52 protein-coding genes (1 of these 52 running past the window's edge) are annotated in these 52,287 nt (G+C 67.5%); 16 read left to right on the top strand and 36 right to left on the bottom strand.

What is annotated here, in order from left to right; translation table 11 throughout:
- On the top strand, window positions 1-326 hold the final stretch of the coding sequence (locus tag ACFV4R_RS14775; RefSeq protein ID WP_377203139.1) for an SRPBCC domain-containing protein. It extends 895 nt beyond the left edge of the window; the window shows 326 of its 1,221 coding nt (coding positions 896-1,221); the start codon falls outside the window, past its left edge; its stop codon occupies window positions 324-326.
- An 83-nt stretch (window positions 327-409) separates the two neighbouring features.
- On the opposite strand, the gene ACFV4R_RS14780 is transcribed toward ACFV4R_RS14775, so the two are convergent.
- The 11 genes from ACFV4R_RS14780 to ACFV4R_RS14830 all read right to left on the bottom strand — a co-directional run bounded on the left by ACFV4R_RS14780 (window position 410) and on the right by ACFV4R_RS14830 (window position 12,858).
- On the bottom strand, window positions 410-1,876 hold the full coding sequence (locus tag ACFV4R_RS14780) for an FAD-dependent oxidoreductase (protein ID WP_015937972.1): 1,467 nt from the start codon (window positions 1,874-1,876) through the stop codon (window positions 410-412).
- A 100-nt stretch (window positions 1,877-1,976) separates the two neighbouring features.
- Complete coding sequence (cobA, locus tag ACFV4R_RS14785; RefSeq protein ID WP_377203140.1) at window positions 1,977-3,254, bottom strand: uroporphyrinogen-III C-methyltransferase; 1,278 nt, start codon at window positions 3,252-3,254, stop codon at window positions 1,977-1,979.
- 74 nt (window positions 3,255-3,328) lie between these two features.
- Window positions 3,329-3,814, bottom strand: coding sequence for an SRPBCC family protein (locus ACFV4R_RS14790; protein WP_377203141.1), 486 nt, complete (start codon window positions 3,812-3,814; stop codon window positions 3,329-3,331).
- Window positions 3,815-3,904: 90 nt separating this feature from the next.
- A complete protein-coding gene (locus ACFV4R_RS14795) occupies window positions 3,905-4,858 on the bottom strand; it encodes an ABC transporter permease (RefSeq protein WP_377203142.1) in 954 nt (317 codons plus the stop codon).
- Window positions 4,848-5,573, bottom strand: coding sequence for an ABC transporter ATP-binding protein (locus ACFV4R_RS14800; protein ID WP_377203143.1), 726 nt, complete (start codon window positions 5,571-5,573; stop codon window positions 4,848-4,850). The genes ACFV4R_RS14795 and ACFV4R_RS14800 overlap by 11 nt, the downstream gene beginning before the upstream one ends.
- A gap of 27 nt (window positions 5,574-5,600) precedes the next feature.
- Window positions 5,601-6,737: an ABC transporter substrate-binding protein gene (locus tag ACFV4R_RS14805; protein ID WP_377203184.1), complete on the bottom strand. Its 1,137-nt coding sequence runs from the start codon at window positions 6,735-6,737 to the stop codon at window positions 5,601-5,603.
- A 277-nt stretch (window positions 6,738-7,014) separates the two neighbouring features.
- Window positions 7,015-8,442: a sulfate adenylyltransferase subunit 1 gene (locus ACFV4R_RS14810; protein WP_377203144.1), complete on the bottom strand. Its 1,428-nt coding sequence runs from the start codon at window positions 8,440-8,442 to the stop codon at window positions 7,015-7,017.
- Window positions 8,442-9,389, bottom strand: coding sequence for a sulfate adenylyltransferase subunit CysD (gene cysD, locus ACFV4R_RS14815; RefSeq protein WP_377203145.1), 948 nt, complete (start codon window positions 9,387-9,389; stop codon window positions 8,442-8,444). The genes ACFV4R_RS14810 and cysD overlap by 1 nt, the downstream gene beginning before the upstream one ends.
- Complete coding sequence (locus tag ACFV4R_RS14820; protein ID WP_377203146.1) at window positions 9,386-10,189, bottom strand: phosphoadenylyl-sulfate reductase; 804 nt, start codon at window positions 10,187-10,189, stop codon at window positions 9,386-9,388. Before ACFV4R_RS14820 ends, cysD begins: the two co-directional genes overlap by 4 nt.
- Complete coding sequence (locus ACFV4R_RS14825; RefSeq protein ID WP_377203147.1) at window positions 10,189-11,934, bottom strand: nitrite/sulfite reductase; 1,746 nt, start codon at window positions 11,932-11,934, stop codon at window positions 10,189-10,191. Before ACFV4R_RS14825 ends, ACFV4R_RS14820 begins: the two co-directional genes overlap by 1 nt.
- A 54-nt stretch (window positions 11,935-11,988) precedes the next feature.
- Window positions 11,989-12,858 (bottom strand): sirohydrochlorin chelatase, encoded by an 870-nt coding sequence (locus ACFV4R_RS14830; protein WP_377203148.1) that lies wholly within the window; start codon window positions 12,856-12,858, stop codon window positions 11,989-11,991.
- A gap of 60 nt (window positions 12,859-12,918) precedes the next feature.
- On the opposite strand from ACFV4R_RS14830, the gene ACFV4R_RS14835 reads away from it, so the two are divergent.
- Both ACFV4R_RS14835 and ACFV4R_RS14840 read left to right on the top strand, forming a co-directional pair.
- The gene (locus ACFV4R_RS14835) at window positions 12,919-13,575 is read left to right on the top strand and encodes a trimeric intracellular cation channel family protein (protein WP_377203149.1); all 657 of its coding nucleotides are present in this window, start codon (window positions 12,919-12,921) and stop codon (window positions 13,573-13,575) included.
- A 59-nt stretch (window positions 13,576-13,634) separates the two neighbouring features.
- Complete coding sequence (locus ACFV4R_RS14840; protein ID WP_091722276.1) at window positions 13,635-14,060, top strand: hypothetical protein; 426 nt, start codon at window positions 13,635-13,637, stop codon at window positions 14,058-14,060.
- Between the two features lie 164 nt (window positions 14,061-14,224).
- Here the strand turns inward: ACFV4R_RS14840 and ACFV4R_RS14845 are convergent, their stop codons facing one another.
- The 4 genes from ACFV4R_RS14845 to ACFV4R_RS14860 all read right to left on the bottom strand — a co-directional run bounded on the left by ACFV4R_RS14845 (window position 14,225) and on the right by ACFV4R_RS14860 (window position 18,715).
- A complete protein-coding gene (locus ACFV4R_RS14845; RefSeq protein ID WP_377203150.1) occupies window positions 14,225-15,049 on the bottom strand; it encodes a DUF559 domain-containing protein in 825 nt (274 codons plus the stop codon).
- 460 nt (window positions 15,050-15,509) lie between these two features.
- Entirely contained in the window at window positions 15,510-16,610 is a 1,101-nt protein-coding gene (locus tag ACFV4R_RS14850) for a polyprenyl synthetase family protein (protein WP_377203151.1), read from the bottom strand.
- On the bottom strand, window positions 16,607-17,938 hold the full coding sequence (locus ACFV4R_RS14855; protein ID WP_377203152.1) for a geranylgeranyl reductase family protein: 1,332 nt from the start codon (window positions 17,936-17,938) through the stop codon (window positions 16,607-16,609). Before ACFV4R_RS14855 ends, ACFV4R_RS14850 begins: the two co-directional genes overlap by 4 nt.
- Window positions 17,939-17,941: 3 nt before the next feature.
- Complete coding sequence (locus tag ACFV4R_RS14860; protein ID WP_377203153.1) at window positions 17,942-18,715, bottom strand: demethylmenaquinone methyltransferase; 774 nt, start codon at window positions 18,713-18,715, stop codon at window positions 17,942-17,944.
- Between the two features lie 124 nt (window positions 18,716-18,839).
- Here ACFV4R_RS14860 and ACFV4R_RS14865 point away from each other — a divergent pair, with 124 nt between their 5' ends.
- From ACFV4R_RS14865 to ACFV4R_RS14890, 6 genes are all read left to right on the top strand, one after another.
- Window positions 18,840-20,303, top strand: coding sequence for an isochorismate synthase MenF (locus ACFV4R_RS14865; protein WP_377203154.1), 1,464 nt, complete (start codon window positions 18,840-18,842; stop codon window positions 20,301-20,303).
- A 168-nt stretch (window positions 20,304-20,471) separates the two neighbouring features.
- On the top strand, window positions 20,472-21,272 hold the full coding sequence (locus ACFV4R_RS14870; protein WP_377203155.1) for an ABC transporter substrate-binding protein: 801 nt from the start codon (window positions 20,472-20,474) through the stop codon (window positions 21,270-21,272).
- 117 nt (window positions 21,273-21,389) lie between these two features.
- The gene (locus ACFV4R_RS14875) at window positions 21,390-22,181 is read left to right on the top strand and encodes an amino acid ABC transporter permease (RefSeq protein WP_015937991.1); all 792 of its coding nucleotides are present in this window, start codon (window positions 21,390-21,392) and stop codon (window positions 22,179-22,181) included.
- A gap of 11 nt (window positions 22,182-22,192) precedes the next feature.
- The gene (locus ACFV4R_RS14880; RefSeq protein ID WP_091722293.1) at window positions 22,193-22,981 is read left to right on the top strand and encodes an amino acid ABC transporter ATP-binding protein; all 789 of its coding nucleotides are present in this window, start codon (window positions 22,193-22,195) and stop codon (window positions 22,979-22,981) included.
- A 270-nt stretch (window positions 22,982-23,251) separates the two neighbouring features.
- Window positions 23,252-24,475 (top strand): aminotransferase class I/II-fold pyridoxal phosphate-dependent enzyme, encoded by a 1,224-nt coding sequence (locus tag ACFV4R_RS14885; RefSeq protein WP_377203156.1) that lies wholly within the window; start codon window positions 23,252-23,254, stop codon window positions 24,473-24,475.
- Between the two features lie 29 nt (window positions 24,476-24,504).
- Window positions 24,505-25,332: a VOC family protein gene (locus ACFV4R_RS14890; protein ID WP_377203157.1), complete on the top strand. Its 828-nt coding sequence runs from the start codon at window positions 24,505-24,507 to the stop codon at window positions 25,330-25,332.
- A 17-nt stretch (window positions 25,333-25,349) separates the two neighbouring features.
- Here ACFV4R_RS14890 and menD read toward each other — a convergent pair whose 3' ends face one another.
- The 4 genes from menD to ACFV4R_RS14910 form a co-directional block, all read right to left on the bottom strand.
- Window positions 25,350-27,161, bottom strand: coding sequence for a 2-succinyl-5-enolpyruvyl-6-hydroxy-3-cyclohexene-1-carboxylic-acid synthase (menD, locus tag ACFV4R_RS14895; RefSeq protein WP_377203158.1), 1,812 nt, complete (start codon window positions 27,159-27,161; stop codon window positions 25,350-25,352).
- 235 nt (window positions 27,162-27,396) lie between these two features.
- Window positions 27,397-29,466 (bottom strand): PhoX family protein, encoded by a 2,070-nt coding sequence (locus tag ACFV4R_RS14900; RefSeq protein ID WP_377203159.1) that lies wholly within the window; start codon window positions 29,464-29,466, stop codon window positions 27,397-27,399.
- A 227-nt stretch (window positions 29,467-29,693) separates the two neighbouring features.
- Complete coding sequence (locus ACFV4R_RS14905) at window positions 29,694-30,695, bottom strand: o-succinylbenzoate synthase (protein WP_377203160.1); 1,002 nt, start codon at window positions 30,693-30,695, stop codon at window positions 29,694-29,696.
- 62 nt (window positions 30,696-30,757) lie between these two features.
- A complete protein-coding gene (locus tag ACFV4R_RS14910; protein WP_377203161.1) occupies window positions 30,758-31,774 on the bottom strand; it encodes a magnesium and cobalt transport protein CorA in 1,017 nt (338 codons plus the stop codon).
- Window positions 31,775-31,899: 125 nt separating this feature from the next.
- Here ACFV4R_RS14910 and ACFV4R_RS14915 point away from each other — a divergent pair, with 125 nt between their 5' ends.
- The 4 genes from ACFV4R_RS14915 (at window position 31,900) to ACFV4R_RS14930 (ending at window position 34,957) form a co-directional block, all read left to right on the top strand.
- A complete protein-coding gene (locus tag ACFV4R_RS14915) occupies window positions 31,900-32,241 on the top strand; it encodes an ArsR/SmtB family transcription factor (RefSeq protein ID WP_377203162.1) in 342 nt (113 codons plus the stop codon).
- A 12-nt stretch (window positions 32,242-32,253) separates the two neighbouring features.
- A complete protein-coding gene (locus ACFV4R_RS14920) occupies window positions 32,254-32,763 on the top strand; it encodes an SRPBCC family protein (protein WP_377203163.1) in 510 nt (169 codons plus the stop codon).
- 47 nt (window positions 32,764-32,810) lie between these two features.
- Window positions 32,811-33,998: an MFS transporter gene (locus ACFV4R_RS14925; RefSeq protein WP_377203164.1), complete on the top strand. Its 1,188-nt coding sequence runs from the start codon at window positions 32,811-32,813 to the stop codon at window positions 33,996-33,998.
- Between the two features lie 68 nt (window positions 33,999-34,066).
- Window positions 34,067-34,957, top strand: a complete 891-nt coding sequence (locus ACFV4R_RS14930) for a phosphatase PAP2 family protein (RefSeq protein WP_056075739.1) — start codon at window positions 34,067-34,069, stop codon at window positions 34,955-34,957.
- Window positions 34,958-34,979: 22 nt separating this feature from the next.
- Here the strand turns inward: ACFV4R_RS14930 and ACFV4R_RS14935 are convergent, their stop codons facing one another.
- The 9 genes from ACFV4R_RS14935 to ACFV4R_RS14975 form a co-directional block, all read right to left on the bottom strand.
- Window positions 34,980-35,330, bottom strand: coding sequence for a hypothetical protein (locus tag ACFV4R_RS14935; protein ID WP_377203165.1), 351 nt, complete (start codon window positions 35,328-35,330; stop codon window positions 34,980-34,982).
- Between the two features lie 556 nt (window positions 35,331-35,886).
- Window positions 35,887-36,318: a hypothetical protein gene (locus ACFV4R_RS14940; RefSeq protein WP_377203166.1), complete on the bottom strand. Its 432-nt coding sequence runs from the start codon at window positions 36,316-36,318 to the stop codon at window positions 35,887-35,889.
- A gap of 50 nt (window positions 36,319-36,368) precedes the next feature.
- On the bottom strand, window positions 36,369-37,022 hold the full coding sequence (locus ACFV4R_RS14945) for a signal peptidase I (RefSeq protein ID WP_377203167.1): 654 nt from the start codon (window positions 37,020-37,022) through the stop codon (window positions 36,369-36,371).
- Window positions 37,012-37,617: a SipW-dependent-type signal peptide-containing protein gene (locus tag ACFV4R_RS14950; RefSeq protein WP_377203168.1), complete on the bottom strand. Its 606-nt coding sequence runs from the start codon at window positions 37,615-37,617 to the stop codon at window positions 37,012-37,014. Before ACFV4R_RS14950 ends, ACFV4R_RS14945 begins: the two co-directional genes overlap by 11 nt.
- A gap of 70 nt (window positions 37,618-37,687) precedes the next feature.
- Window positions 37,688-38,227 (bottom strand): alternate-type signal peptide domain-containing protein, encoded by a 540-nt coding sequence (locus ACFV4R_RS14955; RefSeq protein ID WP_377203169.1) that lies wholly within the window; start codon window positions 38,225-38,227, stop codon window positions 37,688-37,690.
- Between the two features lie 172 nt (window positions 38,228-38,399).
- A complete protein-coding gene (locus ACFV4R_RS14960) occupies window positions 38,400-39,116 on the bottom strand; it encodes an esterase/lipase family protein (protein ID WP_377203170.1) in 717 nt (238 codons plus the stop codon).
- 63 nt (window positions 39,117-39,179) lie between these two features.
- Window positions 39,180-40,394: an FAD-dependent oxidoreductase gene (locus ACFV4R_RS14965; RefSeq protein ID WP_377203171.1), complete on the bottom strand. Its 1,215-nt coding sequence runs from the start codon at window positions 40,392-40,394 to the stop codon at window positions 39,180-39,182.
- 88 nt (window positions 40,395-40,482) lie between these two features.
- A complete protein-coding gene (locus tag ACFV4R_RS14970; RefSeq protein ID WP_377203172.1) occupies window positions 40,483-41,700 on the bottom strand; it encodes an MFS transporter in 1,218 nt (405 codons plus the stop codon).
- A 65-nt stretch (window positions 41,701-41,765) separates the two neighbouring features.
- The gene (locus tag ACFV4R_RS14975; RefSeq protein WP_377203173.1) at window positions 41,766-42,191 is read right to left on the bottom strand and encodes a hypothetical protein; all 426 of its coding nucleotides are present in this window, start codon (window positions 42,189-42,191) and stop codon (window positions 41,766-41,768) included.
- Window positions 42,192-42,376: 185 nt separating this feature from the next.
- Here ACFV4R_RS14975 and ACFV4R_RS14980 point away from each other — a divergent pair, with 185 nt between their 5' ends.
- On the top strand, window positions 42,377-42,742 hold the full coding sequence (locus ACFV4R_RS14980; RefSeq protein WP_377203174.1) for a hypothetical protein: 366 nt from the start codon (window positions 42,377-42,379) through the stop codon (window positions 42,740-42,742).
- A gap of 154 nt (window positions 42,743-42,896) precedes the next feature.
- Window positions 42,897-43,220, top strand: coding sequence for a hypothetical protein (locus ACFV4R_RS14985; RefSeq protein WP_377203175.1), 324 nt, complete (start codon window positions 42,897-42,899; stop codon window positions 43,218-43,220).
- 147 nt (window positions 43,221-43,367) lie between these two features.
- Here the strand turns inward: ACFV4R_RS14985 and ACFV4R_RS14990 are convergent, their stop codons facing one another.
- From ACFV4R_RS14990 to aztB, 6 genes are all read right to left on the bottom strand, one after another.
- Window positions 43,368-45,137: an EAL domain-containing protein gene (locus tag ACFV4R_RS14990; protein WP_377203176.1), complete on the bottom strand. Its 1,770-nt coding sequence runs from the start codon at window positions 45,135-45,137 to the stop codon at window positions 43,368-43,370.
- Window positions 45,134-45,964, bottom strand: a complete 831-nt coding sequence (locus tag ACFV4R_RS14995; protein ID WP_377203177.1) for an alpha/beta fold hydrolase — start codon at window positions 45,962-45,964, stop codon at window positions 45,134-45,136. The genes ACFV4R_RS14990 and ACFV4R_RS14995 overlap by 4 nt, the downstream gene beginning before the upstream one ends.
- 148 nt (window positions 45,965-46,112) lie before the next feature.
- On the bottom strand, window positions 46,113-47,324 hold the full coding sequence (gene aztD, locus ACFV4R_RS15000) for a zinc metallochaperone AztD (RefSeq protein ID WP_377203178.1): 1,212 nt from the start codon (window positions 47,322-47,324) through the stop codon (window positions 46,113-46,115).
- A gap of 67 nt (window positions 47,325-47,391) precedes the next feature.
- Window positions 47,392-48,363, bottom strand: a complete 972-nt coding sequence (gene aztC, locus ACFV4R_RS15005) for a zinc ABC transporter substrate-binding protein AztC (RefSeq protein ID WP_377203185.1) — start codon at window positions 48,361-48,363, stop codon at window positions 47,392-47,394.
- A gap of 2 nt (window positions 48,364-48,365) precedes the next feature.
- Window positions 48,366-49,583 carry a hypothetical protein gene (locus tag ACFV4R_RS15010; RefSeq protein WP_377203179.1) on the bottom strand — a complete coding sequence of 406 codons (1,218 nt, stop codon included), beginning with the start codon at window positions 49,581-49,583 and terminating at the stop codon, window positions 48,366-48,368.
- Complete coding sequence (gene aztB, locus ACFV4R_RS15015) at window positions 49,561-50,472, bottom strand: zinc ABC transporter permease AztB (protein WP_377203180.1); 912 nt, start codon at window positions 50,470-50,472, stop codon at window positions 49,561-49,563. The genes ACFV4R_RS15010 and aztB overlap by 23 nt, the downstream gene beginning before the upstream one ends.
- 47 nt (window positions 50,473-50,519) lie before the next feature.
- Between aztB and aztA the strand changes: the two genes are divergently transcribed.
- Complete coding sequence (aztA, locus tag ACFV4R_RS15020) at window positions 50,520-51,152, top strand: zinc ABC transporter ATP-binding protein AztA (protein ID WP_377203181.1); 633 nt, start codon at window positions 50,520-50,522, stop codon at window positions 51,150-51,152.
- 15 nt (window positions 51,153-51,167) lie between these two features.
- Here aztA and ACFV4R_RS15025 read toward each other — a convergent pair whose 3' ends face one another.
- Together ACFV4R_RS15025 and lepB are read right to left on the bottom strand one after the other, a co-directional pair.
- A complete protein-coding gene (locus ACFV4R_RS15025; protein ID WP_377203182.1) occupies window positions 51,168-51,572 on the bottom strand; it encodes an Hpt domain-containing protein in 405 nt (134 codons plus the stop codon).
- Window positions 51,573-51,709: 137 nt separating this feature from the next.
- On the bottom strand, window positions 51,710-52,156 hold the full coding sequence (gene lepB / locus ACFV4R_RS15030) for a signal peptidase I (protein WP_377227115.1): 447 nt from the start codon (window positions 52,154-52,156) through the stop codon (window positions 51,710-51,712).
- Window positions 52,157-52,287 lie beyond the last annotated feature (131 nt).

Here is a 52,287-nt window from a genome sequence, read left to right on the forward strand (position 1 = left end):
ACGCCGACTGGCCACAGGTGGGATCCCGGCTGCACCACTCCGTGGGCGCCTGGCCGCTGGTGATCGATGACAGCTCCCGCGTGTCCGCCGTGGAGCCGGGCCGTTCGCTGGAGCTGGTGGCCCGGGGCTGGCCGATGGGCGAGGCCAAGGTGGAGATCACCCTTGAAGAGGCCGGGGACGGCTGCCGCGTGACCATCGCCGAAGACGCCATCCGCGGACCCGGCAAGCTGGTACCCAAGGTCCTTCGGGACGCCGCCATTTCCGCCCGCAACCGGGAGACCCTCCGCCGGCTGGAACTGATGGCGGCCGGCGGTGCGGGCAAATAGCGCAGCGGGGTTAAGGGCCGGGCGGCCCGGTTAACGGCAAAGGCCCGCGGAACCGGGAGGTTCCGCGGGCCTTTGAACGGGCGTTAGACCTGCGCTGCGACGCCGTCGCGGGAAATGGCAACCATGTCCTCGCGCGGCACCACCTTGATGCGCTCACGCTTGACCTCCACGCCGTGCGATCCGCCGGCTTCGGTGGCTGCGGCACCGAGGGCGAGCTCATGGGCGTCCAGGGCCAGCCAGCCTTCCCAGCTGGTGAACTTCACGCCGCGGGCGTCCAGGAGTTCGACGACGGCGTCCTCGGCGGGTGCCGCGGCAACGGGCAGGTTTTCGCGGTCCTCGAGGAGGTAGGTGACGGTCTCGAGGGCGTCGCCCTTGGTGTGGCCGATCAGGCCGACGGGTCCGCGCTTAATCCAGCCGGTGGCGTAGATGCCCGGCACGTGGTTGCCGTCGGCGTCCAGGACGCGGCCGCCGTCGTTCGTCACAACGCCCTTCTTGTGGTCGAACTCCACGTCCGGAAGGGCGGAACCAAAGTAGCCGATGGCGCGGTACACGGCCTGGACCGGGTAGTCCACGAACTCGCCGGTGCCGCGGGCGTTGCCCGTGCCGTCCAGCTCGGTGCGCTCGAACTTGATGCCGGCCACCTTGCCGGGGGCATCGGCGTCGTCGTAGATCTCCACCGGGCTGTGCAGGAAGTGCAGGTGCAGGCGGCGGGACGCTTTGAGCTCGGAGACGTCCTCGGGCTGCTCGGCGATCCAGTTGGTGAGCGTGCCCACCATGGTCTTGGTCTGGTTGTTCGTCTGGATCTGGCGGTCCGATTCCTCGTCGAACTCGAAGTCCTCCGGGTACAGGATGATGTCCACGTCCTTGGAGTGGGACAGCTCGCGCAGTTCCAGCGGGGTGAACTTCACCTGGGCCGGGCCGCGGCGGCCGAAGACGTGCACGTCGGTGACGGGAGAGTTCTTCAGGCCCGCGTAGACGTTGTCCGGGATCTCGGAGACCAGGAGGTCATCGGCGTGCTTGGACAGGACCCGGGCCACGTCCAGGGCCACGTTGCCGTTGCCGAGCACGGCGATTTCCTTGGCCTCCAGCGGCCATTCACGGGAGACGTCCGGGTGGCCGTCGTACCAGGACACGAAGTCCGCGCCGCCGTAGGAACCGTCCAGCTCGATGCCCGGGATGTTCAGGTCCGCGTCCTTGATGGCGCCGGTGGCGAAGATGACGGCGTCGTAGTGCGTGCGGAGGTCCTCGATGGTGAGGTCCGTGCCGTAGTCCACGTTGCCGAAGAAGCGGATGTCGCCGCGGTCCAGCACCTTGTGCAGGGCGTTGACGATGCCCTTGATGCGGGGGTGGTCCGGGGCCACGCCGTAGCGGATCAGGCCGTAGGGTGCCGGGTAGCGGTCAAAGAGGTCGATGCTCACGGTCAGCTCGCCGCTCTTGACGGCCTCGCTCTTGGTGAGGATGTCCGCGGCGTAGACGCCGGCCGGGCCGGAACCCACGACGGCGACGCGCAGCGGACGCTCGGCAGAGCCTACGGTGGTGCTAGATGACACGGCTGTGTTCCTTTTCTTCGTTCCTGCCCAACTAGGTAGCACTAACTGCCGTTTTGACCGCTCATAACGGCAGTTACTGCTACCTAGTTGGGTGAGGGGGCTAGGTAGTGAGGACGCGGGTGGGGCTTGGGGTCTTGCGGGGCTGGTTGGGGCTGGTGGTGCTGTAGTCAGCGGTTTTGAAGTGCGACGGCGCGAACGGGCTCACGCGCACCACGTCACCGATGACAATCACTGCGGGATTCGCGACGCCGGCGGCTTCGGCCTGGTCCGCAATGGAACCGAGCGTTCCGATGGTGACACGCTGGTCCGGCAAATAGCCGTTTTCCACGATACCAACTGGGGTCCCGGCGGGCAGCCCGGCTTCGCCCAGCGCAGATGCCGACTCACGGAGCTGGCCCACTCCCATGAGCAGGACGATCGTGTGGTCTGCGCGGGCGGGAACTTCGGACAGTTCTTCGTGGCCGGTGACCACGCTGAAGCCCTTGGCGAGGCCGCGGTGGGTGACAGGGATGCCTGCCGCCGCGGGTACCGAGATGGCGGACGTGACGCCGGAAACCACTTCAACCTCGACGCCGTGCCGGCGGCAGTGTTCGGCTTCCTCGCCGCCGCGGCCCAGGACGTAGGGGTCGCCGCCCTTGAGACGGACCACCCGGTGGCCCTTCAGGGCTTCCTCGACGAGGATGCGGTTGATGTCCGCCTGCGGAACGGGGTGGTGGCCTGGGGTTTTGCCCACTTCGATGACGCGGACGTCCGGGGCGAGTTCGTTGAGGAGTTCCCGGGGGCCCAGGCGGTCGGCAACCACGACGTCGGCCTGGCCCAGGAGCCGGCGGCCGCGGACGGTGATGAGGCCGGTATCGCCGGGGCCGCCGCCCACCAGGGCAACGGAGCCGCGGTGGGCTCGGCGGCGGCGGAGCGGAAGGTCCCCGGTTTCGAGGGCGGTGGCCACGGCGTCCCGGACGGCCATGGCGCGGCGCGGGTCTCCGCCGGCGTTTACGGCGATCTTGACGTCATCCACCACGGCGACGGCGGGCGTCCAGGCGGCGGATGCTTCGTGGTCCGAGGCGTTAACGCACCAGACGCGTTGCGCCTCGGCGTCGGCGGATACCTGGGCGTCCACGGCGGGATTCCCGGTGGCTGTCTGGACGAACCACGCGCCGTCGACGTCCGTGGATTCGTAGGGGCGCGCTGCCCAGGTGAGCAGGCCGGCGCCGGCCATGTCCTGCAGCGCGGGAGAGGCAACGGGTGCCACGACGGTGACCAGGGCACCGGCGTCGAGCAACCCCTTGGCGCGGCGGGTGGCCACGGGTCCGCCGCCCACCACCAGCACGGGGCGGCCGAGCAGCCGCAGCGCCGTGGGGTAAATATCCTGAATTGCCATGGATCAACGGTAGGGCTGCGTCACAATGGCCCACAAAGGATCAGCAACACCAGTTCACGTAAGGTAACGCTGCGTCACATAGCCGGGCTGCCGCCGTCGTGCCTGCTGCCGTCCTGTCCCGCGGCCGCGAGGAACCGGCCGCGGTCCCGGATGAGCCGTTCCAGGTAGCGCCCGAGGACGAGGCGTTCCACGGCGCGGCCCGCGGCGCCCAACGGGGCACTGAACTCCACCCGGTCCGTCATGATGCTGCCGGTGGCCGTGGCTTCGAAGTCGTGGACGTGCCGGAAGGCCTTGAAGGGGCCCTTCACCTGCTCGTCCGTGAAGCTGCGGGGGAAGTCCAGGTGCGTGACCCGGCTGGTCATGGTGAGGGGGACGCCGAAGTGCCGTGCCCGCCAGGTGACCTCCTGGCCGCTGCCGATCAGTCCTTCGGTGATTCCCGCTACGGCCCGCTCCCCCGAGGTCCGCTGGGAATCCACGTGCAGGTCGATGCTGCGGGCCCGGTCGAACAGCTGCTCCACTGGAAGCGGGGACTCGGTGCGGCACACGAAGCTGACGGTCATGGCGCCAGTCTGCCATGGCGCGAAGCAGCAAAGAGCCCGACGGCGGGAGGTCGCCGTCGGGCTCATGCGGTGCGTTGGGAAGGTGTTGGGTCAGCGGGTGCTGCCGGCCAGCAGGCCGCGGCGGCGCAGGAGGCGCTTCTCGATGGGCGCGAACACCAGCAGTTCGATGAGGATGCCGACGCCGAGGATCAGCAGGATCGCTGACATCACCACTGTCATGTCGGACAGCGCGCGGCCCTGGTCGAGCAGCGAGCCGAGGCCGAAGCCGATGGTGCCGCCCACGGCGATGATTTCCGCGGCCATGAGGGAGCGCCAGGAGAAGGCCCAGCCCTGCTTGAGGCCACCCAGGTACCCGGGCAGCGCGGCCGGCAGGACCACCTGCAGGGCCATCTGCAGCCGGTTGGCGCCGAGGACGGTTCCCACCCGGCGGAACTGCGGCGGGATCTGGTCCACGCCGGAGATCAGCCCGTTGATGATGGAGGGGATGGCGCCCATGAACACCACGAAGTAGACGGTGGCGTCGGTGAGGCCGAACCAGATGATGGCAGCGGGAACCCAGGCCACGGAGGGCAGTACCTGCAACCCGGAAATCAGGGGTCCAAAAGCCCGGCGCAGCGGTGCAACCTGGGCCAGCAGCAGCCCCACCGGAGTAGCGATGGCCACCGAAATCAGGAAGCCCACCAGCCCGCGCTGCAGCGAGGTCCACATGGCTTCCTGCAGCTTGCCTTCGGTCCACAGGACACCCATCTGGCCCGCCACGTCCAGCGGGCCGGGCACCAGGTCGCGGCGCTTCACGCCCAGGGAGACGTAGAACTGCCAGACGAGCACCAGGACCACCAGGGCGGCCACGGGCAGGAGGATGCGGCTCCAGTCGACGCGGTGCTTGCGCTCGGCGTCGGACTGCAGTGAATCGAGCCCCGATTCGAGCTCCCGAAGGTCCTCCTTGCCGGTGGACGTCCGCGTCAAAGCGGCATGCACATGCTCAGTCCCGCCCGGTGCAGCGACCGGCTCCGTTTCTGCAAGGGGTGTGGTGTTACTTGGCATGGCGGCGAATCTCCTCACGCAGCCGGGCGGTGATGACCCCGGTGAGCTGGCCGGCGAGCCCGGCGTCGGTTCGGTGTTCCTCGGTGACGTCCCATTCCTGGACCACGCGGCCGGGGCGGGACGAAAGCAGCAGCACGCGCTGCCCCAGCCGGACGGCTTCGCGGACGTTGTGGGTGACGAAGACGATGGTGCGTCCGGTTTCCTTCCAGATGCGCTCGAGCTCGTCGTGCAGCAGGTCGCGGGTGATGGCGTCCAGGGCGGCGAACGGCTCGTCCATGAGCAGCAGCTGCCGGTCCTGGGCGAGTGAACGGGCCAGCGAGACGCGCTGGCGCATGCCTCCGGACAGCTCGTGCGGACGCTTGTCCCCCGCCGTGCCCAGGTGGACCAGTTCCAGGAGTTCCTGCGCCTTGGTCCGCCGGTCGGCTTTGCCTACGCCGCGCAGCTTGAGGGCCAGCTCGATGTTTTCCCGTGCTGTCAGCCAGGGGAACAGGGCGGCGTCCTGGAACATGAACGCTGCGCCGTCGCTGGGAACTTCGAGGGCGCCCGACGACGGCGCTTCCAGTCCGGCGATGATGTTCAGCAGGGTGGATTTGCCGCAGCCGGACGCACCGAGGAGGGCGACGAATTCGCCTTTCCCGATGGTGGCGTTGACGTCGTCCAGCACCGGGGCGCCGTCGCCGAAGCGCTTGCCCAGGTTTTCCAGTACGACTGGCATGGTGCCGTCCTTAGGTAGTGGGGTGGTTCAGTCCTGGCCGAGGCCGGCTGCTGAAATCTTGCTGGTGCCGGTAGCGGCGGCAACCTCGTTGAGGGCGCGGAGGTCGAACAGCCCGTTGAGGTCGGCCTGCTTGGTGGTCCCGGCTTCGACGCCATCCTGCAGCAGCCGGGGGTAGCTGCCCGCCAGCGGGTCAAGGGTGTAGGTGATGTTGGCCAGCGAGCGGGCCAGGACGTCGTCGGCGAGTGTGGCGCCGGCAGACTCCTGCAGGCCCTCGTTGATGACGCTGGCCTTCTCGGCCTCCGGAGCTTCGTTGAGCCAGGCGACGGACTTTGCGTGGCCGGCCAGCAATGCCTTGACGGTGTCCGGGTGGTCGGCGGCGTACTTCTGGTTGACGATCAGGATGGTGGTGGGGAACTCGCCGGGCTTGCCCGTGCCGGTCCCGTCCCACAGGTCCTTCTCATCCACCAGGACCTTGGCACCGGCCTGGAGCACCAGGCGTGAGGCCCACGGCTCAGGCAACCACGCGCCGTCGAGCTTTCCGTCCTGGAACAGCTTGAGCGTCTGGGCGTTGTCCGTGGGGTTGATGGCGACGTCGCCGCTGCCGTCCACGTTGGTCTTGTATCCCTGCCCGGAGAGCCAGGCGCGGAGGGCCACGTCCTGGGTGCCGCCAAGCTGCGGGGAGGCCAGGGTCTTGCCCTTGAGGTCCGCGGCGGAGCTGATCCCCGGCTTAACCACCAGTTGGGCCCCGCCTGCGGCTGCGCCGGCGATGACCTTCACGGACTGGCCGGAGCTTTTGACGAAGGAGTTGATGGCCGGGTTGGGGCCGATGTAGGCGGCGTCGATGGCGCCGGCATTGAGCGCCTCGATGGCGGCGGGGCCGGCGTTGAACGATTCCGTGCTCAGCTGGGTGCTGCCGAGGGCTTCGGCCAGGAAACCCTTCTTGATGCCCACCAGCGCGGGGGCGTGCGTCACATTCCCGAAGTAGCCGAGCTTCAGCGCCGCCGCCGGCGTCGGTTCGGCTGCCTGGGCCTCGGTGTTACGGGCAACGGAGGAGGCCACCACGGCGCCAACAGCGATCAGCAGGACCAGCCCGATGGCCAGGGCGGCCTCGATGGCACGCTTGCGCTTGGGAACCGCGCTTTCGCCTGCCACGATGCGGGTCATCCCGGGCTTGGAACTAGTCATTGTTTCACCATAGGGAGTGGCCCAAAGCCGTTCAATGGAGCCTCAACGGAGGGTCACGCGGGTTCATGCGGCGTCATATTCAGTCGCACAGTCGCCGGGTTTTGACGCGCCGGCTGCCCTTAACGTTGACCAACCCGCGCAGCATGTGCCGCACCGGAACGGTGCCGCCGAAACGGTCTGGAAACGCGAAATCGCTGGAACGTTGCGGGGACGCCGTAAAGGCGATTTCGCAGCGTTCCAGCGATCTCGGTGACAGCTAGATGCTGTAGCGCTCATCCTCATGGTCACCCGGGTGGTCCTTGACCAGGCCGGCTGCCAGCGTGTTGCCGTCCAGCGGGTCGATCACCAGGAACGCACCGGTGCGGCGGTGGTGCAGGTAGTTCTCCAGCGGCAGCGGCGCGGCGAGCCGGAGCTGCGCGTGGCCGATGTCGTTGAGCTCCAGGCTGGATGCGCCCTCAAGTTTGAAGGAGGCCAGGTCCAGTTTCCCGGAAACGCTGCGGACCAGCGCCTGGACGGTGCGGGTACCGTGCTTGACCAGCACCTTCTGGCCCTCACGGAGGGGCTTCGGGGAAAGCCAGCAGAGAGCTGCGTAGAGGTCTGCAGTGGCTTCCCGGACGGTGCCGGCGGCGGCGATGGTGTCGCCACGGGCGACGTCGAACTCGTCAGCCAGGCGGACGGCCACGGACTGCGGGGCGGCGGCTTCCTCGAGGGACTTTCCGGCGAAGTCGATGCCCACCACGGTGGTGGTTCGCGGGGCCTGGCCCGGCGTCAGCACGGATACCTGGTCCCCCACCTTCACGGAGCCTTCGGTGATCTGGCCGGCGTACGCGCGGTAGTCACGGTAAGCCTCAACGTCCAGTCCGGCTGCTACGGCGTCGGGAGCCAGCGCTCCCTGCGGCCGGACCACCAGCTGCACCGGGAAGCGGAAGCTCTCCAGGTGGCTTTCCAGCTCATCGGCGGCGGGCAGGGTTTCCAGGACTTCGAGCAGCGCTGGGCCGGTGTACCAGGGGGTGCGCTCCGAGCGCTCCACCACGTTGTCGCCGTCGAGGGCGGACACCGGAACCACGAAAAGATCCGAGATCCCACCAGTATTCGATTCCACACCCAGGCCCAGTTCGCGGCCCACCTGCTGCACGTCGGCTTCGATGTCGCGGAACACGGACTCGCTGAAGTCCACCAGGTCGATTTTGTTGACGGCCACGATCACGTGGGCAACGCGCAGCAGCTGCAGCACGGACAGGTGCCGGCGGGTCTGCTCCAGCACGCCCTTGCGGGCGTCGATGAGGACGACGACGGCATCCGCGGTGGACGCGCCAGTCACCGTGTTCTTGGTGTACTGAACGTGCCCGGGGCAGTCCGCCAGGATGAAGCTGCGGCGGTCGGTGGCGAAGTAGCGGTAGGCCACATCGATGGTGATGCCCTGTTCGCGCTCGGCCCGCAGGCCATCGGTCAGCAGGGCGAGGTCGATCCCGCCCTTTTCGCCGCCGAAGCCGCGGTCAGCGGACGTACGGGCGACGGCGTCGAGCGTGTCAGCGAGGATGGCCTTGGAATCGTGAAGGAGGCGGCCCACCAAAGTGGACTTGCCGTCGTCGACCGATCCTGCGGTGGCGAAGCGGAACAAGGTGGTGGGCAGGGCTGATTCCAGGCCACCGGCAGTGCCGGGCAATACAGTTTCGGTGGTCATTAGAAGTACCCGTCCTTCTTGCGGTCTTCCATGGCGGCCTCGGAGATGCGGTCATCTGCTCGGGTGGCGCCACGTTCGGTCAGGGTGGATGCGGCAACTTCAACCACGACGTCCGCCACGGTGAAAGCGTTGGACTCGACGGCCCCGGTGCAGGACATGTCGCCCACGGTGCGGTAGCGAACGGTCTTGGTGATGACGTCCTCGCCCTCGCGCGGCTGGGAGACTTCGCCCACTGCGCGCCACATGCCGTCGCGGGCGAAGACCTCGCGTTCGTGGGCGTAGTACAGGCCGGGGAGCTCGATGTCCTCGCGCTCGATGTAGCGCCAGATGTCCAGCTCGGTCCAGTTGCTGATGGGGAACGCACGGACGTGCTGGCCCACCGTGTGCCGGCCGTTGTAGAGGTTCCACAGCTCGGGGCGCTGGTTGCGCGGGTCCCACTGGCCGAACTCGTCGCGGAGGCTCAGGATCCGCTCCTTGGCGCGGGCCTTGTCCTCGTCACGGCGGCCGCCGCCAAAGACGGCGTCGAACTTGTTCTGCTGGATGGCGTCCAGCAGCGGGACGGTCTGCAGCGGGTTGCGGGTGCCGTCGGCGCGCTCGGCAAGCTCGCCGCGGTCGATGAACTCCTGGACGGAGCCGACGACGAGCTTCAGGCCCAGGCGCTCCACGGTCCGGTCGCGGAAATCGATGACCTCGGGAAAGTTGTGGCCGGTGTCCACGTGCAGCACGGGGAACGGGACCTTGCCGGGCCAGAAAGCCTTGGTGGCCAGGTGCAGCATCACCACTGAGTCCTTGCCGCCGGAGAACAGCAGGGCGGGCTTTTCGAACTCGGCAACAACCTCGCGGATGATGTGGATGGCCTCGGACTCGAGGGTGTCCAGGCTGGAGAGTCGCGTTGAGACGGCGGAGTCAGTCACCTGGGTGGTCTCCTCGGTTAGTGAAGTGCTCATACGTGTAGTCCGCATTCTGTCTTGTCGGAGTTCGCCCAGCGGCCGGCGCGGGGATCCTCACCGGGTGCCACCTTGCGGGTGCAGGGCTGGCAGCCGATGGAGGGGTAACCCTGGGCGAGGAGCGGGTTGACGGGCAGGAGGTTGTCTTCGGAGTACTCGACCAGCTGGTCGAAGGTCCAGGCAGCCATCGGGTTGACCTTGACCAGGCCGTTCTTCTCATCCCAGCTGACCAGCGGTGTGTTGGTCCGGGTGGGGGCTTCATCGCGGCGCACACCGGTGAACCAGAGTTCATAGCCGGCCAGGGTGCGCTGCAACGGCGCCACTTTGCGGAGGGCACAGCACTGGGCGGCGTCACGGGCGAAGAGGTCCTTGCCCAGCAGCCGGTCCTGCTGCTCCACGGTGTTCTCCGGAAGGACGTCCACCACGTTGACGCGGAGGTTTGCCGCCACCTCGTCACGCGTGGCGTAGGTTTCCGGGAAGTGGTACCCGGTCTCCAGGAACAGGACGTCGACGCCGGGCATCTGGTCCGCGACCAGCGCCGGCAGGACGGCGTCGGCCATGGAGCAGGCCACGGAGACGGCGGGCAGGTCGAAGTTCCGCTCCACCCAGGCGATGACGTCGCGGGCGGGGGCGTCCCAGCCGAGCTCGGCGGCGCCGGCTTCGGCGAGGGCCTTCAGTTCTTCCTTGGAGCGTTTGGTGGTTGGGCTTGTTGAAACTGTGGCTGCCACCGTGGCCTCGACCTGGGCCGAAGCCTCGGCCGGCGCAGCCACGGGGTCAACTCCGAGTGCGTGCTTGGACATTACTGCAGTGCCTCCTCGTCTGCTGCGTGGGCCCACTCGGCGAAGGTCTGGCCTTCGGCACGCTGGGCCACGAACGTGCGGACCACGCGTTCCACGTAGTCGGGCAGGTCGTCAACGTACACCTTGAGGCCGCGGACCGTACGTCCCAGGCCGGCCTCGCCGCGTTCGTTGGATGCCAGCCCGCCGCCCAGGTGGACCTGGAATCCCGGGGAGGGATCGCCGTCGGGCGTGGGAAGCATCATGCCCTTCAGGCCGATGTCCGCGGTCTGGATGCGGGCGCAGGAGTTGGGGCAGCCGTTGATGTGCAGCGACAGTGCCTGCGGCAGTTCGCCGGACGTGGCCAGGTCCCCCAGGCGGCGTTCCAGCTCGGCCACGGCGGTGGCGGCCGTGTGCTTGGTCTCCACGATGGCCAGCTTGCAGTATTCGATGCCGGTGCAGGCGATGGTGCCGCGGCGGAACACGGACGGGCGGGCGGACAGGCCCAGCTCGTCCAGCTCAGCCACCAGCGGCTCCACCTGGTCCTTCTCGATGTCCAGGACCACGAGCTTCTGGTGCGGGGTGGTGCGCAGGCGGTAGGAGCCGCGGGCCTCCAGGGTGTCGGCGAGCTTGACCAGGGCCGAACCGGACAGCCGGCCGGCCAGCGGGGTGGCGCCGATGAAGAACTTGCCGTCCTTCTGCTCGTGCACGCCGATGTGGTCGCCGGGGGTGGTGGGCTTCGGCGCGGCAGGACCGTCGGCCAGTTTGTAGCCCAGGTATTCGTCCTCGAGGATCTGGCGGAACTTCTCCGGACCCCAGTCCGCCATCAGGAACTTCAGGCGGGCCTTGGTGCGCATGCGCCGGTAGCCGTAGTCACGGAAGATGCTGGTGACGCCGAGCCACACGTCGGCAGCCTCTTCGGGCCTGACGAACGCACCCAGGCGCTTGCCGAGCATCGGGTTGGTGGACAGTGCGCCGCCGGCCCACAGGTCGTAACCGATGCCCAGTTCAGGGTGTTCCACGCCCACCAGTGCAAAGTCGTTGATCTCGTGGACCACGTCCTGGCTGGGGTGGCCGGTGATGGCGGTCTTGTACTTGCGCGGCAGGTTGGACAGCAGCGGGTTGCCGATGAACCGCTCCCCCAGCTCGGCGATCAGCGGGGTGGGGTCGATGATCTCGTCCTTGGCGATGCCGGCAACGGGCGAGCCCAGGATGACGCGGGGCACGTCGCCGCAGGCCTCGGTGGTGGACAGGCCAACACCTTCAAGGCGGTTCCAGATCTCGGGGATGTCCTCCACCCGGATCCAGTGCAGCTGGATGTTCTGGCGGTCGGTGAGGTCGGCAGAGTCGCGGGCGAAGTCCACGGAGATCTGGCCGATGACGCGCAGCTGCTCGGTGGTGAGCGCACCGCCGTCGATCCTCACGCGCAGCATGAAGTACTTGTCTTCGAGCTCGTGCGGCTCAAGGGTTGCGGTCTTGCCGCCGTCGATCCCGGGCTTGCGCTGGGTGTACAGGCCCCACCAGCGGAACCGGCCGTGCAGGTCCTGGCCGGGGATCGCGTCGAAGCCCTCTTTGGCGTAAATGGTCTCGATACGCTCGCGCACGTTCAGGCCGTCGTCTTCCTGTTTCCAGGTTTCGTTGGCGTTCAACGGGGTCTTGCCGTCAACCTTCCACTGCCCGTGCGGCTTTGCAGCAGGGCGGGACGGGCGGGCGGGGTGCTTGGAGGCAGCGGAATCCGCGGACGCTCCGGCTAGAGCTGTATCAGTCATGCAACGACTGTAGGTCCCGCTCGAATAGCGTCACAAAGGACCGGAAATGCGAGGTCACCTAGGGAAATATTTCGTCACGAAACGCCGGACAGCCTTGAAGAAGCCACCCTGCTGTGCATTTGCGGCCGGTTCCGCAGGGGCCTCTTGAGGTGCCCGGACGGATGCTTCGGCTGTCGCGTGGACGGCGGCTTCGCTGGCTTTTGCGACGGCGGCGTCATACCTGTCCAGCGCGATTTCGGCGAGGACCGGGGACGGCAGCAACGGTTCGGTCACGACGTCGGCCCCGGCTTTGGCCAGCTGGTCGTGGAAGAAGCCCGGCGCCAGGAGGTAGGAGGCAATCACCACCCGCCCTCCGACGTCGACCGCTCCCGCGGACTCCCCTGCGCCGGCACCTCCGGCGAGCTCCTCGCGAAGCATCGCGACGGCGTCGGGCACGGAGGGTTTAGCAGAGGCACCATAGGCGGCCACCATCCGGTTGGACCGCAGCTCGCGCAGCTGGCCGAGGAGTTCCTCTACGCTGACGGCGGCATTGGGGTTGGAGGACCCGGCGGCCACCAGGACAATGACGTCGTTATCCGTGGTGCCTGCCTCGCGAAGCCTTTGGTCCAGCAGTTGGGCCAGCCTGGGGTCCGGGCCCAGAGGCGCAGCTGCCGTACTTCCCGGGCGGCTCTTCACGGCCCGCGCAATATCCACCTTCACGTGGTATCCCACGCTGAGCAGCAACGGCACCACCACTGCCGGTTCCCCTTCAGGGAGGCCTGCCACCACGTCCACCAGGTCCGGCTGCTGCACATCGACGTAGGCTTCGCGGACATCGAGTCCCGGCCGGAGCTCGGCGATGGCGGCGCGCAGGGCGTTGACCTCGGCAGCGCCGTGACTGCTGGACGTCCCGTGGGCACAGGCGATCATGATGGGGCTGTTCATAGGGGCTAGCGTAACGTTGGAGCCGCCCCGTCCGCCCTTCTTGAATTACCTGGACCTTTGATGACTTTCGCCTTTGACAACGCCCCGGTATGGCTGGATCTGCTCGGTGTCTTCTTCTTCGCCGTGTCGGGCTCGCTGCTGGCCGCGCGGAAGCATATCGACATCGTGGGTTCCCTGCTTTTGGCATCGCTGGTGGGGCTCGGCGGGGGCGTGATCCGGGACATCATCCTCAACAGCGGACCGCCGGCGGCATTCACCACGCCGGCATACCTGGTGCCGCCCCTGCTGGCCACGGCCCTGGTGTATTTCCTGTTTCCCAGCGTCCAGCGCTTCACCTCCATGCTCACCCTGTTCGACGCCGGCGGGCTGGCCCTGTTCTGCATGACCGGAACGCTCAAGGCACTGGCGGCAGGCATGAACCCCGTGGCATCAGTACTGCTGGGGGTCACCACCGCAGTGGGCGGCGGCCTGCTCCGCGACGTCACCGCGAACGAGGTGCCCGAGCTGTTCAACCCGAAATCCATCTACGCGCTGCCGGCCTTCGTGGGGGCAGCGATGACCACCGTGCTGTGGCTCCTGGGCGTCTTCAACGTCCTGACGGCAGCCGGGGTGGCCGCCGTGGTGTTCACCTTCCGGGTGTTGGCGTGGCGCCGTTCCTGGCAGGCACCCCTTGCGGTCAACGGGTGGCACCGGCGGGGCAAAGACAGCAACTTCTGAAGCCCCGGGGGCGCCTGCGGTGGCATTTTGGCGGGCCCGGAATTGGCTAGGATATGAGCATGACTGACATGTTCCTCGAGAAGTTCCGCGCGCTTGTTCCAAAGTATCTCGAGGACGAATGGCAGGAAGAGGACGGCCTGGATGCGGAGGAGCTGGACAAGGCCCTCGCCGACCACCAGTTCCAGATCCCCCTGGTCCTCCGCGAGTTCTACCTCGCCGTGGGTGGCTGCGAGGACCTGATGGAGGCCTACCACTACTTCTGGGACCCGGACGAGCTCGAAGTAGACGACGAAGGCTTCCTGATGTTCCTTGAGGACGAGGAAGAGGAGTACACCTGGGGTTTCCGCACCGGCGACCTCAGCGTCCCCGACCCCATCGTCTACCGCCGCAACAATGCCCGCGGCCAGTGGAAGTCCGAAGAGGGAACCTTCTCCGAGTTCGTGTTCGACATGTTCGAGTGGGCCTTCGGGGACGAAGAAGACTAAAACCCTTCGGGCTGGCTGGGGTTGCCTGGGGTTTGCCCGCGGCGGTTCCGCTGGGATTCCCCAGGGCGATTCCGCTGGGATTCCTCACCTTTGGGAGCGTCCGACGGCGTGTTCCCCGGTTATGACGGCGCGCCCGCGCTGACGCAAATCAAACCTGGGGAGTATCAGCGGATGACCCTGCCCTTGAGCACCTGCCAAACTTCCGCGACCACTTTCCGTGGGCTGTGAACCACGTCCGCATATCCATACCGCAACACCACGTAGCCATTCAGAGTGCTGGCGTTGTTCCTGGACCGGTCTTTCTTGACCTGCCGCGGCTCAAGGTGGCTTGCGCCATCGATCTCGATAATCAGGAAGCCTTCCAACAGGAAGTCGACGATGCCGATGCCCGCCAGGTCCACCTGCGTCTCGGTGTGGATACCCTCCGCACGAAACAGGAGCCGGGCCACGACTTCGATGGGCGAGTCCGCGGTTCCATCGACAAGGTCCAGCACTTTCCGGGCTGATCCGTTGCGGTTACCCGGCAGCCGGCACCGCAGGTACGGCAAAGTGGTGACGCCTTGCCGGACGGCACTCTCCAGCATGACTGCTGCCTCAAGCTGTGGCAGGCACCGCAATCCGTGAATGAGGATGTCCGTGACGCTTGCCACTGGCTCCACCGTTCCGTGCCGGACCAGAGACCCGCGGTGGACTACGGCATTCGGTGGACCGGCATGCCGGCACAGCAGATGGACGGCCTCCGGCTGGTGCAGCAACCACAGCCCGCGATGGCTGGCTCCGGAGGCGCAGGTGAGCAGTCCGTTGCCGAGGACTGCGGCAACCAGGTCAGGTGCTGCGCCGGGAAGGGCAATCACGCCATGCCGCAGCCGGCGGACGGCTCCGGCAGCCACGGCGTTGCGGATATCCCGGTCCGAGAAACCGGCCCTGAGAACAGTAGAGGTGCGGGCAACGGAGCCGGCCCGGCTGCTGAGGAAGCTGGAGACGTTCATCCAGCAAGCACAGCTGTTACGGTCCGGCGGCGGGACGTGCGGACAGCCCTATGTGCAAAACCCACGGCGCTGAGTCTCCCCGGATTTGGGGCGCAGCGTCGGCGAGCCATGACGACACGCCGGGATTCGACGTCGCCGGCCCCTCAAACGCGGGGATTCTCAGCGCGGAAACCTTATGACACTCTCAGTAAATTAAGACTTGCAATCTGTGACAGATGTGTCATAAGCTGTTCACGGATCCGCTAAACGCCTCCGGCGGATCTGATGCGAACGGAGAGATAGCCCCGGTTCACAGCAACTTCGGTTGCTGGGCACCGGGGCTATCCCGTTAACAGCAAACTGCCAACAGCAACCTGCAGCCAGGCCGGCGAGCACCGCCAGCGCAGAAGGCCCATGCACAAGCCCACAAAAGCAGAAGCCCGGCACCGTGGGAAGGCACCGGGCTTCGACGCACAACAGGTCAGCTGGCGCGGTCCACCACGGCAACAGCGAAGTTGGACAGCGAATCCTTGACGACTCCCTCGGGCAGGGGCGCCAGCGCAGCGATGGCCTCATCGGCCCACCGGCGGGCAACAACCCACGATTCAGCAGTCACGGGGTGCTCGCGCAGCCCCGCAACAGCTGCGGCCAGTGCCTCATCAGAGGACAGGTCGCCGTCAATCAGGGTGAGGAGGTCGACGGCGGACTGGTCACCTGCGGCAGCATCGCGCCGCAGGAACAGGACCGGGAGCGTCGGGACGCCTTCACGGAGGTCGGTGCCAGGCGACTTGCCGGACTTTACCTTGACGCCGGTGACATCGATGACGTCGTCGGCCAACTGGAAAGCTACTCCCACCTTCTCGCCGTATTCCACCAGGACGTCCTCGTAGGCCTCGTCGGCGCCGGAGAAAATGGCACCGAACTGGCCGGAGGCCGCCACCAGGGAACCGGTCTTGTCCGCGATGACGGACAGGTAGTGCTCAATAGGGTCTTCGTCCGGCCGCGGTCCCACTGTCTCGTGCAGCTGGCCCAGGCACAGCCGTTCAAACGTCCGGGCCTGGATGCCCAGGGCACGGCCACCCAGCTCCGATACCAGGATGGAGGCGCGGGCGAAGATCAGGTCGCCGGTAAGGACGGCCACCGAGTTGCCCCACACCTCGTGGGCCGTGGGTGCGCCACGGCGGAAGGGCGCGGAGTCCATGACGTCGTCGTGGTACAGCGTGGCGAGGTGCGTCAGTTCAACCACGACGGCGGCCTGCACCACGGCGGGCAGCGATGCGTCCCCGAGGTGGGCGCAGAGCAGGGTCAGCAGCGGCCGGATGCGCTTGCCGCCGGCTTCCACCAGGTGGCGCGACGTCGCGTCAGCCAGCGGATCCGAGTTGGCGATGGCCTCACGCAGTTTCTTCTCCACGCGCGCCAGGTTGTTGGTGATGGCCGGGCCCAGCTCGGGGTCCCCGGCGATGGCGGCGAAGCCCGCCGGCAGCTGGAGGCCGGTGGCAATGGCGGTGGTGTTAAGACTGGGTTCGGAGTCCGGCAGGCCGTGCCCGGCATGCGTCCAGCTGTGGTCTGCGGAGTTGGTCACGGGTTAACCCTAACTTTTTGTTGCGGATACCGCTGATTCGTCGCCGGGGAGGCATTGGATGTGGCCGGCACCAGGGATTCAAGGACCCGGATCATCCGGTCCTCGATGCCCTTGGCGGACGGATCGGTCAGGTTGGCCAGCAGGCGCACCACGAACCGCATCAGCACCGGGATGGGCATGCCGGTCCGCAGCGCGAGCTTCATGACGGCAGGCTTGCCGATCAGCGTGGCAAACGCCCGGCCCAGGGTGAAGTGCGAGCCCCACTGGTCCCGCACGTAGTCCGCGTACCGGGAAAGGTGCGCATCGGCGTCGTACGTTCCGCCTGCTGCCGCGGACCGCGAGGAGGCGTCGATGATGAACTCGGCGGCAAACCGTGCGGACTCCATGGCGTAGGAAATGCCTTCGCCGTTGAACGGGGACACCATGCCGCCGGCATCGCCGAGCAGCAGCAGCCCCGGCGAGTAGTGCGGAGTGCGGTTGAAGCCCATGGGCAGGGCAGCACCGCGGATTTCACCCACTTGGTTTTCCGGCGTGAAGCCCCACTCGGACGGCATGCCGGCGGTCCATTCGCGCAGGACCTGTTTGTAGTCGAGCTTGCCGAAGTCCTTGGAGGAGTTCAGGATCCCCAGGCCCACGTTGGAGGTGCCGTCGCCCACGCCGAACACCCAGCCGTAGCCGGGCAGCAGCTTGCCGTCGCGGCCGGGCAGTTCCAGCCAGCCTTCCATCCAGTCATCGTCCGTGCGGGGCGAAGTGAAGTAGGTCCTGACGGCCACGCCCAGCGGACGGTCGTCACGCTTCTGGATGCCGAGCGAGACGGCCGTGCGGGTGGAGTTTCCGTCCGCAGCAAGCACGACGTCGGCACTGAACTCGCGCGTCTCCCCCGTCTTTCGTCCGGACTCGTCCAGGAGCGCTGCGCGGACACCTGTCACGCGGCCGTCCTCGGAGCGCAGGGCCTCGGTGACGCTGTGCCGCTCAAGGATGGTGGCGCCGGCGGACTCGGCATGCCGGGCCAGTTCCTCGTCGAAGCCCAGGCGCGTGCGGATGAGCCCGTACTGCGGGAAGTCGGACACCTCGGGCCAGGGAAGCTCGATGGTACGGCCGCCGGCAATCAGCCGGAGCCCCTTGTTCCGGCGCCAGCCTTCGCCCTCTGGATGCGGCAGGCCGAGCTTTTGGATTTCGCGGACTGCCCGGGGCGTCAGCCCGTCACCGCAGACCTTCTCGCGCGGAAAGCTGGTCTTCTCCAGCACCGTGACGGAGAGACCGGCTTTGGCCAGGTAATACGCGGCGGTGGATCCAGCCGGACCCGCGCCGACAATCAGTACCTCCACAGGTCAGCGGGTGATGTTGCGGCGCAGCTTGGCCACGGGGCCCTTGTGCGCGGCGATGGCGGCTGCTGCGCCGTCCGGGGCACCGGCCGGCTTGAACGCGCGGTGGACCGCCACGATGCCGCCGGTGAGGTTGCGGTAGTTGACGTTTTCCCAGCCTTCGTCCTGCAGCCAGGCAGCCAGGTGGTCCTGGTCCGGCCAGGCCCGGATGGACTCGGCGAGGTAGACGTACGCGTCCGGGTTGGAGGCAACCTTGACGGCGATGGCGGGCAGGGCACGCATCAGGTATTCGGTGTACATGGTGCGCCACAGCGGAACCACCGGCTGCGAGAACTCGGCAATGACCAGCCGGCCGCCCGGCTTGGTGACCCGGAGCATCTCCGCCAGGGCCTTCTTGGGCTCGTTGACGTTGCGCAGGCCGAACGAGATGGTGGTGGCGTCAAAGGTGTTGTCCGCGAAGGGCAGGTTCGTGGCGTCGCCAGCGATGAAGTCGATGTCCGGGCGGCGGCGCTTGCCTACCTTGAGCATCCCGAGGGAGAAGTCGCACGCCACCACGTCTATGCCTGCATCGGCATATGGCTCGCTGGACGTGCCGGTTCCGGCGGCGAGATCCAGGACCCGCTGGCCCTTGGAGACTTCCATCGCATCAACCACGATTTTCCGCCAGCGGCGGGTCTGCCCCATGGACAGGACATCGTTGACGACGTCGTATTTCGGTGCGACGTCGTCAAACATCGTGGCTACTTCGTCCGGACGCTTATCCAAGGATGCTCGGTTCACCATGACATTGTCTCAAATGTTCCGGTGGGTCCGGACCAAGCCCCAAGGTTTCCCCAACTGCCCGTTCCGGCACCGGAAGTTGCTCGGCAAGGTCAGCATTTTTAAGTACTAGTGTTGTCTCATCATGACGAGCACGATCGGCACTGGACTCCTGAAAAGCCTGACAGTCCCCCTGGATGGAAAAGAATTTCCCGGGGGGCTTCCTGCGTTTCTGGTGCGGGACGACGTCCTTTGCTGGACCCGGCGGGAGGCCGGCCTGGCCGGTTTCGGCGAGATCGCCCGGTTTACCGCCACCGGCCCGGAGCGCTTCCTCGAGGCGGACATCTGGTGGCGCCACCTGGTCCTGGAAGCCCGCGTCACCGACTCCGTGGAGCTTCCCGGCACCGGGCCCGTGGCCTTCGGCTCCTTCGCCTTCTCCAAAACGTCCGCCCACGAATCCCGCCTGATCGTCCCGGAAATCGTGGTGGGCGTGCGGGACAACACGGCGTGGCTCACGCAGTTGACGTTCGACGACGGCCCGCTCACCGAGGCGGGCGCCCTGGCCGCGCTGGAGCGCTGGCTGGGCAGCAAGTCCGTCAGCGGGTCTGTGCCGGCAGGAACCACGCCGGCCGTAAGCACGCCGGCAGCAGTTGCGCCTGCAGGACTTACGACGGCGGCAGCGGACTCAGCCGAGGACGCCCACCAGGGTGCGGTTCCCGCGAAGGAGGGCGGCGCCGTCGTACGCCCCCTCCCCCTGGCCGCGGGAGCAACACTGCATACCGGATCGCTCAGCGAAGAAGCGTGGATGGACGCCGTGGCCGCCGGCGTGGAGGAAATCCGGACAGGTGCCTTGGAGAAGCTGGTGCTGGCGCGCGATGTGGTGGCCACGATTCCCGGCGGCGTGAACGCCTCCCAGGTGCTGCGCGAACTGGCCGCCCGCTACCGCGAATGCTGGACGTACGGCGTGGACGGACTGGTGGGCGCCACTCCGGAGATGCTGATCCAGGTGGAGGGGCGGACCGCCCAGGCGCGCGTGCTGGCCGGGACCCTTGACCGCCGGGACGCCCATGGCGAGGACGGCCTGCCCATGGACTACGCCACCCGGGTACTGGCAGGCTCCGAGAAGCAGCGGCATGAGCACGAGATCGCCATCCAGTCGCTGACCTCCCAGCTGGCCCCGTTCTCCGAAGCCATGAACGCCCACGACGAACCGTTCATCCTGGAGCTGCCCAACGTCTGGCACCTGGCCTCCGACGTCAAGGCCGAACTCGCCGAGGTGGAAGGCCACGTTCCCACCTGCCTGGCCCTCATCAATGCCCTGCATCCCACAGCCGCGGTCTGCGGAACCCCCACGCAGGTGGCCGGGGCGCTGATCCGCAAATTGGAGCACCTGGACCGCGGACCGTACGCCGGGCCGGTGGGCTGGCTGGATGCTGCGGGCAACGGCGAGTGGGGTATCGCGCTGCGCGGCGCTGTGATCGAATCCCCGGACACCGTGCGGCTGTATGCGGGCTGCGGCATCGTGGACGGGTCGCAGCCGGAGGCGGAACTGGCCGAGACGTGGGCCAAGTTCAGGCCGATGCTGGAATCGCTCGGCATCCGCAGTTAGCCCAAACGTCCGGTATCCGAGACAGCAGGGCTTCGCCTAGGCTTGAAAGTGCGGGTAATTTAGTTATCCAATAGTGAAACTAAGTTTCCTGTGATGCACATCTCACATTCGGCGCTACACTATGAACCGATTTAGTACCGCATACCCCTGCAACAAAAGGTAAGAAACATGCAGCTCAAGTCCCTGGCCACGGCCAAATTGACCGCCAAGGCAGCAGCACTCTTCGCCGTCGGTGCCCTCACCCTCACGGCGTGCGGCGGCAGCTCCACCCCCGCTGCATCCGAGGGCGGCATCCAGCTCATCAACGCAGGCAAGCTCACCGTCTGCTCCGACGTCCCCTACGAGCCGTTCGAATTCCAGAAGGACGGCAAGACGGTGGGCTTTGACATCGACATCGCCAACGAGGTGGCCAAGGACCTCAAGGCCGAGCTGAACATCGTGGACAGCTCCTTCGAGGCCATCGAGACCGGCACCGCGCTGACCGGCTGCGACGTCTCCATCTCCTCGGTGTCCATCACGGACACCCGCAAGCAGGTCATGGACTTCTCCGACCCCTACATGGATGACGACCTGACCCTCGTGGCTAAGGAGGGCTCCGGCGTAGAGAACATCGACTCCGCCAAGGGCAAGAAGGTGGGCGTCCAGCAGGCCACCACCGGCGCCAAGTACGCCCAGGAGAAGGGCATCGAGGCGCAGCAGTTCGAGGACTCCGGCCTCCTGGTCCAGGCCCTCGAGGCCGGCACCATCGACGCCGCCCTGGGCAACCAGTCCGTGCTCGGCTACGCCATCAAGGACAACACCCAGTTCACCCGCGTTGAGGACTACGCCACCGGCGAGAAGCTCGGCATTGCCATCAAGAAGGGCAACACCGCGATGCTGGACCAGGTCAACACCACGCTCAAGCGCCTGACCGATGACGGCAGCCTGGCGAAGTTCAAGACCACCTGGTTCGGCGAGACCGCCAAGTAGCCACCGCTTGGGGCCCACCCCGGGCCCCGGTGAGCAGAGTTTAGGCATTGAGGCCCCGGCTGGCACGCACGGCAGCCGTCCGGGGCCTCAGCCACGCACAACGAATGTGAGCACCCAATGGCAATGACCGCACGCCAGCGAGCCAGAGTAAGCCTGTATGTCCAGGCCGGAATCTTTGTGGTGGCCATCGCCGCACTGATCCTGGCCACGGACTGGAAGACCATGGCCACCAACGTCTTCAACTTCGGCAAGATCGGGCCGATGTTCCCGGACATCTTCCTGGTGGGCCTGAAGAACACCCTGATCTACACGTTCCTCGGCTTCGTGGTGGGGCTCAGCGGCGGCCTGCTGCTGGCCCTGATGAAACTGTCCAGCTTCCCGCTGTACCGCTGGATTGCCACCGGCTACATCGAGTTCTTCCGCGGCATCCCGGCGCTGCTGGTGTTCATCGCCTTCGGCTACGGCGTCCCGCTGGCGTTCGGCGTCCAGTGGAACGTGACCATCATCGTAATGATCTCGCTGGGCATCGTCGCCTCGGCCTACATCGCCGAAACCCTCCGGGCCGGCCTGCAGGCAGTACCCAAGGGCCAGCTGGAGGCAGCCCGTTCCCTGGGCATGCCGCAGTGGCGGGCCATGGTCACCATCGTTATTCCGCAGGCCTTCAAGATCGTTCTTCCGCCGCTGACCAACGAGGTCATCCTCCTCACCAAGGACTCATCGCTGATCTACGTCCTGGGCCTGACCGCTTCGCAGTACGAGCTCACCAAGTTCGGCCGCGACGGCATCTCCAGCCTCGGCGCCGGCCTCACGCCGCTCCTGGTGGCCGGTGCCTTCTACCTGGTGGTCACCATCCCCCTGAGCCTCCTGGCCCGGAAGTTCGAAAGCCGCTCCGCGCGGACCAAGCGATAGGCAGGGAAGCCATGAACGACGTCGTACATTCCACCACCGTGCACGCAGCCGGCGTGGACATCTCAGACCTCCGCAAGTCCTATGGTTCCAATGAGGTCCTCAAGGGCATCAGCCTGAACGTGAAGCCCGGCGAGGTGGTGTGCCTGATCGGACCCTCCGGCTCCGGCAAGTCCACCCTGCTGCGCTGCGTCAACCTGCTGGAACAGCCCAACCAGGGCAGCATCCAGGTGGGCGGTTTCGAAGCCACCGACCCCGATGTGGACATCGACAAGATGCGCCGCAAGGTGGGCATGGTGTTCCAGCAGTTCAACCTGTTCCCGCACCTGAACGCCCTGCGCAACTGCTCCATCGCGCAGACCAAGGTTCTCAAGCGGTCCCAGGCCGAAGCGGACAAGGTTTCGCTGCACAACCTGGAACGCGTGGGCCTGGGTCACCTCGCCGACCGCTTCCCGGATCAGCTCTCGGGCGGCCAGCAGCAGCGCGTGGCCATCGCCCGCGCCCTGAGCATGAACCCCGAGCTGATGCTCTTTGACGAGCCCACCTCAGCCCTGGACCCGGAGACCGTTGGCGATGTCCTCTCGGTCATGCGGAACCTGGCCAAAGAGGGCATGACCATGCTGGTGGTCACCCACGAGATGGCCTTCGCCCGCGAGGTGGCCGACCGCGTGGTCTTCATGGACGGCGGCGTTGTGGTGGAGGAAGGCGTGGCCGAGCAGGTCATCGGCTCCCCCGCCCAGCCGCGCACCAAGGAGTTCCTGCGCCGCGTGCTGGACCCCACCCACATCAACATCGAGGACTAGGCCGGGCTTCCCCTCCGGTTTTCGACACCTCGAATCCCTGGCGCTGCGGATATCCCCGCAGCGCCAGGGATTTCGTGCGTCACGGGCACCTTTGCGCGTTGCAGGACGTGGGGGCCGCGGACGACGGCGGGACCGGGCGTGGGCATTCACGCCAGCCTTTACATGGTGGCGGGCGGAGCCGAGAATGGGTCCCACCACAGCCCTCGCACCGCAGCGCCCTGCCCGAGCCGCCTGCGGTCCGGTCCCGGGCCAGCAGAGGAGCGCCGATCCATGAACGATGCAACCGCCGCGCAGGCAGCCTCGCAGGCAGCCTCGCCGGTCTCCGCCCGGGCAGCCCGGCTGGCATCGATCCCGTCCTTCCTGCGGGTTGACGAATACATCCGGGAGTTTGGCGCACGCAGGGACGGGGTGGCTGGAGGCTGCGATTTCACATTCGGCAATCCCCACCAGATGCCCGCCGGCCGCTACGTCGCTGCGCTGCAGGACGCACTGATCCCGCAGCATGACCAGTGGTTCGCGTACCAAGCCAACGGCCGCGCTGCCTGTGAGGCCGCCGCGGAATCGCTTCAGGTGCTACTGGACGTGCCCTTCCGCCCGGAAGACATCTACCTCACCACCGGCGGTTTCGCCGCGATTGCGCTGGCGCTGAAGACGGTTGCCGATCCCGGGGACGAGGTGGTCTACAGCCTGCCGCCGTGGTTCCTGTACGAGCCGCTGATCCTTGAGGCGGGCCTGGTACCGGTAAAAGTCATGGTGGACACCACCACATTCAACCTGGACCTGGACGCCATCGCTTCAGCCATCACCGACCGGACCCGCTGCGTTATCGTCAACACGCCCAACAACCCCACCGGCCGCATTTATCCGCCCGAACTGCTGACCCGGCTCGCTCAGTTGCTGGAGACGGCGTCAGCACGGATCGGCCGGCGGATCTACCTCATTTCAGACGAGCCCTACAACCGGATCGTGTTCGACGGCATCCGCTTCCACAGTCCCGTGGAGTTCTACCCCTACACCCTACTGGCCTACTCCTACGGCAAAACCCACCTGTCCCCCGGCCAGCGGGTTGGCTATCTTGCCCTGCCGCCGGGAATGCCGCACCGGGATCACCTGCGGCCGGCCATCTCCGGCCTGCAGGTGGCAATGGGCTGGATATACCCGAACGCGCTGCTGCAGCATGCGCTGCCGGAACTCGAAAAGTTCTCCATCGACGTCGGGCAGCTGCAGCGGCGCCGGGACCGCCTGGTGGACGCGCTCGGCGGCATGGGCTATCGCGTGCACCCGCCGGAAGGCACCTTCTATCTGTACGTCACCTCACCCATCCCGGACGACGAGGCGTTCACCGCACGGCTCGCGGCGCGGGACGTTTTTGTCCTTCCGGGCGCGCTGTTCGAGACTCCCGGCTTCTTCCGGATTTCCCTCACCGCCAACGAGGACATGATTGAGCGCAGCCTGCCGGTCTTCGAGGCGGCCTTGAAAGAAGCCCTTGCATGACAACTGTCCCCAACGAACAGGAGTGAAGCATGAACCCCAGGACCTACCCGGCCGGTGTCCCCTGCTGGATTGACACCACCCAGCCGGATCTTGACGCCGCAGCGGCCTTCTACTCGGAGCTGTTCGGCTGGACATTCGAGGACGTCATGCCTCCCGGTGCCCCCGGCCGGTACCTGATCGCGAAGCTCGACGGCCAGGACGTTGCGGGCCTGGGAAGCGGCGGCGGTGCGGAGGCCTCCTGGAGCACTTACATTGCCGTTGACGACGCCGATGCCGCCGTCCAGCGGCTTGTTGCCGGAGGTGCCACCCTGCTTTCCCCGCCGGAGGACGCGGGCGAGGGCGGCCGGGACGCGGAGTTGGCCGATCCGCAGGGGGCCGGGTTCCACGTCTGGCAGGCCAGGCGGAGGCCGGGCGTACAGGTGGCGAATGTGCCGGGATCCTGGAATTTCAGCGACCTGCATACGCCGGACCCGGGCCCTGCCATCAGCTTCTACCAGGAGGCCTTCGGCTGGGAAGTGGACGATCTCGGATTCGGAATGCTGGTCCGGCGCCCCGGCTACGGAGACCACCTGGAGGCGACGGTAGACCCGGACATCAGGGCGCGGCAGTCGGAGATAGCCTCGCCCATCGGGTTCGAAGACGCGATTGCCTGGATCGTCACCACCGGTCCGGACAGGCCGCCGCACTGGCACGTCACGTTCACCGTCGCGGACCGGGACCAGACCGCTTCCGACGCCGAGCGGCTGGGCGCCGAGGTGCTGCAGCGGGACGAATCAGAATGGACACGCGAGGCACTCATCCGGGATCCGCAGGGAGCCATCTTCTCCGCCAGCCAGTTCACTCCCCCGGGTGGCTGACGGCGCCGGTTTCCCGCCTACTGCCCCGCCAGCACGCCTGTCACGGCGGCGGACACCGCATCCTTGATCCGCCCGTGGAGCTGCCGCAGGGCGCTGCGGTCGGTGCGGACCTCCACTATGCTGCGCCCCTGCACCGGCCGGCCGAGCGCTTCGGCGAGCCCCGCCGTCGTGGTCACCAGTGCATGGCCCACGCCGTAGGCTGCGGCGAGTGCCGCAATGTCCGCTGAGTGCGGCGTGGCGAAGAGGCGTTCGACGACGTCTCCATAACGGCCGCCGTCGCGCACCGCACCGTGCTCCAGCAGGTCGAAAATCGCTCCGCCGGCATCGTTAAGGACCACGATCCGGAGGTCTGGCACCTCCTCCCCGGTGCCGAGGAGCAGGCCGCCGGCGTCGTGCAGGAACGTGACGTCACCCAACAGGACGGTGGTCTCCTGGCGGCCCCCCAGGGCCAGCCCGGTGGCGGTGGAGATGGTGCCGTCGATGCCCGCCAGCCCCCGGTTGGCGTACACGGTGGCGGCGGGGTCCGGGGCGGGGAGGGCTGCGAGGTCGGCGTCGCGGATGCCGTTGGAGGAACCCAGGAGCAGCTGGCCGCGGGTGTGCCTCCACACCAGAGACGCCACCGACGGGCCCGTGGCAGCAGCCTCCGCAGCCACCACCTGGTCCACGGCGTGCTGGGCTGCCGCGCCCGCCAGAAGCCAAATGTCCAGCCAGGCCGCTGATCCCCTGCCCGCGAAGTCGGCGAGGTCGGCCAGGTCCGCCAGTGGCAGTTCAGTACGCCGGCCGGGCTCGTACCAGGCCACGGGCACCGGCTGGTACAGCGCGGACTGGACGTCGGGACGGGCCAGCAGCGCTGCCACCGGCCGGGACAGTGTGGGCCGGCCGAACAGCACCACGCGCTCGATGGACTGCCCGGAGCCGTGAGCAAGGTGTTCCAGCAGCAGCCGGTAGGGGCCCACGGCGTTTGGACCGAACCTCGCATTGGAGGACGGCTCGGCGAGCAGCGGCAGGTTGTGGGCGCGGGCAAACGCTTCGGCGACCGGGCCGGCGTCGTGCCCTGCCAGCACTACCGTGCGGCGCTCCGGCAGGTTCTCGGAGGCCGGGGGCAGGTCCATGACCAGCGGCTCGGCACCGATCCGGAAGCGCCGGCGTGCAGCGGCGGCAGGCAGCCCCTCCCCGTCAGCCGGCACCAGCGGATCCCGGAAGGCGAGGTTGAGCTGGACCGGGCCCGGCGGAATGTCATCGAACGCCCCGGTCGCGGCGGACAGCGCGGTGCTGACGGCCCGTTCGGGGCTGGCACCGGCGGGAACGTCGACGGCGAACCGGACGTGGTCGCCGAACAGGTCAGGCTGGATGGTGGTCTGGTTCGCGCCGGTGCCGCGGAGCTCGTCCGGCCGGTCCGCGGAGAGGACCACCAGCGGGACGGCGGCGTGGTTGGCTTCCATCACCGCCGGCATCAGGTTCCCGACGGCGGTCCCGGACGTGGTCAGCACGGCGGCGGGTGATCCGGTGGCCAGGGCGAGTCCCAGTGCCGTGAAGCCGGCGGCCCGCTCGTCGATCCGGACCAGCAGCTCCACCCTGCCCGCTGCCGACGCCTCGGCCAGGGCGTAGGCCATAGGTGCCGACCGCGATCCCGGGCAGACCACCACGTGCTGCACACCGCCGTCGAGCAGGACCCCGACGGCGATGCGCGCCGCGGCAATGGCGCTCAGCGCGGGCGCCTCCCCGGCTTCGGCTCGCGCGTCGAAGGTGGCGGCATCGTGCCCGTCAGAAGGGGCGGCGTCGTGGGCGGGAGCGGCGGCGTCGTGGGCGGGATCGTTCAGCGAAGTCACCAACCCAGTCTGCCACCCTCCAACGCCCGCTCACTCGTGGTCGCCTAAAACACAACGCCCGCTCACTCGTGGTCGCTTAAAACACAACGCCCGCTCACTCGTGGTCGCTTAGAACACAACGCCTGCTCACTCGTGGTCGCTTAAAACACAACGCCCGCTCACCAGCCCCAGATACCTGGAGGCCCGGTGAGCGGGCGTTTGCCTTAGAGGCGCCACAAGTGAGCGCGCGTGGGGTTTACCCGCGGAACACCTGGATGACTGCCGGGCGCGGTGCGCGTACCTGGCCGGCGGCCGGCTTCGCGCCGGCACCAACGTAGTCCGGGAAGTAGGACCGGGGTGCCTCGAACGTTCCGTCTTCACCCGGGTGCTGAACCGAGACGAATACCGAGCGCTCTTCGTCGTGGACGATGGGGCCGCAGGTCTCGGCGTCGCGGGGAACGGCGAGGAACTGTTCCACCTTGCCGCGCTCAGCACCGTCCAGGGTGACCTTGAAAAGGCCGTCAGCCCGGCCGATGCCGGAAGGGGCGCCGTCGGTGGAGATCCAGAGGTTGCCCACGGAGTCGAACGCGAGGTTGTCCGGGCAGGAGATGGGTGAGACCTTGTCCGCGGGGAAACCCGAGAAGTAGGTGACATCGCCCTGCGCCGGATCGCCGCAGACCATCAGCAGGTTCCACGTGAATGTGGTGGAGGTCTGATCGCCGGTTTCGGTGATTTCCACGATGTGCCCGTCGCGGTTCTGGTTGCGCGGGTTGACCTCCGTGGCGGCCTCGTTCGCGCCGGTGCCGCGGTTGGAGTTGTTGGTGCAGGCCACGTACACCTTGCCGGTGTGCAGGCTGGGCTCCACGTCCTCGCAGCGGTCCATCTTGGTGGGGCCAACCTTGTCGGCGGCCAGGCGGGTGTAGACGAGGACTTCCTCCACGGACATCCCGGCAACGGCCGACTTGCCGTCCACTACCAGCGGCAGCCACTCGCCGATGCCGTCGAAGGAGCCGTCAGAGGGGACAGCGCCGGTGCCGGTGATCTCGGCGGCGGGCGAGTTCCCGGTGAACTTGGCCACGTAGAGGTTACCGGCGGAGAGCAGCGTCATGTTGTGCTTGCGGTCCCCTTCGCGGTACTTGTCCTTGGAGACAAACTTGTAGAGATAGTCGAAACGCTCGTCGTCGCCTGAGTAGGCCACCACGTGGCCGGACTTGGCGACAATCACGTTGGCGCCCTCGTGCTTGAAGCGGCCCAGCGAGGAGTGCTTCTTCGGGGTGGATGTGGGGTCGAAGGGATCCACTTCCACGATCCAGCCGAAGCGGTTGGACTCGTTCTCGTAACCGGCGTTGCGGGTGTCGAAGCGGGGATCGTCGAGTTCCCACTGGCGCGCGGTGGCCTTTGAGGTCAGGCCGTAGCGCTTGTCCGCGGCTGAGGTGCCCGGAGCCGCGAAGTAGCCGTTGAAGTTCTCCTCGCCGGAGAGAATGGTGCCCCAAGGGGTGGTGCCGCCGGCGCAGTTGCCCAGGGTTCCCTTGATGGCGCGGCCGCTGGGGTCCGCCACGGTCTTGACCAGGGCGGATCCCGCCACGGGCCCCGTGAGTTCGTAGACGGTGCTGTTCAGGTAGCGGCGATTCAGGCCAGCGCCCTGGACGTAGGACCACGGCTTGTTCTTGTTCTTCCGCTCAAGTTCCACCACGGACAGGCCGTGCGCGGCGGCGCCCACGGCGCGAACCTGGTCCGCGGGCATCGTGGCCGGGAACATGATGTTCTCGTTGGTGTACTCGTGGTTGGAGAACAGGACGGCACGGTTGCCCTTGCTTCCCGGGACCTCGATGATGTCGGTGTAGTCGTTGTTGTAGCCGAACTGCTTTTCCTGCGCAGCGGCAGTCTGGTTGTTCAGGTCGAACGCCGGAGCGTCCTTGAAGATGGGGTCGCCCCAGCGGATTACCGGCTGCCAGGTGAATCCGTCAGGCACCGTGACGGCGTCGACGGCGGCGTCTACCGACGGGATGGCGGTGAACTTGAGCTTGGACTTACCGAAGCCCTCCTTGGCAGCCTTGGACAGGCCGGCGGCGTTGGCGGTTTCGGGCGACGTCACGGCGCTTCCCAGTGCTACGGCGAGGGCACCGGCAGCACCAAGGCCCAGTGCGGCGCGGCGGGACATGGTGGCGGAGGCGATGTCGCGGAAGTAGCTGTTGGAACTGGTGTTGCAGACGTCGCCGGCACAGGCGTTGTCGCATTTCAGGGCACAGGTGACGGCGCTGCGCTTCCCCTTGGTGTGGCCGAGCATGGGCAGGAGCGTGAACTTGCGTGCAGTCGTTTCAGACATGGGGGCCTTCCAAGGATCTCTGTGGGGTCCCGCTCACCCTTCCAGCCGCTTCCGACGTGGAGCCGTCCTGCAGGTGAAGTTGAGGTTAACCGCCCATGACCTGCAGGAACGTCAGGTCATTGCACACGCGTCGTCTCGAGAACCGCCACGAGTGAGCGCGGGTCGTCGCACGAGCCGCCACAAGTGAGCGCGCGTCGTCTCGAGAGCCGCCACAAGTGAGCGCGCGTCTACCTGGAGAGGAGGGCGTGGACGCGGCTGAGCCGTGTCAGCCACCAGTCCCGGCGTTCCGGCGTTGCCGCGTACTGCTCCAGCAGCCCGGGGTCGGCGGCGGCTTCGCGGAGGGTGATGGCGCCGTCGTCGGCCGTCAGCGGGTCCCGGGTGATGTCGGATTCGAACAGGGATACCGTCCCCAGCCCGCACGCATACGGCAGGTCGGGGAGCGCCGCGGCAAGGGCCAGCCCGGCACGGATGCCCACTGAGGTGTCCAGCGCGGAGCTGACGACGGCGGGCAGCCCGGCCTGCGCCACGATGTCCAGGGCACGCCGCACTCCCCCGAGCGGCGCCACCTTGACCACAATCAGATCGGCCGCGCCGGCCCGTGCCACTTTCAGGGGATCGTCCTCCTTGCGGACGCTTTCGTCGGCGGCCACCAGCACCGGCGTCCCCGCAGCGCGCAACCGCGAACGCACCTCGGCCAGGCCCTCGATGTCCGGGACGGGCTGCTCGGCGTATTCGAGGCCGACGTCGGACAGCCGGGTCAGTGCCGTGACCGCGGCGGGCACGTCCCAGCCGCCATTGGCGTCCACGCGGATCGCGGCATCGGGGAGAGCCGCGCGGACGGCTTCCACCCGTGCGGCGTCATCCTCCAGGGTTTGGCCGCGCTCCGCCACCTTGACCTTGACGGCATCCACCCTGCCGAAACGCGCCAGGACCTCCGGCACGCGGGAGGCTTCCACGGCAGGCACAGTGGCGTTGACGGGTATGGCCGTGCGCAGCGGCTGGGGAAACCCCTGCCAGGCGGCCTCGACGGCGGCGGCCAGCCACCGGGCAGCCTCGGCATCGCCGTACTCCGGGAACGGGCAGAATTCACCCCACCCGGCAGGGCCCTGGATCAGCAGCGATTCCCGCTCCATGATCCCGCGGAACTTCACCCGCATGGGCAGGCTGACAACGTGTGCCCCCGCCAGCAGTTCGTCAAGTGGGGGGATCTGTGCGTCGCGGGCAGGCATGGATTCACTGTACCGGCGGGCCGCGCGGCCACGGCGGCAGCGGAATGCCTAAGTGGATAAACCTAGATCCATTTGTTGTGCTTGAAGGTGACGTACAGCCCCAGGCCCATGGCCAGCATCAGGCCGATGGCGTATGGATAGCCGTAGGTCCAGGTCAGCTCGGGCATCGCGGTGAAGTTCATGCCGTAGATGGACGCCACGAGGGTGGGGGCGAACAGGATGGCGGCCCAGGATGAGATGCGCTTGACCTGTTCGTTCTGCTCAAAGCTGGATTCGGTCATCCGCTGCATCTCCTCGTTCTGCCGCTGCGCCACCAGTGCCGCGTTGACCGCGAGCGCGTTCTGGAGCAGTGCCCGGAAGGACGCCACGCGTTCGTTGAGCCGCAGGACGTGGTCCAGCACATCGCGGAGGTGGTCCTGGAGGTCGGCATCAGCGGGGCGTTCCGGGGTTCCGGCCATCAGGGCCTGCAGGATCCCGGCCAGCGGGCTCGTGGCGCGCTGGAACGTGATGACCTGGCGGGAGAGTTCGTAGATGCGCCGGGAGACCTCGGGGTCGGCGCCGAAGAGGTCGTCCTCGATTTCGTCGATGTCGTTCTCCAGGCCGGCGGCCACTGGCTCGTACTCGTCCACCACCTGGTCCAGGATCCCGTACAACACAGCCCCGGGGCCGAGGGCCAGGAACTCGGGCATCGACTCCATGCGTCGCCGGACCTTGGCCAAGTCCGGTGATTCTGCGTGCCGGACGGTCACCACGTACTCGTCACCGGCAAAGACGTGGATCTCGCCGAAGTCCACCTTCTCCACGTCATCGCGGTACCTGGCAGGCCGCAGCACCAGGAACAGGCATTCGCCGTAGTGTTCCAGCTTGGCCCTCTGGTGGCCTGCGAGGGCGTCCTCGACGGCGAGCGGGTTCAGGTCGAATTCCTCGCCCACCGACTCCAGTTCCCCGGCGTCCGGGCGGTACAGGCCGATCCAGGCCATCCCCTCGCGCTGCCTCAGCGCAAAGTAGGTTTCATCCAGGCTTTCCGGGTCCGCTGTCCGCATCCCGTTCACGTAGACGGCGTTGTCGACGATCGTCACGGCTTCGCCTCCTTCAGGAGCCACCGCGGGGCCCGCACCGGACCCCTTGCACGAAGGGTAGACCTTCGGGACCGGCACGCCAACAGCCCCTTCTTTACATATCAATATGGGTATACGATGGGGCCATGGCCCGGGCAGCGACAACCGCAGATGCGTTCAACGCCGTGGCCGAGCCCCGCCGTCGGGAAATCCTGGACGTCCTGGCCGGCGGCGAGCGCACCGTCAGCGAACTGGTGGAACTGCTGGACCTGGCGCAGCCGCACGTGTCCCGGCACCTGCGGGTGTTGCGGGAGGTGGGCGCCGTGGAGGTCCGCGATGCCGGGCGGCAACGGGTCTACCGGCTCCAGCCGCAGGCGCTGAAGCCCATCCACGACTGGGTCTCCGGTTACGCGGACCTCTGGGCGGACCGCTTCGACCTCCTCGACGGCGTACTGGAAGATATCCGGGATCAGGAAAGCGGACACTAAGGAGCAGGACAAATGGCACAGGCAGGCAGCAGGACCATGGACGTGACCTTCCCCAGCGACGAGGAAATCCTCATCACCCGGACGGTGGACGCCCCGCCGCACCTCGTCTTCAAAGCCTGGACCACACCGGAGCTCGTCCGGCGCTGGTGGCCGGGACGGCGCGGCGAGATGACAGTGGCGGAGATGGACTTCCGGGTGGGCGGGAAATGGCGGTACGTCATGCTGGCGCACGGCGAAGCGGAGGTGGCCTTCCACGGCACCTACCGCGAGATCGAGCCGGACCAGCGGATCGTGCACACGGAGGTGATGGAGTTCCCGGGCATGGCGCAGGACAGCGAAGAAGGCGCAGTGGTCAACACGGTCACCTTCGAAGCGGCCGACGGCGGCTCCGGCACCAGGGTGAGCATCCGCACCCATGCGGGCACCAGGGAAGTCCGGGACATGATCGCGCAGTCCGGCATGGAGGGCGGCGTCCGCGAACAGTTCGAGATTATTGAGGAGCTCGCAGCCTCCCTCGCCTGACACGGCGCAGCACTCCAGGAGATGCAGCAGTTGTTACAGTCCATCGTGTGACTGAGTCCGAAACCCCCTCCCGCCACCAGGTGGCCACCCGCACCGCCACAGCCCCGCTGTACGCCGCCGGGTTTGTGACGGCCTTCGGTGCCCACAGCATCGCAGCCGGCCTGGGCGCACAAAGCGGGAACATCGGCCTGACGCTGCTGAACCTCGGCATCCTGCTTGCCCTGTACGACGTTGCTGAGGTCTTCCTCAAACCCGTGTTCGGCGCCCTCAGCGACCGGGTGGGGCCCAAACCGGTCATCGTGGGTGGGCTTCTGGCCTTCGCCGCCCTGTCGCTCATCGGGCTGTGGGCAGCGGACCCGCTCATGCTCGCCCTGGCCCGGCTGGGACAGGGCGCCGCCGCCTCAGCCTTCTCGCCGGCGTCGTCCGCCATGGTGGCGAGGCTCGCGCGCGGCGGCAAGGCGGGCGCCTACTTTGGCAAATACGGTTCATGGAAGAGCCTTGGCTACATCATCGGCCCGCTGCTGGGGGCCGGGCTAATCCTGGCCGGCGGCTTCGCCCTGCTGTTCGGCGCCCTTGCCGTGCTGGCAGCGGCCACCGCCGTGTGGGTGCTGGCGGCTGTACCGCGTCTGGAGCCGCTCCCCCGCCAGCGCTACACGGTCATGGACCTGGCCCGGCAGGTGGGCGAGCGCAGGTTCTGGGTTCCCACGCTGGTCCTCGCCGCCTCCACCGGTGCGCTCGGCGCGGCCATCGGATTCCTTCCCGCACTCGCTACCCGCCACGGCATGGACGCCTTCGCCGGTACCGCCGCCGTCAGCGTCCTGGCGCTCGGCTCGGTGCTGACCCAGCCGTGGATGGGCAGGCTGCGGGACCAGGGCCGGGTCACGGACAACAGGGGCACGACGGCGGGGCTCATCCTGATTGCCGCCGGCGTCGCACTGCTGGCGGCCGCCCCCGCCGCGGCCACCATCTTCGTTGCGGCGGCGGCCATCGGAGTGGGCATCGGCGCCGCCACTCCCTTGGGCTTCGCGCACCTGGCGGACAGCACACCGCCTGAACGGATGGGGCGCACCATGGGATCGGCCGAGCTCGGCAGGGAACTCGGCGACGCCGGCGGCCCGCTCCTGGTGGGTGGCGTGGCTACGCTGACGGCCCTGCCGTTCGGGCTGGGCGCCCTGGCGCTGGTGGTGGCAGCGGCCAGCATTCCCCGGCTGCCCCCAACCGGCCCGCCCGCTTAGTGAACACCGACGGCGCGCCCAGCACATGCCGAGAGGCCTCCCAGCTTTCTATGACACCCTTAACGGCGATGACTTCCTCACGGCAAACGCACCCCAGGACGCCTGCCCGGCCCGCACCGGGATCGGGTTTCCTGTTCGTGCTGGCCACCCTGGCCTGTGTTGCCGGGCTCGTGGCCACGTACTACTACTTCGTGCAGACCACCACTGGGCAGTTCATCGATGAGTCGGCCCTGGTGGAAGCGGTGGACATCCACGGGCCGGCCGGCAAGGCGACCACCCGGTTCCTGGACCTGCTGCCCACCATCTCCCTGGTGATGGCCGCCGTCGTAATCCTGTTCGTCACCGTGATCCGGAAGCACTGGACCGAAGCCGGGATCGCTGTGGCGGCGTGCATCGGTGCGAACGTGGCCACGCAGGTACTCAAGGACCTGCTTCCGGCCCGGCCGGACAAGGGCGTGGTGACCCTGGAGCTGAATTCGCTGCCGTCCGGCCACACCACCCTGGCGGCGTCGGCTGCGGCGGCCGTGTTCCTGATGGCCTCACCTCGCTGGCGGCCCATGGCCGGGTTCGTGGGCGGCACGTTCGCCATTGCCTCCGGGGTGTCCACCCTGATCAACCAGTGGCACCGCCCGGCCGATGTTGTGGCGGCGTTCCTGCTGGTGGGGGCGTTCATGATTCCGGCCGGGTGGCTGATCCTGCGGCGCGGAACCTGGATTGCCTGGGAGGGCTTCAACAGGCACATCGGCTCGGCCAGGATCTGGCTGGTCCTTCCGGTGCTGATTGGCCTTGCCTCCGCGGCGGTTGCGGCCTATTCGCTGATCCGGATTGCGCCGAGCCCGTGGCAGGAAACCAGCACCACCAACTACTTCTGGGCCGGGATCTCGCTGATCGTGATCGCCGGATACCTGGCCACGGTGGCCACCACATCGCTGTTCGCCTTCGCGGCGCGGCGCCGCTGACGCCAGGGACGCTGCCGCTCCGCTACTCCCCGCCAAAGTGCGGCGGGATGCCAAAGCCGGGCTGCCCGCCGTCGGGCTCCTCATCCATGGCCGCCGCGAGCTCAATCGAATCGAGGTACCGGGCCGCGGGCCGGCCGGTGGCCACCGCGAGTTCCTCGAGGGACGCCAGGTGTTGGCGGGCAAGTTCAATGGCCACCCGTTCAAGGATGTCCGGGCCGTTCCTCATCACCAGGTCACCCAGGAATACCTGCATCCGTCCGGGAGGCGTTCCGCCGCTTTCGAGGTCCGCGGCCGCCAACCGGGTCAGGGCGGCAGCGGCCAGGGCAGGCTTGTCACTGAATAGTTCCACCAGCACCACCCCTTCCGTGATCACGGGGAAACCACGGACCCTTTGCTCCCAAAATATCCCGGGCCACGCAGGACGGTAGGGCCTTCCTGCCCTTAGTGAGACGCTTTTGGGCGCGGATTGGTTCAAATCATGACGCGAAGTTGAGTGTTCCTTGCGGCAGATCCGGCCGGACCTTGATCCGGTTACCGGATAGTAGCCCTTACCGGGTTGCTGGGACCCGGCATCGCGGCTCCTGCTGGAGACGCCCCAATGCTCCTGGCGGCGTTTTGAAGTGGGCGCCGCCAGGAACCCACTTCCCAGTCACGCGAAGAACCGCTCCCGCCAGGGCAGCGGTTCTTCGCCTTTAACGGCTTGTTGCCCCGGCGGTTCCTGGCCTTGGGTGATCCGCGGGGCGCTCCGGCCGGCCGCCTCCGGCCGTCAAGGCCCCTGGGATCCTCGCGAGTTACCCGCGGTCCCCCTGCTGCCGACGAAAATTTCCGGCCCTAGACCACACCAGCTCGGCAGAAGCTGGCGCCGCCCTCGGGGGGGGTGGTGGCGGCGCCTGCTTCCGCCGAGCTGGCGGACTTCTGGTGGCCAATTCCTAAGAACAGGTGATCTCGCTGTTGCCGTTTCCCTTCCGGATAGACCGAAAAACCGAAGCCGACGAATTGTCCTTGTAGGTGACGGTCACCACGATGTCGATCAGCCCGGTGCTCTGGCCGCTGACGAGGGGGTGCCCTGTGGTGAGAGTAATCTTGCCGCTCGTGTTGGGCGCCGTAATCTGCCAGTCCGAATAGGTTGCCGAGGAGTTGACCGCCGAGACAGAAAGCGTGGCCGGCAGCTGATTCGACGAGAGGGTGGTATTCGGCGCCACCGTAAGTTCCACGGTTTTCTTCGATGGGTCGGCACACGACAGTGTGAAGGCGGGCCCAGCCCAGGAGCCAGCCGCTGTGACGGTCATGGTGGCGGTGGCGCTTTGCTGCCACAGGGCCGACGCCGCAGTCCCACCGACCCCCAGCATGACGGTCAGCACGAAAGCACCGACCGCAACCGCGGCCCCTGGCAGGTTCCGGAACGTACGCATTAGGCCACGGCTCCGGACGGATCCTTGCTGCCGCGGGGCTTGCGGACTGATTTGTAGACGGTGATGGCGCCGTAGCCGATGAGGCCGACGGCGGCCAGGACGGTCCAGGTGTCCCGGTCCGCGTTGCCCAGGGCGTTGGCGACGAAGCCCACATACGGAACGGCGTAGAACAGCTTGCCCTTGACCTGGATGGCCCGGACGGGCTCCGGATCGTTGGCGCCGTTGTTGTCGCCCTTGGTGATCAGCGTCTTCTCCCCCGCCTGGGTGGAACCGAAACCGACAATCCGGTGCGTGTCCACGTCCGGCCGGCCGGAATACATCTGGAACGTGATGACATCGCCGTACTTGAGTTCGTCGAACGCCACCGGCTTCATCACCATGAACGTACCCGGCGGGAACTTCTGCACCATGGACTTGGTCAGGATGGTGTAGGACTGCGAGCCGGTTGCCACCGGAATCACGATCAGGACCACGGCCGCGAACAGCGCCACGAGCATGGCGGACATGCTCAGGATGCGTCCGACGGCGGCCCACGCCCCGGTGCCCTTGCGGCGGCTTGCGTCAGCGTCCGACGGCGACGGGTTGGCGGAGCGGGACTTCTTGCGCGATGCGCGGGCCGGGAAGGCCGGCCCGGCGGTCAGGTCAGCAGCCACCGGACACCCCGCACTGACGGGCGGTGAGCGGAAGGGTGATGTTCACTGCTTGTCCTTTCACGGAGCTGGGGGCCGCGGAGCTGAGGCTGGCCTGGAAGCAAAAGATGGTGGAACCGTTTTTGGCCACAGTGGGCGAGTCAAGCCCGCCCGCGCCGATAGCCAGATAGCCGGCGCTGTTGCTGCATTCTGTGGTGGAGGTGGCCCGCTTGGCGGTGACGCTGATGTAGCTGGCCAGGGTCCCGCCGCTGACATTGGTGATGGTTGGCTGGCCCGCCGTGATGACGGTGTTGAACTGGCCACCGGCGTTGGTGTTGTTGGTGACCTGCACCCCGCCGTACACCGGGGTTCCCGGCCCCAGCGTGCCTGCCGGAGACAGCGTCAGGGTTGCTGCCGTTCCGTTGGCCAGCGTCATGTTGGTGGTTTGGCCCGAGTTGACTGCCGTCATCGCCATATCGAACGATGCCGAGCTGACTGTCCCGGGAGTCGCAACAACTGTGGCATTCCAAAGGGCGTAGCTGCCCTGAATGGTGAGGAGGCCCAGGAGCACTGCTGCGGCGACCAGGGCCGCCGCCTGCAGTGAGCGCTTGATGCGCATGGTGTCTCCTCCTGGTCTGTTTCCTTATTCTGCTGGCCGGGCGGCCCGAGGGCCACCCGGCCGTGTCAGGTTAGGAAAGACCGGTCTGGGCCACCTGGGTCAGCTGGAACGCCACGTTATTGAAGTTGTAGCTGGCGGTGGTGTCCGCACGGCCCGTGGTGGTGGACAGGAATTCAAAGGTGATGGTTGCGGTGACCGTCTGCGCGGAACCGGTGGGCTTCAGCGGGTTGGCCACGGCCGTCCCACCCAGGGTGAGGGCCGGCGCGGAGACCGACACGTTGGCGGCGGTAAATCCGTTGGTGGCGCTGATGCCTGTAGTGCTGACGTCAGCGGCCATCTTGTTGCCTACCAGGGTGACGGTCAGGTCCTGGGTGAAGGTGAGCTTGTCGCCCGGAACCACCTTGTAGGTGTTGATGTCGATGGTGGTGCCGGCCCGGTCCTTCCAGACGCCGGCGGCGGTCTTCGCGACGTTCAGGTCGCCGGCAACGATGGTGCCGGGAGCCGCGGTTGCCTCGGCGTTCCAGTTGGCCAGGGTGCCGCCGCCGCCCAGCAACAGTGCTGCGCCTACGGCGATGGCTGCGGTTCCCTTGATCAGAGTGCTGTTCTTCATGATGTGTCCCCTCAGACTTTGCTTACTTGGGTGGAAGTTGTCTTGCTGGGAACAACAATGCACAGCCAAACGCAGGAACAAAGCGCAGAAAGAGGCAAAGAAAGCTCAAGTTATTTGAAAGTTAAACCACGGCCTGAACAGGGCTTTTACCGGTGAGGGCTGAAAAGGGGGCTTACAGCGCAGAGCCGGGCTGCGGGAGGGCCAGCTGCTCGGTGATGATCCGGGCGGTCTCCGGGTCGCCGAGGATCCGGAAGTGCCCGGCCGTGGGGAGCGCGATATTGGTGGCGCCAGGCAGGACGCTCCCCTCCGGGATGTGCGGATCGAACGGGCCGTAGATGGAGGTGATCCTGCTGTTGATGGCTTCCTCGCGGGCCAGCTCCAGGGTCAGGGCGTTCCGCGGCGAGAACATCCGCAGGCTCGGCAGCAGCATGTACCTCGCGTAGCTGGAGCCGGAAAAGGGGGTGCACACCGTGATCATTCTGCTGATCCGGTGCTCCGGGTCCATCATCAGCATGGCGTACTTGCCGATCAGCCCGCCTTTGCTGTGCGCCACGATGGCGGCGTCGCGCAGCCCTGCCTCCTCGATGTGTTGGGCCACCAGCCGGGCCGCTGCCGGGATCTCAAGCTTGTTCCGCTGCAGGACCGTGACCACGTGGACGGGGTGGCCGGCGTCGTGGATCCGCTGAATCAGGGGCAGCATGAACTGCCAGTTTTCGTACACCCCGGGGATGATCACCACGGGGTTCCTTGTGCCTTGGTGGAAGGACCCTGGCTGCACCCGGGACAGCACGCCCTCCACCTGGCACATGGCCGCGTACGCATAGTCCTGCACCCACCACAGCGCCTTCTGCAGTGGGCTGGTCCGAACCCGAGTCCCCGTTTCACCCATGTGTCGAGGATAACCGCGCTCCGGCGGGTACCCACCAATCCCTTCGGCCAGACTCCCCGCGGGTCAGAAGATCTGCGGGTGTTCGGGGCGGAACCCGATGCCGATGAACCGGGCTGCCGCCCTGCGTATCCGCGGGCCGAAGGCACGTAGAATCCACTTCGCCGGCCGGGGAACGAAGGCGCGCCGGCCGGGGCGCCGAGCGATGGCGCGGTGGCCCAGGCGCTGGATGCGCTGCATCTTCCGGACCGGCACCTCCCGGCGCTTCTGCACCGCTGCCAGCGTGTCGTCGCGCACCTCGCCGCGGGCCAGCCCGGGCGTGACGGCGTTGGCGAGTGCCACGGCATCCTGGATGGCGTAATTGACGCCGACGCCGAACATGGGCGACATCGCGTGGGCCGCGTCCCCAATGGCAATGAAGCCGGGCCGGTGCCACGTCTGCAGCCGGTTGATCTTCACGGACAGGAGTTTGATCTGGTCCCAGCCCACGATGCTCTCCGCCGGGACGGCAAGGTGGGAAGCTGCGGCACCGATGCGGGCTCGGAACGCCGCAAGCCCTTCGGCTTTGATGCTGTCCAAGCTGTCCTTCCGGATGATCATGCCGGACTGGTAGTAGCTGCCCCGGTCCAGGGTCAGCACCATGCCCTTGCCGGAAACGTATCCGAGCGTTGGCGGAAGCGGGTCGCGGGGCTTGGGCAGGTGGAACCACAGCACGTCGATGGGCACGCCCGAGCCTGTTGGGTAAAGTCCGGCGTCGTTCCGCAGCGACGATCCGCGCCCGTCGGCCGCCACGGTCAGGGGCGCGCGGACTTCCAGGGCGCCGTCAGTATCCGTGGCCCGCACCCCGGCGACGCGGCCGCCGTCGTGAAGTATTTCATCTGCCCGTGTGCTCATCCGGAGCTCGAACCCCGGCAGCACCGAGGCCTCGGCCGCGAGGAAGTTCAGGAAATCCCATTGCGGGGCGAACACCAGGAAGTTGTCCGGTGCCGGCAGGGTGCCAAAGTCCGCGATGGTGAACCGCTCTCCGTCGAAGACCGCGTCCATGGTGCTGATGCGGGTCAGCGGCAGGTCAAGGAACCGCTCCAGCAGGCCCAGCTCGCGCAGCAGGGTGATGGTGGACGGGTGGATGGTGTCACCGCGGAAATCACGGAGGAAGTCGGCGTGCTTTTCCAGGACGGTGACCTGCAGGCCATCCCGTGCGAGGAGGTAGCCGAGCACCATACCGGCGGGCCCGCCCCCAGCGATGACGCAGTCCCGCTGGATGCTCCGGGGAGTGTTCATGGGTACAGTGTCCACCCACAACAGACCGTTGCCCTATCAGATGGAGTCCCTAAGATGCGGTTTTGGGGACTCCAAGTGATGGCGCACGTCAGTAGTTGCGGCGGTGCTTCAGGCGGGGAATTACGACGGCGAACACGGCCGCCGCCGCGAACCCCAGGATGCCAGTGGCTGAGATCCCCGCGCCCAGGGATGCCACGGCGGTCACCCCGGAGAGCAGCAGCGGGCCGCCTGTGGAACCGGCGTCGGCCATGAACCGCCACAGCCCCAGGAACTGGCCGCGGCCTCGGTCCGGCGAGAAATCGGCCCCCAGCGTCATCACCAGCCCGGAACTGATGCCGTTGCCGAACCCGATCAGCAGCGAGGCCAGCAGCAGCCCGGTGAACGAGCCCGTCAGCGGGATCAGCACCAGCGCCGCCCCCATCAGCAGGGTGGACGGAACAGCCACGAACTGCCGGCCCTTGCGGTCCATGAGCTTCCCGGCGGGGTAAAACACCAGCATGTCGATGGCCCCGGACAGGCCGTAGATGAGGGAGGCGGACGTGGCGTCCATGCCCAGGTGGTCGGCCCACAGCGGGATCACCACCTGCCGCGAGGAGCGGAGCGCGGACAGCAACAGGATGCCGATGCCCACGGAGAGGAAGACCCCCGCGTGGGACACCGCGACACTCCGCAGCGTGGGCTGCGGGCCTGGCCTCCCGCCGTCGGACGCGTCCGGAGCGGCCAGGTCCGGGATGGTGAGGGACAGCAGCGCGGCCGCCGCCATGGCCACCACACCCACCCAGTACGCGCCGTTGATGCCACCAAACTGCATCACCGCAGCACCCAGGAACGGCCCAATGAACACGCCAATCCTGTTCACGCCGCCCAGCGTGGACAGCGCCCTGGCCCGGAATTCCACCGGCACCGCCTCGGTGAGGTACTTCTGCCGGGCCAGGCCAAAGACACTTCCGGACATCCCGACGACGGTCATCGCCACGGCGAGCAGCACCAGGCCGTTGGGCGCAAGGGAGGACAACCCGGCGGCGGCGAGCGCCAGGCCGGCGGCGACGGACGCGCCCACGATGGACCAGCGTTCACCGAACTTCAGCGTGACAAGCGACGCCGGCAGGTTGAAGAACCAGGACCCGAGGCCCATGAGGGTGACGATGAGGGCTGCCACGGCGACGGTGGCGCCAAGGTCGCGGGCGGTCAGGGCCACCACGGGAAGGATGGCCCCCTGCCCCAGGCCAAACAGCAGGGTGGGTCCAAAGGCGGCCACCGCAATGCTGCGCAGGTTGAAGGGCTGGGAGCCACCGGGGGAAGTCATCAGATTTATCCTAGGGCGGCACCCTCCTTCACCCCGGCGCGCAACGTCGCCCCGCGCAACAGAAGCTACTGCCGGGTCCGGGGTGCCAGCCCTGCCAGTGACCGGATCAAGGCCACCACCTCCACCACGGCACCGATAACCGAGCCCACCATTCCCAGCGCCAGGAACACCCGCCCCACCAGGGGCCACCCGGACCAGCCATCGCCGAAATCAAATGGGAAAACGTCCCAGAGACGGAGCAGCGCGGCCATTCCGAAGCCGAGGACCACCAGGTTTCCCAGGGCCTGCAGGCCCCTCGACCGGACCACCACGAAGGCGAGGTTCACGATGATGCCGGCAATGAGGGCGGCATTGACGGCGTCAAGGACGCGCGTCATGTCCGAAGTCAGGAACGGCACCATGCGCCAGCCGGGCCACATATTAATGGCCCACAGCAGGACAGCATTGACGAGGACGGAGCCAACGCCGCCGCCGCGGCTGGTCGTAGCCATGCCACCAGCGTGGTTCCGGGCTGCCTCGGTCCGGAAGTGCCGAAGGTCCCGCGGGGCGGGCTGAACGGCAGCGCGGACCTGCCTTCCCCGGGCAATAAATTCGGGGGTCACAAACCGCCCGCGGAGGAGTACATTTCGCCTTAGGGGTGCTGATCCGCGCCCCCAGCCAAGGGGAGGTCAAGGCAATGGGTGAAGTGTGGATCCGTACGCTCGGCAACGGGCTGGTCCGGGCAGACAGAGTCACAGAAATTTCATCCACCCGCGGATCCCTCCACGAGGACCAGGGGTATTCGTTGAAGGTCATCGTGGACGGCAAGGGCCATGTGCTCATTGACGATGCGGACCTGCAGGGCTCCCTTGGTGATCGGCTGGAGTATGCCCGGCACATGGAGGACGCCCTGCTGCTTGCCATGGATGAGGCCCGCGAAAACGATGCCTCGGTGGTGGTGTCCTTCGAGCCCGAGCGTCAGCGCTGGTCCGTGGCTCCCGCGGCGGTGCTGACCGGGAGGCTTCCGGACCTGGCCGGCAGGGTTCCCGAAGCAGTGGGCTGACCTGCAGTCACAGGATCAGCATCAACCCGTCTTGTAATAAATTCGTCAAAGTGTTGCGTGGATCACATCCACCCCCTACTCTGTATGAGGCTGATGAAAACGGCCACGCAAAAAGCTGCAGCGTCGCAGCCAATGCCGGGGAAGGCTTTACATCTTGAACTCTAAGCTCCACATTGTTGTCCGTGTTGATCTCGACCACGCACGTGCGAAGGTGATTGCAAAGGGGCATATCACCGTCCACAGCGTCAACGCCCTGTATGTAGTAGCAAAACGGGCCAACTCCTTGAAGGAAGGGCTGGACCTGGAACTGGACATCTCGCAGGCCTTCGTGGATGAAGCCGCACTGGAGATGCTCCGGACCGCGTCGGAAACCCGACATCTGCCCACCAGGATCGATCCGCTCCAGGCACCCTGCACCATCAGTGTCCTGGCACCGCGCCGCAAGCTCCCAGCCGCCGCCACCCGCCTGGCCGCATAGCGAAGACCCTGGCACCACAGAGCCCATGCACCGGGCCCGCGTGCCAGCCATTCCTGAAAGTTCCGCCCCTCGCCCTGTCCCATTGCCGCTGAACCCACACATACGGGTGGCGGCACCGGACGGGGCGACGTGCGATTAAGGGCGTAGTCAGGCGTGCGATGCCAGCCATTCCCTGAGCCGCGGCTCAGGAAGCGGGCGGGCGAAGAGGTAGCCCTGGGCAAGGTCGCAGCCCATGTCCTGCAGCGTTTGGGCCTGGCCGGAAGTTTCGACCCCCTCAGCCACGGCCCGGATCCCCACCGCGTGGGCCAGGTCGATGCAGCTGCCCACTATCGCGGCGTCCCCGGTGTCCAGCCCCAGCCCCATGATGAAGGACCGGTCAATCTTCAGTTCGTTGATGGGGAATTTCTTCAGGTAGGTAAGGCTTGAGTAGCCCGTGCCAAAGTCGTCGACGGCGAGCCCAACGCCCAGGTTTTTGAGGGCGGTCAGGGATTCCACGGCCGCGCCGGGATCGGACATCAGTGCCGTTTCGGTGATTTCGAGCAGCAGCAGCGCCGGGTCCATGCTGCGCCGCTCCAGGGCGCCTTCCACCATGTCCACCAGCCCGGGATCGTTGAGCTGCCGGGCGGACAGGTTCACGGCAAATTCCAGTCCGGCACCGTGGTGGTCATCCCTGCGCAGGCTTTCGGCCAGTTTCAGGGTCTCGTCCAGCACCCACGCACCCAGCGGACGCACCAGCCCGGATTCCTCGGCCATGGCAATGAATTCCGACGGCGGCAGCAGGCCCCGGGTGGGATGCTGCCAGCGCACCAGGGCCTCCACACCGCTGGCCCTCCCCGTATGCAGGTCAATCCGGGGCTGGTAGTGGACGCGGAGGGCGCCTTCGCCGATCCCCCGGCGCAGTTCGCCGAGGGCTCGAAGCCGGTCCACAGCCGGGTCCGATGGTGCCGGCCGGTGCAGTTCCCAGCGGTTCCGGCCCCGTTCCTTGGCCCGGTACATGGCGATGTCCGCACGGCGGATGAGGTCCTCAACAGTGTCATCCCCGCCCCGGGCAACCGCGATGCCGATGCTGGCCGAAGTGACGATTTCAATGCCCTCGAGATGGATCGGTGCCGCGAGGACGTCCAGCAGCCGGGCGGCCAGGGCGGCCGCTTCCTCTGTCCCGGCCACCGCGTCCAGCACCACGAACTCGTCGCCGGACAGCCGCCCCACCGCACCGGGCGCCTGGACAGCGGCGGCCAGCCGTCCCGCAACGGACACCAGCAGGTTGTCTCCGGCTCCGTGGCCCAGGCTGTCGTTGACTGCCTTGAAGTGGTCCAGGTCAATGAAGAGGGCCGCCAGCGGATTCCCCTCACTCATGCTGTCCGTTGCTGCCCCGGCAGCCGGCACTGCGCCAAACCGGGCCTTCAGGCCGGCCCGGTTGGGCAGGCCGGTCAGGGCGTCGTGGAGGGCCAGCCGCTGCAGTTCCTGCTCCGCGAGGGCACGCCTGGTATCCGATTTCTCGGCGGCGCGCAGGGCGGATACCAGTTCCTTCTCGTACAGCCGGCGCTCGTGGGCGCTGAAGATGATCACGCGGACGCTGTCCGGTTCCTGCCCCGACGCCGCGAAACGCGAAGCCGAGAGCAGCGCTGGCCGGCGGACGTGGTCGGCGCCGATGATGTCCACGGCAATCTCGGACACCGAGCCTGTGATGCCCAGCTGCGGGATGCAGTGGGTGGCGTAGAGGATCTGGTCGCCCACTGGCATCAGGGATTGCAGTTTCAAGCCGAGCAGCTTCGCCCGGCTGTAACCGGTCCACCGCACGAAGGTGTCGTTGACCGCGGAGATGTGGCCGGCGTCGTCCGTGATGAGGTAGCCGCACGGCGCCTGGTGGAAGAGCGTCTCGAAGTTGGCCACGGGCCGGCCGGCGGTGTCCGTCACGGGCGTGGATGGAGGTAGTGCAGGATGGCTGCGGCCGTGGCTTCGGGAGCGCTCACATGGGGGCAGTGGCCGGTTGCCGTCAGCTGGACCAGGGAGCTGTTGCCGAGCTGCTGGTGGACGTAGGAACCCACCGCTGCCGGTGCCAGCAGGTCGTCGGTGCATTGCAGGATCAGGCTGTCGCACTGGACCTGCGGCAGGACGTGGCGGGTGTCGGAGAGGAAGGTGACGCGGGCAAAGTGCCGGGCGATGGACGGGTTGGTCCGGCAGATGCTGCTGCGGAGCTCTTCCGCGTACTCGGGGGTGTCTGGGTTGCCCATGGCTATCGGCGCCAGCGCCTCAGCCCAGGCGAAATAGTTGCTGTCCAGGGACTCCAGCAGCCCTTCGATGTCCTCATTCGAGAACCCGCCCACGTAGCCGTCGTCGGCGTCGTCCGTATATCTGGGCGACGGGGCCACCAGGATCAGCCTGGCAAAGCGTTCCGGTTCGCGGGCCGCGGCGATCAGGGCGATCATGGCGCTGACGCTGTGGCCCACCAGGATTACGTCCTCCAGGTCCAGTGCCTCACAGATCTCCAGGACATCGGTGGCGTAGCCGTCCAGGGTTCCGTACTTTTCCCGGTGGTACGCCTCAAGGTCGGAGTGGCCGGCACCCACGTGGTCGAAAAGCACCACCCGGTAGTCGGCGGCGAAGTAGGGCACCAGCCGCCGCCACATCTCCTGGTCGCAGCCATAGCCGTGGGCGAACAGCATCACCGGACCGCCCGCGCGGCCCAGCATGGTGACGTTGTTGCGATTGGCAACATTCTCTGCGGTGAGTGCTCCGAGCATGATCCAGCCCCTATGCAATAGGCAGGGTGACTTCTTCCTCAGATAGTAGTAGCGGCCGGCCCGGAACCAACCACAAATTTCGCGCAAGAGCGCTGGGAGCCGCGGACGCACCCGCCCGCGGCTCCCAGGAACAAGCCAGGATCAGCGCCTAGCCGGTAACCCCGGTCAGCTCGTTGGGTGCTGCCTCCAGCGTGCCGGTACCGGTGATCTTCCCGCTTTCGATGTCGACGGCATGGATGGTCTTCGACGCCGGATCGGTTACGTAGGCGGTGTGCCCGTTGACAAACAGGGTGGGCCGGGGCTGCTGCCAGTCCAGCGGTTCCTCCCACGGCGCGGTCACCGGGAAGACGTTTTTGACAGCCGCTGTTGCGGGGTCGATGACGTGCAGTGCGCCGTCGGTGCCGAGCACCAGGGCTTCGCCGTGCGGTCCCCGGCCCAGGGAGCGGAAGCTGTAACTGGTGCCCAGGTCCACGAAGGCCAGGGATTTCGTCTCAGTGTTGATCAGGGAGACGGTCTGCGGCCGTTCCAGTTCGGCGTCTTTGTCCTGCTTGTAGTCGCCCAGGGTCACCGGGGATTCGTCAGAGCCGGCCTGGTTGCCGATCCTGCCGTATTCAGTGGGGCTCACCAGTTTGGTGATGGCGCCGTCGGCGTAGATCAGGACGCCGGTCTGGCATCCGATGACCACTGCTTCCCCGGCTGCCGTGGCCTCACCGTGGACGCCCGGGCAGTCCTCGTTCCGGGCGATTTCCTTGCCGTCGGCGTCCGTCACCACAATGCCGGGCCGTTCCTTGTCGTTCCCGAGGGTGAGGACCAGCTCGCCGTTGGCAAGTTCGACGGCGACGCCATGGTGGGCTTCTTCGGCGCGGTGTGTTTCCACGCGGGGCTGTCCGGCGGCCAGGTCTGCGGAGTTGAAGACGGTCACCTCGCCGGTTCCGTCGCTGAAGAGGATGGTTTTTCCGTGGTGGCGGACCACGTGGCCGGGCTTGGTGGTGGGGAAGACGATGTCCGTCATGGCGGGTTCCTGGGCGTAGTGCTTGCCGCCGTCGGTCCACGCCCCGGTGTCCAGGACCTCGAATCCCTTGGCGGTGGAGATGACCACGTGGCGGCCGTCGCCGGCGGGGTTGATGCGGTTGAATCCCTCCAGGGGAAAGTCGGCCAGCACCTGGAAGGTTTCCGGGTCAAGGACCTGGATGCCGCCGTCGTAGGTGGTGACAAGGCGCGGCGCGGCGGTGTCCACGGTGGCGGCCTGGGTTGGCGCCGGACTGGCGGGGCTTGAGGCGGCGGTGCCGCAGCCGGAGAGCAACAGGCCGGCGGCAGCCAGCACTGTCATCAGGCGGACGGGTGCGGTGCGGTGATACATGGGTGGTTCCTTCTTTATGGGTGGGGAGCTCCGGGAGCGGAGCCCAGGTCTGTCTGGTGGAGCCGGGTCAGGCCAGGGCCCGGGTGATGCGTTCGGCGTTGGCGCGCATCATGCCCAGGTAGGTGCCGGCGTCGGACCCTTCAGGGCCCAGGGATTCGGTGAACAGCGGGACCACTGCGATGTCCTCGCCGGCCTCGGCGGCCAGCACTTCGGCCAGCCGGGCGGGCTGCGACGAGTCGGCGAAGATGGCCCGCACGCCGGCGGACCGGATCTTGCCGGTGAGGTCGGCCAGGTCCGTGGGGCTGGGTGAGGCGAGCGTCGTGCCGCTGGGGATCACGGCACCAACTACCTCGAAACCGAACCTGTCGGCCAGGTAGCCGAACACGTGGTGGTTGGTGATGAGTTTGCGCTGGCCGGGGCCGATGCCGGCGAATCCGGCTTCCATGGATGCTTCCAGTTCCTGCAGTTGCCGGGTGTAGCTGGCCGCCTGCGAGCGCACGGCACCGGCGTCAGCGCCGGGTACGTGCTCACTGACTGCCACGGCGATGGCATCCGCGGCCTTGGCCACGCGGGATGGGTCGGTCCAGAAGTGCGGGTCCGGAGCGCCCTGTCCGGACTGGGTGAAGGAGAGGGGCCCGACGGCGTCCAGCACCGGCAGCGCCGGCACACCTTCGGCTTCGGCTGCTTCCACATGGTTGAGGACGTTCTCTTCGAGGCCGCCGCCGTTGTGGATGATGAGGGCCGCATTTTCGATGCCGGCGGCCTGCCGGGCGGAGATGCCGAAGGAGTGCGGATCGGCATTGGCTGCCATAAGGACCACCACCTCGGCCTGCTCCCCCACCACGTTGCGGGTGATGTCGCCCAGGATGTTGGTGGTGACCACCACCGTGGGGCGGTCCGCGGCGGCGGCTGAGCATCCGCCCAGCGCAAGCCCCAGGCCGATGCCCAGCACCAGCAGCGCGCCCAGCCTGGCCGGCCAGCCTGCTGTCCCGGTACGGTTCCGCCCGGCAACCCGGCCGCGCCGCGCGCCCGCGCCCAGCCTCACAGTCCGGTCTCCAGCACGATGTCGGCGGCAGGAACCTCGAAACTCCGTGCCACCCGCAGCCCGTCCGCGTAGTCGATCTCGTGCACAGCGGAGCGGGCGGGGTCGCTCACATAGGCCCGGGAGGTGTCCACCAGGATCCGCGGAGCAGCGCCTCCCGGGGCGGCGGGTGCGAGCAGCGGAACCTGTGCGTCAACGGCCCCGGTGGCAGGGTTCAGGGTCAGCAGTGTTCCCTCGGCCGCAACGGCCAGTACCCGGCGTCCGTCGCCCACCGCGGACGCGGCAACCACCGGAGCCGGTGTGGGCAGGAACGTCCACTTCCGTTTGGCGGCATCGAGGTGCCATACCCCTGCGTCGCCGGCCGCGCCGGCCAGTTCATTGGACCCGGGGCGGTGGTCCAGGTGCGCGGCCGGCGGGCGGCCCCCGCCGCCGTCGGGATACGGAATCTTCTCCGCGCTGAAGGTGCCGCCGTCCTCGGTGACCAGCAGCGCCCCGTCCGAGCATCCGATCACGATGCCCGCCCGGGTGGCGGCGTGCCCGGCCAGGCCCGGGCAGTCCTGCCGGCCGAGCACCACTGTGTCACCGGCGTCGCGTACTTCCACCCCGTGTGCGGCACCGGAACCGGTGGTCACGGAGGCCAGGAAGTGGCCCTCGTAAGGCACCACCACGCCGGTGTGAGGTGAGGTGGTGATCCGGGCGGACTCCGCCAGGTTGCCGGCGTCGAGATCCTTGTGGCGGTACACGGCCGCGTACCCGCCGGACTCCGAAAACACCGCAATGGAGGTACCGTCACCGGCCACAGCCCCCGCGTCCGGAACCTGCAGCAGCCCCACGGACCCTGGCTCGGCGCTGTAGTAATGCTTGTGCTCGCCGTGGTCAACGGTCCAGGCGCCGGTATCGAAGACCTCCACCCCGGCATCCGTGGCCATCAGGGCGTACCGGCCGTCGCGGAAGGCGGCAGTGACGGGACCGTCGGTGCCGGCGGCGGAGTCCTCACCGGTGAGGAGCGAAAGCAGCTGCCCCTCCCCCGTGGCGGCGTTGAGGGTGAGCAGGCCGGTCTGTGGTTCGGAGTTTTCCTGGGCTCCGGCAACGTAGCCGTGCGGTTCAGCGGCTTCCGGCGTGGATGCCACGTCCGCGCCGGGCCCGGCGCAGGCGGAGAGCAGCAAGGGCAGGACGAGCAGGAGGGCGCCAGTTCTAGGCGTAGTGGTGCGGGGCACGGGTTTCCTTTTCCGGGAGTGTGGTTGCGGCGGGGACGACGGCGGCAGCGGCCAGCGCACCGCGGCGCGGCTTGGGACCGCGGGTGGCGGAGTGGCAGAGGGCGGAGGCGAAGTAGGACAGGGCGGCAACCAGGGCGATGGTGGCGCCGGCGGCAGTGGACGCGTACCAGGAGATCCACAGTCCGGCCACCACGCTGAAGACGCCAATGACGGCACCGAGGGCCATCACCGCCGTCACGGACCGGGCCCACACGAGCGCCGCCGCGGGAGGGGCGATCAGCAGCCCGAACACCAGGAGCGTCCCCACCACCTGGAAAGAGGCAGCCACGGCAACGGTGACCATGCCCAGCAGCACGGCATGAGCCAGGCGGGGCCGCAGCCCCAGGCTTGCCGCCTTCTGCGGATGGAACGTGGCCGCCGCCAGCGCGCGGTGAAAGAGCGCGGCCACCCCCAGCACCAGGCAGCCGACGACGGCGAGCAGCGCCACGTCCTCCATGCCCACCGCCAGCACGTCCCCAAAGAGCGTGCCGGTAAGGTCCACGGCGAACGAGCCGGAGGCGGACACGATGATGACGCCCAGCGAGAGCATCGCCACGAAGAGCAGGCCGATGGCTGTGTCCTGGGAGACGCGCCGGTTCCGGGTGATCGCAGAGACGCCTGCCGCCGTTGCCGCGGCGCTGAGCGCAGCCCCCAGGAGGAGGTTGCCGCCCAGCAGCGACGCAATGGCGATGCCGGGGAGCAGGCCGTGGGACATGGCGTCGCCGAGGAAGGCCATGCCGCGCACCACCACCCACGTGCCCACCACGGCGCAGACCACAGCCACCAGGCTGCCGGCCAGGACGGCGCGCTGCACGAAGGAGGCGCCCAGGGGTTCAAGTATCCATTCCATCGCCGCCACTGTATCTTAATAAGAATCATTATCAATAAAGGAGCAGAATGGACGCCGTCAGGTTCAGCAACGTGGGGTACGCCTATCCGGACCGGCAGGTACTGTCGGGCGTCAGCCTGGCGTTCTCGCCGGGGACGCACACCGTCCTGACCGGGCGGAACGGCTCCGGAAAGTCCACGCTGCTGGCCATGGCCGCCGGGGTCCTGGCTCCGGACAGCGGAACCGTCACCACCCAGGCACGCCCCGCCTACGTCATCCAGCACATCGAGGCGCCGGACACCATGCCGTGCACGGTGCGGCAGGCGGTGGAAATGGGACGCTGGCCGCACCGCCGGGGACGCCCGCTCCGGGCCGCGGACCGCCAGGTGGTGACTGACAGCATGGAGCGGATGGGGATCATGGAGCTTGCCGGACGGCAGCTGCGCGAGCTGTCCGGCGGCCAGCGGCAGCGCACGCTGATTGCCCAGGGGCTGGCGCAGGACTCCCCCATCCTCCTGCTCGACGAACCCACCGCCGGACTGGACGCCGAGGCTCACCGGCTGATCCGGGCAGCCGTGGCGGCGGAGTTGCGGCGCGGTACCACCGTCCTGGAGGCCAGCCATGACGCGGCGGACATTGGGCGGGCCGACCGGGTGATTTCCGTGTCCGGCGGTCAGGCAACCGAGACAACTGTCCTGTGATCGACGGAGACGCCCCTAAAGGAGTGCGCCGGTGTGCTGTGCCTGCAGGTGGTCGATGGTCCGCATCGCGCACCGGTTGACCGGCGTGTAGAAGACTACTGCCAGCTTTGGCAGCCTGATGGTTTCCGCCTCGTAAGCAGGTCCCCGGAGTTCCTCCTCCAGGTCCAGCATCAGGCCGGCCAAACGCTCCGCGCCCACCATCTGGCTGGCGACTTTCAAAGCCCTGACCGCGTCAAGGGCGCCCGCCGGGTCGGCGGTGGACAGGGCGAGCCGCAGCCGGTCAATCCGGCGCGGCAGGCCCGTTAGGAAGTCGTCCACGAAGACCTGCCGGCACCCGTCGCCCTGCTCACGCTCGAGCCCCAGTTCAAGGAGGAATGCCTTGTCCACTACAGGACGCTCAGGGGTTGCGGGGATCTTCATGTCCGTCCTTCCGGGCTGCTTTGCCACCAATTTCCAGCAGGCTAGCCACGGCTGATTGGGGTTAGCTTGGCGGCGGAACGGCCCGTCCGGGGAGCCAAAGGTTCCTCCAAGGTGGCGGCACACCAGGCCCCGGGAGGCTACTTTCCGCCGGTCAGCAGGGTGCCCTGAATGGCGGTGAGCGGCACGGCACCGTAGTCCCGGGAATCAATGGACACACCCCTGTTGTCGCCCAGCACGAAGATGCTGCCGGGAGGAACGGTCACGGGGCCGAAGTACGTGGCGTCGATGCGGCTGTGGTCGATGAACGGCTCGTCCACGTGCAAGCCGTCCACGTAGAGTTCGGCGTCCCGGATGGCCACGCTTTGCCCCGCCACGGCAATGACCCGCTTGATGGCCACATGGCCGTCTTCCGGGCTGGTGAAAGCCACCACCGCGCCGCGGCCCACAGTGCCTGACGCCGCGGCCGGTTTGTACACGAGCACCACCGAGCCCTGCGCGATGGTGGGTTCCATGCTGTCCGATGGCACCGTAAAAGGCTCCACCAGCCAGGCCCGGGCTCCGAGCAGTGCCAGGCCCGGGACCAAGGCCAGGGCCAGGCGGCGCGGAACGCGCCGCCCTGTCCACTGCTGTGGCGACGACGGGCGGGGGGGGGGGGGGGGTGACCCCCCCCCCCCCCCCGGCCGGGGGGTGTGGGTGGGGGACGCGAAGAGGGGGC

It is taken from the genome of Pseudarthrobacter sp. NPDC059871, assembly GCF_042731175.1.
In the GTDB taxonomy this organism is placed as follows: Bacteria; Actinomycetota; Actinomycetes; order Actinomycetales; family Micrococcaceae; genus Arthrobacter.

Bases quoted from the DNA above. Each gene is read 5' to 3' on its own strand.
- cobA (WP_377203140.1), bottom strand. From the start codon at position 3,254: ATGGCAATTCAGGATATTTACCCCACGGCGCTGCGGCTGCTCGGCCGC.
- ACFV4R_RS14790 (WP_377203141.1), bottom strand. From the start codon at position 3,814: ATGACCGTCAGCTTCGTGTGCCGCACCGAGTCCCCGCTTCCAGTGGAG.
- ACFV4R_RS14795 (WP_377203142.1), bottom strand. From the start codon at position 4,858: ATGCCAAGTAACACCACACCCCTTGCAGAAACGGAGCCGGTCGCTGCA.
- ACFV4R_RS14800 (WP_377203143.1), bottom strand. From the start codon at position 5,573: ATGCCAGTCGTACTGGAAAACCTGGGCAAGCGCTTCGGCGACGGCGCC.
- ACFV4R_RS14805 (WP_377203184.1), bottom strand. From the start codon at position 6,737: ATGACCCGCATCGTGGCAGGCGAAAGCGCGGTTCCCAAGCGCAAGCGT.
- ACFV4R_RS14810 (WP_377203144.1), bottom strand. From the start codon at position 8,442: ATGACCACCGAAACTGTATTGCCCGGCACTGCCGGTGGCCTGGAATCA.
- cysD (WP_377203145.1), bottom strand. From the start codon at position 9,389: ATGAGCACTTCACTAACCGAGGAGACCACCCAGGTGACTGACTCCGCC.
- ACFV4R_RS14820 (WP_377203146.1), bottom strand. From the start codon at position 10,189: ATGTCCAAGCACGCACTCGGAGTTGACCCCGTGGCTGCGCCGGCCGAG.
- ACFV4R_RS14825 (WP_377203147.1), bottom strand. From the start codon at position 11,934: ATGACTGATACAGCTCTAGCCGGAGCGTCCGCGGATTCCGCTGCCTCC.
- ACFV4R_RS14830 (WP_377203148.1), bottom strand. From the start codon at position 12,858: ATGAACAGCCCCATCATGATCGCCTGTGCCCACGGGACGTCCAGCAGT.
- ACFV4R_RS14835 (WP_377203149.1), top strand. From the start codon at position 12,919: ATGACTTTCGCCTTTGACAACGCCCCGGTATGGCTGGATCTGCTCGGT.
- ACFV4R_RS14840 (WP_091722276.1), top strand. From the start codon at position 13,635: ATGACTGACATGTTCCTCGAGAAGTTCCGCGCGCTTGTTCCAAAGTAT.
- ACFV4R_RS14845 (WP_377203150.1), bottom strand. From the start codon at position 15,049: ATGAACGTCTCCAGCTTCCTCAGCAGCCGGGCCGGCTCCGTTGCCCGC.
- ACFV4R_RS14865 (WP_377203154.1), top strand. From the start codon at position 18,840: ATGACGAGCACGATCGGCACTGGACTCCTGAAAAGCCTGACAGTCCCC.
- ACFV4R_RS14870 (WP_377203155.1), top strand. From the start codon at position 20,472: ATGCAGCTCAAGTCCCTGGCCACGGCCAAATTGACCGCCAAGGCAGCA.
- ACFV4R_RS14875 (WP_015937991.1), top strand. From the start codon at position 21,390: ATGGCAATGACCGCACGCCAGCGAGCCAGAGTAAGCCTGTATGTCCAG.
- ACFV4R_RS14880 (WP_091722293.1), top strand. From the start codon at position 22,193: ATGAACGACGTCGTACATTCCACCACCGTGCACGCAGCCGGCGTGGAC.
- ACFV4R_RS14885 (WP_377203156.1), top strand. From the start codon at position 23,252: ATGAACGATGCAACCGCCGCGCAGGCAGCCTCGCAGGCAGCCTCGCCG.
- ACFV4R_RS14890 (WP_377203157.1), top strand. From the start codon at position 24,505: ATGAACCCCAGGACCTACCCGGCCGGTGTCCCCTGCTGGATTGACACC.
- ACFV4R_RS14900 (WP_377203159.1), bottom strand. From the start codon at position 29,466: ATGTCTGAAACGACTGCACGCAAGTTCACGCTCCTGCCCATGCTCGGC.
- ACFV4R_RS14905 (WP_377203160.1), bottom strand. From the start codon at position 30,695: ATGCCTGCCCGCGACGCACAGATCCCCCCACTTGACGAACTGCTGGCG.
- ACFV4R_RS14915 (WP_377203162.1), top strand. From the start codon at position 31,900: ATGGCCCGGGCAGCGACAACCGCAGATGCGTTCAACGCCGTGGCCGAG.
- ACFV4R_RS14920 (WP_377203163.1), top strand. From the start codon at position 32,254: ATGGCACAGGCAGGCAGCAGGACCATGGACGTGACCTTCCCCAGCGAC.
- ACFV4R_RS14930 (WP_056075739.1), top strand. From the start codon at position 34,067: ATGACTTCCTCACGGCAAACGCACCCCAGGACGCCTGCCCGGCCCGCA.
- ACFV4R_RS14950 (WP_377203168.1), bottom strand. From the start codon at position 37,617: ATGCGCATCAAGCGCTCACTGCAGGCGGCGGCCCTGGTCGCCGCAGCA.
- ACFV4R_RS14955 (WP_377203169.1), bottom strand. From the start codon at position 38,227: ATGAAGAACAGCACTCTGATCAAGGGAACCGCAGCCATCGCCGTAGGC.
- ACFV4R_RS14960 (WP_377203170.1), bottom strand. From the start codon at position 39,116: ATGGGTGAAACGGGGACTCGGGTTCGGACCAGCCCACTGCAGAAGGCG.
- ACFV4R_RS14965 (WP_377203171.1), bottom strand. From the start codon at position 40,394: ATGAACACTCCCCGGAGCATCCAGCGGGACTGCGTCATCGCTGGGGGC.
- ACFV4R_RS14970 (WP_377203172.1), bottom strand. From the start codon at position 41,700: ATGACTTCCCCCGGTGGCTCCCAGCCCTTCAACCTGCGCAGCATTGCG.
- ACFV4R_RS14975 (WP_377203173.1), bottom strand. From the start codon at position 42,191: ATGGCTACGACCAGCCGCGGCGGCGGCGTTGGCTCCGTCCTCGTCAAT.
- ACFV4R_RS14980 (WP_377203174.1), top strand. From the start codon at position 42,377: ATGGGTGAAGTGTGGATCCGTACGCTCGGCAACGGGCTGGTCCGGGCA.
- ACFV4R_RS14995 (WP_377203177.1), bottom strand. From the start codon at position 45,964: ATGCTCGGAGCACTCACCGCAGAGAATGTTGCCAATCGCAACAACGTC.
- aztD (WP_377203178.1), bottom strand. From the start codon at position 47,324: ATGTATCACCGCACCGCACCCGTCCGCCTGATGACAGTGCTGGCTGCC.
- aztB (WP_377203180.1), bottom strand. From the start codon at position 50,472: ATGGAATGGATACTTGAACCCCTGGGCGCCTCCTTCGTGCAGCGCGCC.
- aztA (WP_377203181.1), top strand. From the start codon at position 50,520: ATGGACGCCGTCAGGTTCAGCAACGTGGGGTACGCCTATCCGGACCGG.
- ACFV4R_RS15025 (WP_377203182.1), bottom strand. From the start codon at position 51,572: ATGAAGATCCCCGCAACCCCTGAGCGTCCTGTAGTGGACAAGGCATTC.